General features: G+C 69.4%; 53 protein-coding genes (2 of these 53 only partly in view). 23 read left to right on the plus strand and 30 right to left on the minus strand.

The features are described from left to right. From KCG34_RS18335 to KCG34_RS18355, 5 genes are all read right to left on the minus strand, one after another. Positions 1–376, minus strand: partial view of a GDP-mannose 4,6-dehydratase gene (locus tag KCG34_RS18335; protein WP_211937063.1) — the beginning only. It extends 635 nt beyond the left edge of the window; only the first 376 of its 1,011 coding nucleotides appear in the window; its start codon is at positions 374–376; its stop codon lies off the left edge, out of view. Positions 377–560: 184 nt separating this feature from the next. Next, entirely contained in the window at positions 561–1,490 is a 930-nt protein-coding gene (locus tag KCG34_RS18340) for an NAD-dependent epimerase/dehydratase family protein (protein ID WP_211937064.1), read from the minus strand. Positions 1,491–1,506: 16 nt separating this feature from the next. Next, positions 1,507–2,700, minus strand: a complete 1,194-nt coding sequence (locus tag KCG34_RS18345) for an AGE family epimerase/isomerase (RefSeq protein ID WP_211937065.1) — start codon at positions 2,698–2,700, stop codon at positions 1,507–1,509. 96 nt (positions 2,701–2,796) lie between these two features. Next, positions 2,797–3,477 carry a sugar transferase gene (locus KCG34_RS18350; RefSeq protein WP_249138072.1) on the minus strand — a complete coding sequence of 227 codons (681 nt, stop codon included), beginning with the start codon at positions 3,475–3,477 and terminating at the stop codon, positions 2,797–2,799. Positions 3,478–4,070: 593 nt separating this feature from the next. Further along, positions 4,071–4,928 carry a metallophosphoesterase family protein gene (locus KCG34_RS18355; RefSeq protein ID WP_249138073.1) on the minus strand — a complete coding sequence of 286 codons (858 nt, stop codon included), beginning with the start codon at positions 4,926–4,928 and terminating at the stop codon, positions 4,071–4,073. Positions 4,929–5,080: 152 nt separating this feature from the next. On the opposite strand from KCG34_RS18355, the gene KCG34_RS18360 reads away from it, so the two are divergent. The 3 genes from KCG34_RS18360 (at position 5,081) to KCG34_RS18370 (ending at position 8,637) form a co-directional block, all read left to right on the plus strand. Next, positions 5,081–6,109 (plus strand): endonuclease/exonuclease/phosphatase family protein, encoded by a 1,029-nt coding sequence (locus tag KCG34_RS18360; RefSeq protein WP_211937067.1) that lies wholly within the window; start codon positions 5,081–5,083, stop codon positions 6,107–6,109. Between the two features lie 157 nt (positions 6,110–6,266). After that, positions 6,267–7,397, plus strand: a complete 1,131-nt coding sequence (locus KCG34_RS18365) for a glycosyltransferase (RefSeq protein WP_211937068.1) — start codon at positions 6,267–6,269, stop codon at positions 7,395–7,397. Between the two features lie 97 nt (positions 7,398–7,494). Beyond that, positions 7,495–8,637 (plus strand): glycosyltransferase, encoded by a 1,143-nt coding sequence (locus tag KCG34_RS18370; protein WP_211937069.1) that lies wholly within the window; start codon positions 7,495–7,497, stop codon positions 8,635–8,637. 15 nt (positions 8,638–8,652) lie between these two features. Here KCG34_RS18370 and KCG34_RS18375 read toward each other — a convergent pair whose 3' ends face one another. Further along, the gene (locus tag KCG34_RS18375) at positions 8,653–10,983 is read right to left on the minus strand and encodes a PAS domain-containing sensor histidine kinase (protein ID WP_211937070.1); all 2,331 of its coding nucleotides are present in this window, start codon (positions 10,981–10,983) and stop codon (positions 8,653–8,655) included. 176 nt (positions 10,984–11,159) lie between these two features. On the opposite strand from KCG34_RS18375, the gene KCG34_RS18380 reads away from it, so the two are divergent. Both KCG34_RS18380 and KCG34_RS18385 read left to right on the plus strand, forming a co-directional pair. Continuing rightward, positions 11,160–11,705 carry a hypothetical protein gene (locus KCG34_RS18380; RefSeq protein WP_211937071.1) on the plus strand — a complete coding sequence of 182 codons (546 nt, stop codon included), beginning with the start codon at positions 11,160–11,162 and terminating at the stop codon, positions 11,703–11,705. After that, positions 11,698–12,102 (plus strand): metallopeptidase family protein, encoded by a 405-nt coding sequence (locus KCG34_RS18385; protein ID WP_211937072.1) that lies wholly within the window; start codon positions 11,698–11,700, stop codon positions 12,100–12,102. Before KCG34_RS18380 ends, KCG34_RS18385 begins: the two co-directional genes overlap by 8 nt. Positions 12,103–12,109: 7 nt before the next feature. On the opposite strand, the gene KCG34_RS18390 is transcribed toward KCG34_RS18385, so the two are convergent. Then, a complete protein-coding gene (locus KCG34_RS18390) occupies positions 12,110–12,922 on the minus strand; it encodes a crotonase/enoyl-CoA hydratase family protein (RefSeq protein WP_211937073.1) in 813 nt (270 codons plus the stop codon). A 267-nt stretch (positions 12,923–13,189) separates the two neighbouring features. Here KCG34_RS18390 and KCG34_RS18395 point away from each other — a divergent pair, with 267 nt between their 5' ends. Continuing rightward, entirely contained in the window at positions 13,190–13,633 is a 444-nt protein-coding gene (locus KCG34_RS18395) for a DUF3833 family protein (RefSeq protein ID WP_211937074.1), read from the plus strand. A 39-nt stretch (positions 13,634–13,672) separates the two neighbouring features. Here the strand turns inward: KCG34_RS18395 and KCG34_RS18400 are convergent, their stop codons facing one another. Continuing rightward, positions 13,673–14,032 (minus strand): DMT family protein, encoded by a 360-nt coding sequence (locus KCG34_RS18400; protein ID WP_211937075.1) that lies wholly within the window; start codon positions 14,030–14,032, stop codon positions 13,673–13,675. A 177-nt stretch (positions 14,033–14,209) separates the two neighbouring features. Between KCG34_RS18400 and KCG34_RS18405 the strand changes: the two genes are divergently transcribed. After that, positions 14,210–19,219, plus strand: coding sequence for an alpha-2-macroglobulin family protein (locus KCG34_RS18405; protein ID WP_211937076.1), 5,010 nt, complete (start codon positions 14,210–14,212; stop codon positions 19,217–19,219). A gap of 205 nt (positions 19,220–19,424) precedes the next feature. After that, complete coding sequence (gene pbpC, locus KCG34_RS18410; protein ID WP_211937077.1) at positions 19,425–21,461, plus strand: penicillin-binding protein 1C; 2,037 nt, start codon at positions 19,425–19,427, stop codon at positions 21,459–21,461. A 3-nt stretch (positions 21,462–21,464) separates the two neighbouring features. Here the strand turns inward: pbpC and KCG34_RS18415 are convergent, their stop codons facing one another. The 3 genes from KCG34_RS18415 to acnA all read right to left on the minus strand — a co-directional run bounded on the left by KCG34_RS18415 (position 21,465) and on the right by acnA (position 25,747). After that, positions 21,465–22,085, minus strand: a complete 621-nt coding sequence (locus KCG34_RS18415; protein WP_211937078.1) for a carbonic anhydrase — start codon at positions 22,083–22,085, stop codon at positions 21,465–21,467. A 178-nt stretch (positions 22,086–22,263) separates the two neighbouring features. Beyond that, positions 22,264–22,968: a DUF1223 domain-containing protein gene (locus KCG34_RS18420; RefSeq protein ID WP_249138074.1), complete on the minus strand. Its 705-nt coding sequence runs from the start codon at positions 22,966–22,968 to the stop codon at positions 22,264–22,266. 88 nt (positions 22,969–23,056) lie between these two features. Continuing rightward, positions 23,057–25,747 (minus strand): aconitate hydratase AcnA, encoded by a 2,691-nt coding sequence (acnA, locus tag KCG34_RS18425; RefSeq protein ID WP_211937079.1) that lies wholly within the window; start codon positions 25,745–25,747, stop codon positions 23,057–23,059. A 200-nt stretch (positions 25,748–25,947) separates the two neighbouring features. Between acnA and ccmA the strand changes: the two genes are divergently transcribed. The 6 genes from ccmA to KCG34_RS18455 all read left to right on the plus strand — a co-directional run bounded on the left by ccmA (position 25,948) and on the right by KCG34_RS18455 (position 29,046). Next, positions 25,948–26,562 (plus strand): heme ABC exporter ATP-binding protein CcmA, encoded by a 615-nt coding sequence (ccmA, locus tag KCG34_RS18430; RefSeq protein ID WP_211937080.1) that lies wholly within the window; start codon positions 25,948–25,950, stop codon positions 26,560–26,562. Further along, complete coding sequence (gene ccmB / locus KCG34_RS18435; RefSeq protein WP_211937081.1) at positions 26,559–27,224, plus strand: heme exporter protein CcmB; 666 nt, start codon at positions 26,559–26,561, stop codon at positions 27,222–27,224. Before ccmA ends, ccmB begins: the two co-directional genes overlap by 4 nt. Before the next feature lie 93 nt (positions 27,225–27,317). Next, the gene (locus KCG34_RS18440) at positions 27,318–28,034 is read left to right on the plus strand and encodes a heme ABC transporter permease (protein WP_211937082.1); all 717 of its coding nucleotides are present in this window, start codon (positions 27,318–27,320) and stop codon (positions 28,032–28,034) included. Between the two features lie 2 nt (positions 28,035–28,036). Continuing rightward, positions 28,037–28,189: a heme exporter protein CcmD gene (ccmD, locus tag KCG34_RS18445; RefSeq protein WP_211937083.1), complete on the plus strand. Its 153-nt coding sequence runs from the start codon at positions 28,037–28,039 to the stop codon at positions 28,187–28,189. After that, positions 28,186–28,707 carry a redoxin family protein gene (locus tag KCG34_RS18450; RefSeq protein WP_211937084.1) on the plus strand — a complete coding sequence of 174 codons (522 nt, stop codon included), beginning with the start codon at positions 28,186–28,188 and terminating at the stop codon, positions 28,705–28,707. Before ccmD ends, KCG34_RS18450 begins: the two co-directional genes overlap by 4 nt. Before the next feature lie 66 nt (positions 28,708–28,773). After that, on the plus strand, positions 28,774–29,046 hold the full coding sequence (locus KCG34_RS18455) for a hypothetical protein (protein WP_211937085.1): 273 nt from the start codon (positions 28,774–28,776) through the stop codon (positions 29,044–29,046). A gap of 7 nt (positions 29,047–29,053) precedes the next feature. Here the strand turns inward: KCG34_RS18455 and KCG34_RS18460 are convergent, their stop codons facing one another. The 6 genes from KCG34_RS18460 to KCG34_RS18485 all read right to left on the minus strand — a co-directional run bounded on the left by KCG34_RS18460 (position 29,054) and on the right by KCG34_RS18485 (position 34,502). Beyond that, complete coding sequence (locus KCG34_RS18460; RefSeq protein ID WP_211937086.1) at positions 29,054–29,737, minus strand: MarR family winged helix-turn-helix transcriptional regulator; 684 nt, start codon at positions 29,735–29,737, stop codon at positions 29,054–29,056. 96 nt (positions 29,738–29,833) lie between these two features. Then, positions 29,834–30,481, minus strand: a complete 648-nt coding sequence (locus KCG34_RS18465; protein ID WP_211937087.1) for an inner membrane-spanning protein YciB — start codon at positions 30,479–30,481, stop codon at positions 29,834–29,836. Continuing rightward, the gene (gene ftsY / locus KCG34_RS18470) at positions 30,481–31,425 is read right to left on the minus strand and encodes a signal recognition particle-docking protein FtsY (RefSeq protein WP_211937088.1); all 945 of its coding nucleotides are present in this window, start codon (positions 31,423–31,425) and stop codon (positions 30,481–30,483) included. The genes KCG34_RS18465 and ftsY overlap by 1 nt, the downstream gene beginning before the upstream one ends. 9 nt (positions 31,426–31,434) lie before the next feature. Further along, positions 31,435–32,844: a 3-isopropylmalate dehydratase large subunit gene (gene leuC, locus KCG34_RS18475; protein WP_211937089.1), complete on the minus strand. Its 1,410-nt coding sequence runs from the start codon at positions 32,842–32,844 to the stop codon at positions 31,435–31,437. 69 nt (positions 32,845–32,913) lie between these two features. Beyond that, positions 32,914–33,768 (minus strand): prephenate dehydratase, encoded by an 855-nt coding sequence (locus tag KCG34_RS18480; RefSeq protein ID WP_211937090.1) that lies wholly within the window; start codon positions 33,766–33,768, stop codon positions 32,914–32,916. Next, the gene (locus tag KCG34_RS18485; protein WP_211937091.1) at positions 33,765–34,502 is read right to left on the minus strand and encodes a 3-deoxy-manno-octulosonate cytidylyltransferase; all 738 of its coding nucleotides are present in this window, start codon (positions 34,500–34,502) and stop codon (positions 33,765–33,767) included. Before KCG34_RS18485 ends, KCG34_RS18480 begins: the two co-directional genes overlap by 4 nt. Before the next feature lie 154 nt (positions 34,503–34,656). Here KCG34_RS18485 and KCG34_RS18490 point away from each other — a divergent pair, with 154 nt between their 5' ends. Next, a complete protein-coding gene (locus KCG34_RS18490; protein ID WP_211937092.1) occupies positions 34,657–35,334 on the plus strand; it encodes a c-type cytochrome in 678 nt (225 codons plus the stop codon). Positions 35,335–35,579: 245 nt separating this feature from the next. Here KCG34_RS18490 and KCG34_RS18495 read toward each other — a convergent pair whose 3' ends face one another. Both KCG34_RS18495 and KCG34_RS18500 read right to left on the minus strand, forming a co-directional pair. Next, positions 35,580–36,410, minus strand: a complete 831-nt coding sequence (locus KCG34_RS18495) for a C40 family peptidase (protein ID WP_211937093.1) — start codon at positions 36,408–36,410, stop codon at positions 35,580–35,582. Continuing rightward, positions 36,407–37,789 carry a leucyl aminopeptidase family protein gene (locus KCG34_RS18500; protein ID WP_211937094.1) on the minus strand — a complete coding sequence of 461 codons (1,383 nt, stop codon included), beginning with the start codon at positions 37,787–37,789 and terminating at the stop codon, positions 36,407–36,409. Before KCG34_RS18500 ends, KCG34_RS18495 begins: the two co-directional genes overlap by 4 nt. A 112-nt stretch (positions 37,790–37,901) precedes the next feature. Here KCG34_RS18500 and KCG34_RS18505 point away from each other — a divergent pair, with 112 nt between their 5' ends. The 3 genes from KCG34_RS18505 (at position 37,902) to KCG34_RS18515 (ending at position 40,477) form a co-directional block, all read left to right on the plus strand. Next, on the plus strand, positions 37,902–38,825 hold the full coding sequence (locus tag KCG34_RS18505) for a tetratricopeptide repeat protein (protein ID WP_249138075.1): 924 nt from the start codon (positions 37,902–37,904) through the stop codon (positions 38,823–38,825). Positions 38,826–38,926: 101 nt separating this feature from the next. After that, positions 38,927–40,159 carry an argininosuccinate synthase gene (locus KCG34_RS18510; RefSeq protein WP_211937095.1) on the plus strand — a complete coding sequence of 411 codons (1,233 nt, stop codon included), beginning with the start codon at positions 38,927–38,929 and terminating at the stop codon, positions 40,157–40,159. Positions 40,160–40,180: 21 nt separating this feature from the next. After that, positions 40,181–40,477, plus strand: coding sequence for a MafI2 family immunity protein (locus tag KCG34_RS18515; RefSeq protein ID WP_211937096.1), 297 nt, complete (start codon positions 40,181–40,183; stop codon positions 40,475–40,477). A gap of 218 nt (positions 40,478–40,695) precedes the next feature. On the opposite strand, the gene KCG34_RS18520 is transcribed toward KCG34_RS18515, so the two are convergent. Continuing rightward, complete coding sequence (locus KCG34_RS18520) at positions 40,696–41,382, minus strand: response regulator transcription factor (protein ID WP_211940885.1); 687 nt, start codon at positions 41,380–41,382, stop codon at positions 40,696–40,698. Between the two features lie 53 nt (positions 41,383–41,435). On the opposite strand from KCG34_RS18520, the gene KCG34_RS18525 reads away from it, so the two are divergent. Next, entirely contained in the window at positions 41,436–41,951 is a 516-nt protein-coding gene (locus tag KCG34_RS18525) for a L,D-transpeptidase family protein (RefSeq protein ID WP_211937097.1), read from the plus strand. Position 41,952: 1 nt separating this feature from the next. On the opposite strand, the gene KCG34_RS18530 is transcribed toward KCG34_RS18525, so the two are convergent. Then, positions 41,953–42,624: a YggS family pyridoxal phosphate-dependent enzyme gene (locus tag KCG34_RS18530; RefSeq protein ID WP_376788201.1), complete on the minus strand. Its 672-nt coding sequence runs from the start codon at positions 42,622–42,624 to the stop codon at positions 41,953–41,955. Between the two features lies 1 nt (position 42,625). On the opposite strand from KCG34_RS18530, the gene KCG34_RS18535 reads away from it, so the two are divergent. Beyond that, on the plus strand, positions 42,626–43,243 hold the full coding sequence (locus KCG34_RS18535) for a thiamine phosphate synthase (protein WP_249138076.1): 618 nt from the start codon (positions 42,626–42,628) through the stop codon (positions 43,241–43,243). Here the strand turns inward: KCG34_RS18535 and KCG34_RS18540 are convergent. Continuing rightward, positions 43,240–43,950 carry a GGDEF domain-containing protein gene (locus KCG34_RS18540; RefSeq protein ID WP_211937098.1) on the minus strand — a complete coding sequence of 237 codons (711 nt, stop codon included), beginning with the start codon at positions 43,948–43,950 and terminating at the stop codon, positions 43,240–43,242. The genes KCG34_RS18535 and KCG34_RS18540 overlap by 4 nt on opposite strands. A gap of 165 nt (positions 43,951–44,115) precedes the next feature. On the opposite strand from KCG34_RS18540, the gene purE reads away from it, so the two are divergent. Together purE and KCG34_RS18550 are read left to right on the plus strand one after the other, a co-directional pair. Continuing rightward, on the plus strand, positions 44,116–44,607 hold the full coding sequence (gene purE / locus KCG34_RS18545; protein ID WP_211937099.1) for a 5-(carboxyamino)imidazole ribonucleotide mutase: 492 nt from the start codon (positions 44,116–44,118) through the stop codon (positions 44,605–44,607). Positions 44,608–44,613: 6 nt separating this feature from the next. Continuing rightward, positions 44,614–45,699, plus strand: coding sequence for a 5-(carboxyamino)imidazole ribonucleotide synthase (locus KCG34_RS18550; RefSeq protein WP_211937100.1), 1,086 nt, complete (start codon positions 44,614–44,616; stop codon positions 45,697–45,699). 10 nt (positions 45,700–45,709) lie between these two features. On the opposite strand, the gene KCG34_RS18555 is transcribed toward KCG34_RS18550, so the two are convergent. After that, entirely contained in the window at positions 45,710–46,357 is a 648-nt protein-coding gene (locus KCG34_RS18555) for a COQ9 family protein (RefSeq protein ID WP_211937101.1), read from the minus strand. Positions 46,358–46,532: 175 nt separating this feature from the next. On the opposite strand from KCG34_RS18555, the gene rpsU reads away from it, so the two are divergent. Next, positions 46,533–46,769, plus strand: coding sequence for a 30S ribosomal protein S21 (gene rpsU, locus KCG34_RS18560; protein WP_211940888.1), 237 nt, complete (start codon positions 46,533–46,535; stop codon positions 46,767–46,769). A 112-nt stretch (positions 46,770–46,881) separates the two neighbouring features. On the opposite strand, the gene KCG34_RS18565 is transcribed toward rpsU, so the two are convergent. From KCG34_RS18565 to hisS, 7 genes are all read right to left on the minus strand, one after another. Beyond that, positions 46,882–48,159 (minus strand): ABC transporter permease, encoded by a 1,278-nt coding sequence (locus KCG34_RS18565; protein WP_211937102.1) that lies wholly within the window; start codon positions 48,157–48,159, stop codon positions 46,882–46,884. After that, complete coding sequence (locus KCG34_RS18570) at positions 48,156–49,079, minus strand: ABC transporter ATP-binding protein (protein ID WP_211937103.1); 924 nt, start codon at positions 49,077–49,079, stop codon at positions 48,156–48,158. The genes KCG34_RS18565 and KCG34_RS18570 overlap by 4 nt, the downstream gene beginning before the upstream one ends. A 36-nt stretch (positions 49,080–49,115) precedes the next feature. Continuing rightward, positions 49,116–50,000, minus strand: coding sequence for an alpha/beta fold hydrolase (locus KCG34_RS18575; protein WP_211937104.1), 885 nt, complete (start codon positions 49,998–50,000; stop codon positions 49,116–49,118). A gap of 65 nt (positions 50,001–50,065) precedes the next feature. Beyond that, positions 50,066–51,067 (minus strand): alpha/beta fold hydrolase, encoded by a 1,002-nt coding sequence (locus tag KCG34_RS18580; protein WP_211937105.1) that lies wholly within the window; start codon positions 51,065–51,067, stop codon positions 50,066–50,068. Between the two features lie 559 nt (positions 51,068–51,626). After that, on the minus strand, positions 51,627–52,586 hold the full coding sequence (gene hisG / locus KCG34_RS18585; protein WP_211937106.1) for an ATP phosphoribosyltransferase: 960 nt from the start codon (positions 52,584–52,586) through the stop codon (positions 51,627–51,629). Continuing rightward, the gene (locus tag KCG34_RS18590; protein WP_211937107.1) at positions 52,583–53,701 is read right to left on the minus strand and encodes an ATP phosphoribosyltransferase regulatory subunit; all 1,119 of its coding nucleotides are present in this window, start codon (positions 53,699–53,701) and stop codon (positions 52,583–52,585) included. The genes hisG and KCG34_RS18590 overlap by 4 nt, the downstream gene beginning before the upstream one ends. Further along, positions 53,701–54,566, minus strand: partial view of a histidine--tRNA ligase gene (gene hisS, locus KCG34_RS18595; protein WP_376788202.1) — the 3' portion only. 601 nt of this gene lie beyond the right edge of the window; only the last 866 of its 1,467 coding nucleotides appear in the window; its start codon lies beyond the right edge, outside the window — the gene reads right to left on this strand; its stop codon occupies positions 53,701–53,703. The genes KCG34_RS18590 and hisS overlap by 1 nt, the downstream gene beginning before the upstream one ends.

A 54,566-nucleotide genomic window follows, 5' to 3' on the forward strand; every position in this document is an offset into this window, starting at 1 on the left:
CGTGGATCCAGGGATCGATCCCGGTTTTGCGCACCGCTTCCAGGAGGCGGCTGGTGCCCAGGATGTTGGTGTCATAGGTCTCGATCGGCGCGTCGAAGCTGGTGCGCGGGAAGCTCTGGGCCGCCAGGTGGAATACATAGTCCGGACGGACCTCATCCATCACCTGCAACAGCGAGGCGCTGTCGCGCAAGTCTCCGTGGATCAGGAATACACGGTCCTTGTCGTTGATGCGCGGGATCAGGTGGCGGATATTGTCCATGGGGCTGCGCCAGCGCGTCATGCCCCAGATTTCCCAGTCGGTGTGTTCCAGAAGATAGTCGGCCAGATGGGATCCCACCATACCGGTAATACCGGTGATCAGGGCGCGCTTGGTCATCTAGATTTCCTGCACTCTCGTTAACGACTTTGCGACCTGGGTTGCGGTCGGTATAGCGGCTGGACTTTTACAAAGACTAACTGAGACGAACAAGCGCCGACCGGTAGTAAACCCGCCGCGAAAGCGGGAAGCCTGCGATCTGCTCAGTCGGCGCCGCAAGATCGGCGCCAGCTGCGAACCGGTCTCAGGTCCGGGCGTGCTCGCGATTGGCGGCGTACCAGTCGGCGGTGATCTTCAGGCCCTCGGCCAGGGTGTATTTAGGCTTGAAGCCAGTGGTGTTCAGCCGGGTCAGGTCATAGACGCGCTTGGCCTGGCCATTGGGCTTGGAGGCGTCCCAATCCAGCCGCTCGGGGCCGAAGCCGTAGATCTCGGCCAGTCCCTCGACGATGGTTCGGATGGCGACGTGCTCGCCCATGCCGAAATTGACCGGCCCCTGGATGCCGCTGTCCAGCACCGCCAGGATCGCCCCGCCGCAGTCGTAGGAGAACAGGAAGTCGCGCACCGCGCTGCCGTTCCCCCAGATCGAGACCTTGCCGCCGGTGCGCTTGGCTTCCTCGAACTTGGCGATCAGCGAGGGGGTCACGTGGCCCTCGGCGATGTTGAAACGGTCGTGCGGGCCGAAGATGTTGCACGAGACGCAGAACGCGGAATCGAAGCCGTACTGCGTGCGATAGGCGTCCAGCTGGGCCAGCATGCCGCGCTTGGCGTGGGCGTAGCTGTCCTCCGAGCCATGCGGCGGACCGCTCCAGATGTCGTTCTCCGACAGGGGGGCGCCGCCGGCCAGCTCCGGATAGACCGCGCCGGTGCCCATGGCCACGAACCGCTTCACCCCGGCCAGGCGCGCGGCCTCGACCACATGGGTGTTGATCATGCAGTTTTCGAAATAGGACAGGCCCTTGTTGTTCAGGTTGCCCTGGATGCCATAGACCCGCGCGGCCAGATGGATCACCGCGTCGGGCCTGACCTCGGCCAGGTAGGCCTTGGTGGCGGCGAAATCCATCAGGTCGCAGTCCTCGCGCCGCTGGTAGACGCACGCCAGATCGCTGCGGTCCTTCGCCGCCTCGCGCACGCCATAGCCGACCACCCCGGTCGAGCCGGTGACCAGAACCTTCATCGTCGCGATATCTCCGTCAGGCGGTTTGGTTGAGCTGGGCGTTCAGGGTCGGCTCGAGCCGCAGCAGTTCGCTGAACGCCAGGAACACATGGTAGAGGGTGCTGGCCGGCACCTTGTCGGTGATCACCGCGCCCCGCTCGTCGAGGTGATCGACCCAGGCCCCGGGGACCGGCCTGTCCAGGAAGCGGTCCAGCAGATTGGCGACGATCCGGGCCGGGCGACCGTCGAGCGGCCGGCCGTTGAACTCGATCTCGGCCAGGTGGGCCTTCAGCGCCTCGGTCTGCGGCCAGGAACGGCTGGTGCGGTCGCACGGCGAGCCATCGTCCAGCACCCCATCCCAGGTCAGGCCGCTCGCCGGATCGACGCCATGCGCCTCGGCGAAGGCGAACAGGCCGTGCGCGGTGTCGGCGAAGTCTGCGCCGGTCAACCGGGTGAGGTGGCGCAGGATCCAGGCCCATTCGAACTGGTGGCCGGGCTCGATGATCCGCCCGCGCTCGCCCGGCTGACGGCGCCAGTTCTGGTCGAAATATTCCGCCAGGGTCGAGGTCTTGGCGTCAAAGAAGGTGGACCGCATCAGGTCGGCGATCTCGATGGCCTTGGCGGCGAAGCGCTCGGCGCCGGTGGTCTCGTAGAGCGCCAGCAGCGCCTCGACCATGTGCATGTGCGGGTTCTGCACCGCCTCGGCGGGATGCGGCGCTTCGGCGTGCCAGCCGCGGCCGTCTGAACGGGCCAGATGGGCGTCGATCGCGGCGAGGGTGCGGTCGGCCCACCCGATCGCCGCCACATCGCCGCTGGCGCGGACCCACCAGGCGATGGCGAACAGGGCGAAAGCCTGGTCGTAGAGGTCGACCGTGGGATCGACCACGCCGCCTTCGCGGCCCAGCCGGCGCGCCCAGCCCCCGTCGGCGAGCCAGCCGTGACGCAGCATGAACCGCCAGCCGTTCTCGGCGGCCACGAGCCCGTCGGCATAGCCCAGCATCGAGGCGTGGCTGTACACATAGATCTGCCGGGCCTGAACCCTCAGGCGCTTGTAGCCCACGTCAGCCGGAACGCCTTCCAGGGTGAGGTGCTCGACGAAACCTTGATCGCCATCACGCCCGACAGTGGACCAGAAGGGCAGAGCGCGCTCAAACGCCCAGCGGCGTACGTCGTCGAAGCGCGGCGCGACCGCCGTCCGGGCGGAAGGCGACTGACGATCGATCGTGGTCATGGGTGGCTCCGCGCGACAAGCATGGCGGCTATGGCCGATCGCCTCGGCGGCTGCAAGTATCGGGCCCGGCGCACGATATCTGTGTCGTCTGGCGCTTCAGTAGGAGCCACGACGCAGCAGCACTGCCGGAACGGTCATCACCAGGATGCGGGCGTCCAGCAGCACCGACTTGCGGCGCGAATAGACCACGTCGATGGCGATGCGCCGGCGATACGAGGTGTCGTTGCGCCCGCTCACCTGCCACAGGCCGGTGATGCCCGGCCGCACCGAGCAGTATTCGCGAACGCGGCGGCCATAGCGGCGCGCCTCGGCCTCCACGATCGGCCGCGGACCGACCAAGCTCATCTCGCCTCTCATGACGTTGAACAACTGCGGCAGTTCATCGAGGCTGGAGCGGCGAAGCACCTCGCCTAGGCGGGTGATCCGCGGATCATTCCTTAGCTTGTGATCTCGCTCCCACTCGGCCCTCGCCGCCGGGTCGCTGTCCAGAAGGTGTTGCAGGCGTTCCTGGGCGTCGCTGGCCATGCTGCGGAACTTGAGGCAGGGGAACATGCGCCCGCCCCTACCCACGCGCCTGTGAGCGAAAATGACTGGTCCACCGTCCTGTAGGAACACGGCGGCGGCGACCCCCAGCATCAGCGGCGCAAAGAACACCAGCAGCGCCGAGGCGAGGACGAGATTGATCAGGAATTCCAGGTCCAGGGTGGTCGAAGCGCCAGCCGCCTCCGCGGCGGGAAAGGGCGTCGGTCTTACCTCGGTCGAACCGATCTGCGACAAGCAGAGCCTCCCAGTCGTCCTCATGTTGCATCGCAACAGCGCGAACTGGATCGAAAAAGCCAGGATCGGCGAGCGCCGGTCAACCAGAATCTAGCCCGGCGCGAACTTGACCTTCGGGGGCGCCATGCCTCAGCCCTGAAAATTCAGGGAGTTGCTAAGCCCATGCAAAAAAGAAATATTTTTGAGTTTTCGCGGAACCAAGCCGCAACATTCGCGTTCAGATGCGTGCTCGCGTCACAAGTGTGACGAATCGGACAATGTCCATCCAAAGTAGAAGATTCAGCGAGAGCGCTGCAAACCGCTCCCAACGCCAGATCGGCGAGCGAACCCAATCCATATGCGTCTCCCGGGCCGGCCCCGACGCCAGCCTCCTCGTCCCGTTTTGGGATTCGCGCATGAGGCGAACCGCAAATCAAGCAAAATCAGGTCCTGCGACGCATTGTCCACATCTGAAATCTAAACTGTGGTCGCAGATCTGAGTGCGATCACACAAGCAACGCTTCCCCGCAAAGGCGGTCTGAACCCGGTACACCTGAACAAGCTTCAGCAAAAACGCCTGGAATCAGTGTCTTGATCGGAGGTCGCGCTACGGCCTAGGCCGCGCGCGCTTCCAGGAAGTCCCGCTCCCGACCAACCAGCCGCGCCGCCGACAGCAGGCCGGTGGCGTAGGCGCCAGTGTCGACGGCGATCCGCGAGCGGCCGATATAGGGCCGGTCCACCGGCGTATGGCCATGCACGATCATCTTTTCGAACCCGCCCGGGTCGTTGAGGAAGTCACCGCGGATCCAGAGCAAGTCTTGTTCGGCCTGGTCGGTCAGGGGCACGCCCGGGCGGACGCCGGCGTGGACGAACAGGTAATCGCCAACCACCAGCGACAGCTCCAGAGTCTCGAAGAACGCCAGATGGTGGGGCGGCAAGGCTGCGCGGAACGCCAGGCGGGTGGCTTCCCAGCCCTCTTCGTCCGAGCGCATCTGGGGCGGGGCGATACCGTACGACATCAGGGTGGGGCCGCCGCCGTGACCGACCCAGGCCGGGCCGAAGCCCGGGTCTTCGAGGAACTGCAGAAGCGCCTGTTCGTGGTTGCCTTTCAGGCAGCGCACCTCGAACCGGCCCTGGCGGCGCAGGGTCAGGATCTGGTCGATCACCCCGCGGGACTCGGCGCCGCGGTCGATGTAGTCGCCAAGGAACACTACGAGCGGGCGCTCATTGCTGTGCGTCTGCACCGCGTCGGCGCTGATCGCCGTAAGCAGGCGCTGCAGCAGGTCGAGCCGCCCGTGAATGTCGCCCACGGCATAGACCAGCCGTCCGCCGGTGCTCGCCGCCGGCGGGGCCTCGACCTTGGGCTGGGTGCGGAAGGGCCAGAGTTTTATGTCTTCAGCTCCTGAACATCGGTCGTCGTTCTGACGCTCGAACCCCTGTGCGCGCCGCGAGGCGCACGGCAAAGCTCGCACGGCATGATAGCGGCGAAGAGCAAGATTGGCGCCGAACAAATAACAAAAGCTCGCCCTGGCGGACAATTATCGGGCAGGTGAAAGAAGTCGCCCACCGCTTCGTGCTAGAGCCCGGCCCGGGCGACGCCAAGTCGAGTGCGAACAGACCGAGAATGCCAAAGCCAGATCAGGATCCCGGGCTTCTGCATGCTCGCTCGACGCCGGGCCTCGCCCTGAGTTTCGTCGCCGGCGTCGCCGCCGGCCTCAGCCTGATGGGACTACTGTCGGCCGCTGGCGCCTGGAGCCGGTTCCTCGACCTGTTGAACCACGTAACGCCGCTGTTCGCCCTGGGCGGGATCGCGGCGGTGGCGATCGGCTGGCTGACGCCTGGACTCCCAGGGGCCAGGGCGCTGGCCGTGCTCGGCCTGGCCGGGGCTCTGGGCGCCGGCGCGCGGGCCGCGCCGGAGTGGCTGCAGTCCCTGGATGCAGCGCCTCGCCCGGGTCCCAGCGTCACGGTGCTGACCCAGAATGTCTGGGAAGCCAACCAGGACCCGCACGCAACAGCCGCCGCCCTGGCCGGAAGCGGCGCCGACATCATCCTGCTGCAGGAACTCAACAATCCCCGGGCCCGGCTTGTGGCCCGCGACCTGGAGCGGGCCTATCCCTTTCACGCAGACTGCACCCTGGCCAATCGCTGGTGTTCGCTGGCCATCGTCTCCCGCCTGCCCATCAGCGCCTGGTCGTTCCACCAGGGTGGCTGGAAGGCGCCGGACTGGGATCGGCTGGCCATGGTGCGGGCCCAGATCGACGCTCCGGGGCTGCCGCTTTTCGACGTCGTCTCGAGCAAGCTGGCCCACCCCTGGACCGGCGACCTGCAACGGACCCAGATCCCGCGCCTCGTGGCCGTCCTGAAGACTCTGGACCAGGACCACGCGGTCCTCGGCGGCGACTTCAACCTGACGCCCTGGTCCTTCGCCCTGCGCCGGTTCGATCGCCAGGCCGGCCTGGTTCGCCGCACTCACGGCCTCGCCACCTGGCCGAATCGGCTGCCGACACGGACGGCGCCCCTGATCCCGGCGCCGCTTCTGCCCATCGATCAGGTCTATGCCGGCCGGGGATGGCGCACCGTGTCGGTGAGGCGAGGGCCGCGGACAGGATCGGACCATTTCGGCGTGCTGGTGACGCTTTCGCCGGTCGAATGAGCGCGCCGGAGGCCGTTTGTGCTGGCTTCCCGCCGAGGCCGGCGCGCACCGATCGGGAGCGCGATTTCGCTTGGCTGAATGGGATTGATTTCGTCCGAAGGATATAGACAGTCCTTCTGACGCGATGGTGTCCGAGCGGGACGCGGGGAAAGACCGCATGATGATGGTGTTCTTTGGGCTGGCCATTGCCTTTGGGTTGCTGTTTCTGCAACCCTACGTCTTCTATCCGATGTCCCTGCTGCTGTTGCCCCGCAAGCCGATCAAGCCCGATTCGTCCAAGCCCACGCCGTCTGCGACCCTGGTGTTCTGCGCTTACAACGAAGCCGCCTCGATTCCGGCCAAGCTCGAGAATCTCCGAGCGATCCGCGCCGTGGCGCCCGACATCAAGTTCGCCTGCTATGTCGATCTCAGCACAGACAACACGCTCGAGCTGCTGCGGGCGCACCCGGACCTGATCGAGGTCACCGCCGCCGAGGAGCGCACCGGCAAGGCGGCCGGCATGGCGCGGCTCGCAGCGGCCGCAAAGACCGAGGTGATGATCTTCACCGACGCCAACGTGATGGTCGAACCGGATTCGATCCCGCGTATGCTGCGCTATTTCCTGGACCCCGAGGTCGGCTGCGTCTGCGGCACGCTGATCTACACCAACCCCGAAGAGAGCGCGACGGCGGGCACCAATTCCGCCTATTGGCGGCTGGAGGAGCTGATCAAGAAGCGCGAGGCCCGCACTGGTTCGACCATGGGCGCCGACGGCTCGATCTTCGCCAGCCGGCTGGCCTATTATCCGGAGGTGCCGACGCATCTCCTGGACGACTTCATTGTCTCCATGTCCGTGCTGTTCGCGGGCCTGCGCATCATCAGCGTTCAGGACGTGGTCGCCTACGAGCGCTCGGCCGTGGCCAGCGAGGACGAGTTCCGGCGTAAGCGGCGCATCGCCTGCCGCGCCTATTCCAGCCATCGCTATCTCAGCCCGCAGCTCGCGCGGATGAGCCTGATGAACCGCTACAAGTACATCTCGCACCGGTTCCTCAGGTGGTATGGCGCCGCGACGGGGTCGCTGTGCATCCTGTTCAGCCTGATCTTCATCGCCATGGCCTGGAATGTTGTCGCAGCGCTCGTGCTCTGCCTGGCGGCGGCGGCGATCTTCTGGCTCAGCTCCAAGATCCAGGCGCCGGGGCTGAGCCATGCCTACGAGACCGTGCGGGCCATATGCGCCGCCGGACTTGGCGTGTACGACGCCTGGCGCGGACGCACCTACCAACGCTGGCAGCCGATTCAGACGCGATGACGCCTCAAGTGATGCAGGATGAGGAAAGGCCTGATCGGGCAGCGCTGTCAGGGCGACTGTTCGGTCGCGGCCCGAGGCGCCGGAAGAGGGGCGGTTGATGGCGATCCTGCTCGGCGCCTTTCTCTTGTTCATGGTGCTGGCCGCCTGGCCCTACACCCTCTACCCGCTGTCGCTGATCCTGATGACGCGGCCGTCGGCCAATCCTCGCGCCATCACCTGGACGCGCCCGCCGCTGGCGGTCTGCATGTCGGCCTTCAATGAGGAGAAGGTGATCGTCGCCAAGATCGAGAGCCTGCTGGCCATGGCGCGCGCCTATGGCCCGGCCGAAATCTACGTCTATGTCGACGGCGCCCAGGACCGCACGGCCGAACTGCTGCAACCTTATGCCGACCGCATCCACCTGACCGTCTCAACCGCCCGCGCGGGCAAGACCGCGGGGCTGAATCTTCTGGTGGCCCAGACCGAAGCGCCCCTGCTGGCCTTCACCGACGCCAATGTCGAGACGCCCGTCGATTCCCTGATCCGCCTGGCCGAGTCCTTCAAGGACCCCAATGTCTGCTGCGTCTCCGCCCGGCTGCGCTATGTGGGCGAGGACGACTCCGGCATCGCCGTGGCGGGAGCGGTCTACTGGTCGCTGGAAGAGACGATCAAGGAACTGGAAAGCCGTACGATCGGGCTGATGGGAGTCGACGGCGCCCTGTTCATGATCGACCGCGCCGCCTATGAGAACGCGCCGAACCACCTGATCGACGACCTCTATGTCTCGCTCACCGCGGTCACCACCGGCCGACGGGTGATCTCGGCTCCAGACGTCACCGTCCACGAACGCGGCGCCTCGAAATGGCGGGAGGAATTCCGGCGCAAGGCGCGGATCGCCTGCCAGGCCTGGAACGTGCACCGCACCCTTTGGCCACGCCTCCGCCGGTTGCCGCCGTCGCAGTTGTACGGATACATCTCGCACCGGGTGCTGAAGTGGATGACGCCATTCACGGCGTTGCTGGCGGGCCTGTCGGCCCTCGGCTTGATCGGACTGTGGCTGGGGCCGATCGTCACCGCGGGCCTGGTCGTGGCCTGCGTGGCCCTGTTCGCCCTCGGGGTGGCGTTTAATTTCGGCCCCGCCCGGTTCATGGCCATGGCCGCGATCTCGCTGGCAGGCGTGGCGCGGGGGATCCTGGAAGCCATCTTCACCAACCGCACCTACACGGTCTGGACTCCAGCGGCTTCGGTCCGCGAGCCTTAGGGCTTTTCAGGGTTCTCAGAACAATTCCGCCTGCCCCGCCGCCGCCTCATAGGCGGTCTCCGGCAGGTGGCAGGTGAAGGTGGCGCCGGCCCCCGGCTCGCTCTCCAGCGCCACCCAGCCGCCATGCAGTTCGATCAGCGCCTTGACCAGGGCCAGGCCCAGACCAGGCCCGCCGCGCTCGCGGCCGACGAAGCGGTCGAAGATGTGCGCCTGGACGTGGAAAGGAATGCCGCGGCCGGTGTCCGAGACCTGGATCTGCACCTCGCCGTGGGCTCGGCGCGCGCTCAGCGCCACCTTGCCGCCGGGCGGGGTCTGGTCGATGGCGTTTTCGACCAGGTGATCCAGGATCTGGCCGAGGCGGCGGTTGTCGGCGCGGATCAGGCCGATGTCCTTCTCGCAGGCGACGGTGATCGAGACCCCGACATCGGCCGCCTGCCGCGCCCAGCGGGCCTCGGCCTCGGCCAGCAGTTCCGGGATGCGCACGTCGCCCAGCTCCAGCGCCATCTCGCCGGCGTCGATCTGGGCGATGTCCAGCACGTCGTCGATCGAGCCTGCCAGCTGGTTGGCGGCCGAGCGCACCGCGGCCACATGGCCACGCGCCCGCTCGGGCAGCGCATCTCCGGCGCGGTCCAGAAGCTCGGAATAGCCGAGGATGGTGGTCAGCGGGGTGCGCAGCTCGTAGGAGACATTGCCGACGAAATCGCGTTTCAGCCGTTCGGCTTCGGCAAGGGCCGCCGAGCGGTCGGCCACCGCCCGCTCCAGCCGGCGGGTGTCGGTGATGTCGGCGAAGGCCACCAGGGTCGCCCCGTCCGGCAGGGGCCGCGACTGGTAGGAGACGATGCGGTCGTCCGAGGTCTTGGCCTCGCCGGAAATGGCGAAACGGGCGCGGGGGTCGGGATCTGTCACCCGGCCCTTCAGCTCGCGCCAGAACTGCTGGTCGTGCAGCCGCGGCATGGATAGCTCGACCACGCCGTCGAAGTCGGCGGCGGTCTCGATCTGGGCCGAGGTCACGTTCCAGAACTTGGCGAAGGCCTCGTTGTGCAGGCGCAGGCGCCCGTCAGAGCCGAACACGGCCACCGCGTCCGACAGCTTGTCCAGGGTCGCCTGCTGCACCTGGATCAGCCCGTTGTACTGCGCCTTCAGGCGAAGCTCGCCGGTGATGTCGGAAAACAGCAGGAGCAGGCCGCCCAGCGGGTGCGGCTGGCGTACGACGCGCAGGGTGCGCCCGTCCGGCAGGGTCCATAGGTCGTCCGGCGCGGGGCCCAGGGTTTCGTACCAGGCTAGCTCGCCGGTTTTCCAGCGGCTGTAGTCGGCGGTCTCGGGCAGGCGGCGGCGCTGGCGCAGGCGGTCCAGCACCTCCGCGTGGCTCGGCCCCTCGGCCAGCCAGGCCGGCTCCAGGCCCCAGAGCTGGGCGAAGGCGGTGTTGTGGAACAGGAGGCGCTTGGCGGCGGAGAAGATCGCCACCGCATCCCCCAGATGGTTCAGGGTCTCGTCGTGCGCCTCGACGTGGCGCTTGAGGGCTTCGCGGGTGTCCTCGGCCTCGGTGACGTCCTGGGCCCAGACGCCGATGTCGCCGCCCTCGAGCGGCTGGGCGGTGATGCGGAAGGCGCGACGCTGGCCCTTGACCGGCGCCCAGCGGAGGATTTGGCGCGGCTCGCCGGCGGCGGCGGCTTCGCTGACCAGGCCCACGGCGGCGCGGTCGAACACCAGCTTGCGGGTGATGGCGTCCTCGAGCGAGGCGGCTTCGGTGGCGTCCAGCCAGGCCTGGTTGGCCCAGACCAGGGCGCCGCCTGCCGAGCAGACCCAGGCGGGTTCCGGCAGGGCATCCAGGAGCACGGCGAAGCGGGCGGCCGGCGGCAGCCCGCCCTCGGCCGCCAGGATGGGCTGCAGCTTGAGCCAGGCGCAGGCGCCGGCCGAGCGGCCATCCACCGAAACCATGCCCTTGGGCCCGCGCACCTGGAAGGCGCAGGCTTCGCCCGCCTCGATCAGGGCGCCCAGCCGCCTGCGCTGGCCGGGATCGGCGGCCAGCAGGGCGTCGATCACCTGGGCCGGCGAAACCATGAGCTCGGCCTCGGGCAGGCCCAGCACCTCGGCGCACAGGCTCAGGGTGTCGCCGCCCCAGGCCAGCTTGGCCACGCCCCCCTCGATGGTGATCATGGCGCTGTCGAAGGCCTCGGCCGAGGCCTGGGTGGCGTCGGCCAGGCCCTCCAGCCGGTCGAGCCTCGAGCGGTATTCGGCGACCTGGCCGCCGGCTCTGCGGCTGACATAGAGCGCCCAGAGGGTCGCGCCTATGGCCAGGCACACAGACCCGAACAGCGCCGCCATGATCAGGTCGGTCGCCGCCATCAGCCTCGGCCGCTCCGTGGGCCGAGCGGGGGCGTCGATAGCCTCAGAATCATCAGCGTCAGCATAGACCGTTGCGCAGGCCGATGGGGAGCGGCTTGTTGCGGCGCCTTTCCTTCACCCCAGACATCTAGGTTGGGGTTCGACTCCGCCGCGCCAAGCAGCCAGAATAGACCTCGATGACCGCCGTACTCTATCCCGTCGCCCGCAACGCCGAGGCCGCCCTGTCGCGACCTCTGGGCCGCGCCGCGCGGGCCGCCGAGGCTCAGGCCCTGGCGCACAGCGGCGTCAAATTCGCCCAGGAAATGGTCGGCCCGGCCTTCGACACCCGCGAGGCGGCCCTGGCCGCTTTCAAGGGCCATATCGAGGAAGACGGGGCGGGCGGCGTCCCGCCCGAGGACCGCTATTGCCTGCTGCGCGAGGTGGTCGATGCGCCGCCCCCGCCGCCGGGACGGGGCGCTCTGCCCTTGAAGCCGGTCTATCGCGACGGCCGCCGCTGGCCGACTCCGCGCAGCCGCCCCAAGACGGTCTGGCGGTTGTCGATCAGCTATTGGCGGATCGCGCCCGAGGTCGCGGCCGAGCCGCCCCCGGCCGAGCGCAACGCCGCCTTGCTCGAGCGGATGGAGCGCCCCATGCGCGCAGCCAAGCCACAAAAGGCGCTGGACATCGGCCTGTTCGAAGTCCGCCCGCCCGAGGCGCCGCACATCCTGATGCCAGATGAGTGAGGCCGCGCCTCTGCTCGCGCCGTCGCTCGACGACCTGGCCGCCATCGCCCAGATCGCCTTCGATGAACTCCCGGCCGAGGTGCGCCGCCTGACCGGCGAGGTGGCCTTTCGTATCGAGGACTTCGCAGAGGAGGAGGTGCTGGCCGGGCTCGGCATAGAGGACCCGTTCGGGTTGACCGGCCTCTACAGCGGAATCGACCTGATCCGCCGTTCCGTGCTGGACCCGGCGCCCGAGACGGCGATGGTGTTCCTCTATCGCCGGCCGATCCTGGACGAATGGGCCGAGCGCGGCGACGTCACCCTGGCCGAACTGGTCCGCCACGTGCTGGTGCACGAGATCGGCCACCACTTTGGCCTGTCCGACGACGACATCGACGCCATCGAGGCGGCGGACTGAGGCGACCTCAGTCCGCGAACCGCGGCGCGCGCTGCTCCAGATTGGCCTTCACCGCCTCGACCTGGTTGGGCGAACCGATCAGGCTCGACTGCTCGATGGATTCGTCCATCAGCCCGTCGGCGGCCGAGCGGTAGTTCGCGGCGTTGTAGATGCGCTTGGCGGCGCGGATCGCGTCCGGGCTCTTGCCGGCGATCTCGCGCGCGACCTTCAGGGCCTCGGCGCGCGGATCGTCGCAGACGCGGGTGGCGAAGCCCATCTGTTGCGCCTCGGCGCCGGAGAAGATGCGACCTGTGTAGGTCAGCTCGCGCACCAGGTCCTCGCGCACCAGGTGGCGCATCAGCTGGGTGCCGGCCATGTCGGGGACCAGGCCCCACTTGATCTCCAGGATCGACAGCCTGGCGTCCGGGGTCACGTAACGCATGTCGGCGCCCAGCATCAGCTGGAAGCCGCCGCCATAGGCGAAGCCGTGCACCGCCGCGATCACCGGAACCTCGAGCTCGCGCCAGACCCAGACTGCGTATTGAGCGCGGTTGGAAATGCCGTGGGTGCGCGGGCCGAGGCGGGAGGTCGCATTCTCCGGTTCGCCCCCGCCGCCGCCTCCGGCCATGCGGCCGAAATTGCTGGCGTCCAGCCCGGCGCAGAAGGCGCGGCCCTCGCCGGACAGCACCACGCAGCGCACCTGCTTGTTCAGCTTCAGGGTTTCGCCGGCCTCGACCAAGCCGTCGAACATGGCGTTGTCCAGGGCGTTCATCTTGTCCGCCCGCACCAGGCGCACATCGGCCACGCCGTCAATAATCTCGATGGTCACCCGCTGGTCCATGGCCCGCGTCCCCTCCGTCTCGATCCAAACGATTGTTGGGAACCTTTCTAGATCGCCCGCCGTAAAAGGGAATGCCGTTTCGCAGCGTGAACCATGCTGGCTGGGCTTGTCCGGAATCGACCTGCGACAGCTTGGCCGCGACGCTCCGCCGCGTTCCAAAAACCGATTCGCAGGGGCTATCACTTATTCCGCCAGCGCAAACACGAATCGGACAGGCGTCGGATTCGTAAGCAGTTTCGCCAGCTGGTAGCGGGAGACTTGGGCCGCATGAAGCAGATTCTGATCGGCGCCCTGTCGGGGGACGGCGTCGTCACCGACCTCGCCGGCCGCGAGGTGCAGACCGTCCGGCTTGAATATTTCGGACAATGGTCGATGGGGCACGACGCCCTGCACCTGGATGAACTGCGCATCTTCGCCGACGGCCGCACCGAGCGGCGCAACTGGGCGATCCAGGTCGACGCCCGCGGCAAGCTGGTCGGCTACGATACCGATCGCCGCGCCAGGGTGCGGGCCGAGGTGAGCGAGAACCGCGTCCGTCTGGTCTATGACGCCCCCATGGGCGGCGGGACCGAGATCGCCGGCCCGCGCACGGTGATCGACCTGCGCCAGAACCCGGACGGCAGCGTCAGCCTGGAGGGCCGCGCCAAGCTGCTGGGCCTGCCCTATCGCCGCACCCGTGCGGTGCTGCAGCGCCTGCCCGAGGCGGCCTAAATTCCCTTCTCTCATGGGAGAGGTGTTCCGTGGCTCTCCTCAAACCTTCGCGGCGCCGTTGAACACGCACCAGGCGCCGGCGGCGATCAGGGCGAAGCCCGCGCCCTGCATCGGCGACAGCTTCTGGCCCAGATAGACCGCCGAGAACACTGCGAACACGACCAGGGTGACCACCTCCTGGATCGCCTTCAGTTCGGCCGCGGAATAGACCGCGCTGCCCCAGCGGTTGGCCGGCACGGCCAGGCAGTATTCGAACAGGGCTATGCCCCAGCTGACCGCGATCACCAGCCATAGCGGGCGGTCCTCGAACTTGAGGTGCCAGTACCAGGCTGTGGTCATGAACACGTTGGAGCATAGGAGCATGACGATCGGGGCCGTTCGGGCGAGCATCGGAGGCATGAACGACACCTCTGCCGAGCTGCTCCGAGCCGTCAAGTCTGCACCGAATCTGATGCGCCACAGCAACACTGTGGACATATATGTCACGCCGCCTGCGGCCCAATTGACCGCCCCCAAAGGCTGAGCTTCCATCGAATTCCCCTTCGGCGTGGGTCCGATTTGGGGGAGGAGACTTCCATGGATCGGAGGGTGATGATCGCCGCTGCGGTGGCGATCGCGGCGCTCGGCTTCGGCGGCGGGGCGCTGACGATGCATTTGGCGGATACGCATCGGCTGGCGACAGGCGCCGCCCCGGGCCAGGCTGCGCCGGCGGACCAGGGCTTATCGTGGCCGTTCTTCGGCAAGCCGCGCGCGGCCTCGGCGGCCCGCGCCGCCCCGCCCAAGCCAGACGGGTTCGCCGTCTGGAAGCAGCGCATCGACACCAGCCGGCCGGACGCGCAGGGCTGCATCGAGATGAGCCGGCAGCTGGACCCGACCCGCAGCTATGCCGACTTCGTGCTGGTCTCCCCCGACCTCGGCCACCCGCCGGGGGTGAAGGTCAATAATGACGAGCTCTGCGTCGGCGGGCTGAACCTGGTCGACCACCGCGTCACCCTCTTGAAGGGCCTGCCCGCCAAGACCGGCGAGACCCTGACCGCCAACGCCGACGTCGATTTCGTGTTCGGCGACAAACCGCCTTATGTCGGCTTCGCCGGCACGGGCGTGATCCTGCCCCGCGACGAGAGCGACGGGGTCGGCATCGAAACCCTGAACGTGCAGAAGCTGGCCATTGAGGTCTGGCGCGTGCCCGACCGCAACCTGGTCCGCCGCGAGATCAGCGCCCCCGACCCCACCGCCGAAGGCGAGTACGCCTATGACTACGGCGAGGACAGCCCCGACAGCGAGGGCCGCGTGGTCTGGAAGGGCGAGGTCAAGGTCCAGGGCCAGGCGGGTCAAAAGGTGACCACCGTCTTCCCGCTCGGCGCAGTGCTCAAGGAGATGAAGCCCGGCGGCTATGTGATCAAGGCGCGCGACGCCTCGGGCGGGCGCGACCTGAAGAACGAGGACGGCCGGCCGGTCGACAACAACCCGCCGGCCCAGGCGCGCCGCTGGATCATGTTCACCGACATGGGCCTGTCGGCCTATGACGGCTCCGAAGCCCTGGACGTTGTGGTCCGCTCGCTGAAGACGGCCAGGATCCTGTCCGGCGTGCGCGTGGCCCTGGTGGCCAAGAACGGCGAGGACCTGGCGAGCGCGACGAGCGACGCGCAGGGCCGCGTACGTTTCGCCCGCCCGCTTCTGAAGGGCGACGGCGCCTCGGCGGCCAAGATGGTGATGGCCTACGGCTCGCTCGGCGACCTCGCGGTGCTGGACCTCGACCGCTCGCCGGTGGACCTGTCGAGCCAGGGCGTCGGCGGCCGCAATGCGCCCGACCTCACCGGCCGCGAGGCCAAGGCCGACATCGACGCCTATCTCTACGCCGACCGCGGCATCTATCGCCCCGGCGAGACCGTGCGCCTGACCGCCCTGGTGCGCGATCGGCTGGCCCATGCGGTGGACGGCCGCAAGGGCTATCTGGTGGTCAAGCGGCCGTCGGGCGTCGAGTTCAAGAAGATCGCCTTCCAGCGCACCCCTACCGGCGTCTTGGCCCAGGACATCGTCCTGCCGGCCACCGCGCCGCGCGGTCGCTGGAGCGCCGAGCTGATGGCCGAGGGGATCGAAGAGCCGGTCGGGGCCTTGAGCTTCTCGGTCGAGGACTTCGTGCCCCAGCGCCTGGCCGTGACCCTGAACGCCAATCCCGGCGTCGCCCTCGCCGGCGGCGAGACGCGGAAGATCCCGGTCAGCGCCCGTTTCCTCTACGGCGCGCCGGGCGCGGGCCTGCAGACCCAGGGCGAGGCCCGGCTGCACGCCGACCCCAACCCTTTCCCGCAGTACAAGGACTATCAGTGGGGCGACCAGCAGAACGCCTTTGACGAGAAGCTGGTCGACCTCGGGACCACGGTCACGGACGGCTCCGGCGCGGCGGTGCTGAACCTTTCGACCGCCGAGGCCGGCGACGTCCGGGTCCCCCTGGCCGCCACCGTCACCGCCTCGGTGTTCGAGCCGGGCGGCCGGCCGGTGCGCGAGAGCGCGTCGCTGAAGATCCGCACCCTGCCGCTCTATTTCGGGGTCAAGGTCGATCAGGGCGAAATGGGAAGCGGCGAAGCCGCCCCGGTCAGCCTGGACGTGATCGCCGTCGATGCCCAGGGCCGCCGCGTGGGCGCCCAAGGGGTGGGCTGGACCCTGATCGCTGAGCGCTGGAACTACGACTGGTACCAGCAGAACGACCGCTGGCAGTGGCGGCGCACCAGCCGCGACGCGGTGGTCGACAAGGGCCTGGTCTCGATCGGGGCCAACGGCTCGCTACACCTGAACCGACGCCTGGGCTGGGGCGACTACCGGCTGGAGGTCGACAACGGCAAGGGCTCGAAGAGCCTGATCCGCTTCTCCGCCGGCTGGGGCGCCCCGGCCAAGGCAGAAGACGCGCCCGACGTCGCCCGCGTCAGCGCCGGAACCAAGACCTGGGCCCAGGGCGACACGGTCGAGGTGACCATCAAGCCGCCCTATGCCGGCGAGGCTCAGGTGGCCGTGGCTACCGACCGGCTGATCGATCTGAAGACCCTCACCATCGGCGAGGGCGGCGCCACGGTGCGGCTTAAGACCTCGGCCGCCTGGGGCGGCGGGGCCTATGTGCTGGTCAGCGTGATCCAGCCGCGCGACCCGGCCAAGACCCCCCGGCCGCGCCGGGCAATGGGTCTGGTCTATGTGCCTCTGGACCCGAAGGACCAGAAGCTGACCCTGGATCTCGGCGTTCCGGCCAAGCTGGACTCCAAGGCCGAGGTCAAGGTGCCGGTGACGGTGCATGGCCTGAAGTTCGGCCAGCGCGCCCACCTGACCATAGCCGCAGTGGACGAGGGCATCCTGCGGCTGACTAAGCAGGATTCGCCCGACCCCCTGAAGTGGTACTTCGGCAAACGGGCCCTGACCCTGAACTATCGCGACGACTATGGGCGCCTCTTGGACCCCAACCTCGGGGCCCCGGCGGCGGTCAATTTCGGCGGTGACGAGCTGGGCGGCGAGGGCCTGACCAAGACCCCGATCAAGACCGTCGCCCTGTGGTCGGGCGTCGTCGAGACCGGCGCCGACGGCAAGGCGGTGGTGCGCCTGCCGGCCGCCGACTTCAACGGCGAGCTTCGAGTGATGGCGGTGGCCTGGACCGACCTGGCGGTGGGTTCTGCGGCCCAGGCGGTGACCGTGCGCCAGCCGGTGGTGGCCGATCTGAACCTGCCGCGGTTCCTCTCGCCGGGCGATAAGGCCTTCGCCACGCTGGAGCTGCACAACCTGGAGGGCCGCGTCGGCGGCTATCTGGCCAGGCTGTTCGCCGACGGCGGCGTCCTGGCGCCGTTCCAGAAGCTGTTCCAGCTGGCCCACAATCAGCGCATCGCCGTGCATGCCCCGATCAGCGCCCCCAGCGTCTCCGGGATCAGCAATGTCGGCTTCACCGTCAGCGGACCCGGCTTCACCACCACCAAGACCTACCCGATCGAGACCCGGCTGGGCTGGGGGCCGGTCACCCGGACCTTCACCGCCCTGCAGCAGCCTGGCGAGGCCTATACGCCCTCGCCCGAGATGATGCGGGGCCTGGCGGCCGGCAGCGTCACGATGCAGGTCGGCTATTCGCCGTTCCGCGGCTTCGACCCCGGGGCCATCGCCCTGGCCCTGGCCCGCTATCCATACGGCTGCACCGAGCAGCTGACCTCGACCGCCTATCCGCTGCTCTATGCGGCCGAGCTGTCGAGTGATCCCCGGATGCGTCGCTCCACCGCCGCCCTGGACGACGCGGTGGGTCGCCTCCTGGATCGCCAGACCATGGACGGGGCCTTCGGCCTCTGGCGGGTCGGCGACGGCGAGGCCGACCCCTGGCTCGGCGCCTACGCCACCGACCTGGTGGTCGAGGCCAAGGCCCAGGGCGCGGCCATCCCCGACACCGCCTATGAGCGGGCGTTGGGCGCCATGCGCCAGATCTCCCGCCCCGAGGGCTTCGCCTCGGTCGGCTACCAGATGGCCTATCCGCCCTGGTGGCTGGCCACCGAAGACGCCTCGAAGCGGGCGAGCGAGCGGCTGCGCAGCCGCGCCTCGGCCTACGCCCTCTACGTCCTGGCCAAGGCCGGGCGCGGGGACCTGGCGCGGCTGAGGTGGTGGCACGACGTGCAAATGAAGAACGAGGCCTCGCCCCTGGCCAAGGCTCAGGTCGGCGCCGGCCTCGCCCTAATGGGCGATCGGGCCCGCGCCCACGACGCCCTGCAGCAGGCGGCCAATAGTTTGGGCTACAGCGATCCCAACGACTGGTACCAGAGCCCCCTGCGCGATCTCGCCGGCGTCATCGCCTATGCCTACGAGGCCGGCGAGATCGGCATAGCCCGCAGCCTGCAAGGCCGGCTGGAGAACGAGACCAAGGATCCCGACCGGCTGAACACCCAGGAGCAGTCCTGGCTGCTGCAGGCGGCCCACGCCATGCTCAAGGTTTCCGGGCAGCCCAGCATCCAGGCCCAGGGCGCCTACGTCATGGCCCCGGCCGCCGGCGCCCCGCGCTGGTCGGTCGGGCGGCTGGCCTCGGCCCGGTTCGTCAACGCCGGGCGCGGGGCGATCTGGCGGACGGTGACCGTCCGCGGCGTGCCGCTCGCCTCGCCGCCGGCCGAAGCCCATGGCGTCAGCGTCGAGGCCAGCTACTGGACGCTCTCGGGCGCCCATGCCGACCTGTCACGGCTGATGCAGGGCGATCGGGTGATCGTCGAGCTGTCGGGCCAGTCGCACCAGTCACGCACCACCGCCCTGGTGCTGGACGATCCCCTGCCGGCCGGGTTCGAGATCGAGACCAAGCTCGGTCCCGCCGACGGCGAGGGGAACGGCTCCAAGGGCTCGACCAACGGGCCCTACCGCTTCCTGGGCAGGATCGACGCACCCAGCGCCCAGGAGGCCCGCGACGACCGCTACGTGGCGGCCATGACCCTGGGCGGCGACAAGGGCTTCACCGTCGCCTATGTAGCCCGCGCGGTGACTCCCGGCGCCTTCTATCTGCCAGGCGTCGAGGCCCGCGACATGTACCACGCCGAGGTCTACGGCCGCTCGGCCGGCGACCGGGTGGCGATCCAGGCGGCGTCGCCGTGATCCGCGGCGCCCAAACCCTTCTCCCCTTGCGGGAGAAGGAGGGGCCCGCGGCGAAGCCGTGGGAGGATGAGGGGTCGCGCCGGCCTTTCGGGACGGGCGGCGCGGACGGACATGGGTGGATGGGGCTGTGCGACCCCTCATCCTCCCACCCGCTGCGCGGGCGGGCCCCTCCTTTCCCCGCAAGGGGGGAAGGGAAGTGGGCGTCATGATCCGCCGCCTCGTCATCGGCCTCATTGCGCTGCTCAGCCTGGAGACCACCCTCCTCGCCCTCGACCTGGCCTTTCCGCCCGACCTGTCGCGAGCGGAGCGGTCCTCAGCCGTCGTTCTCGACCATGATGGGGGCTGGCTCCGCGCCTTGCCGGTGGAGCGCGGGCGTTGGCGCATCCGGGCGGACCTGGACCGCACCGACCCGCGGTTCCTGAAGCGGGTGGTGGCGGTGGAGGACGCCCGCTTCTACGCCCATCCAGGCGTGGACCCGGTGTCGCTGGTGCGGGCAGTGGGCGCGGCGGCGGTGACCGGCCATGTCCGCTCCGGCGCCTCGACCCTGACCATGCAGACGGCGCGGCTTTTGACCCCCCACCGGCGCAGCGTGGTCGGGAAACTTATGGAGATGGCGCGTGCGGTCCAGCTCGAGGCGCGGTTCTCCAAGCGCCAGATCCTGGCCCTCTACCTGACCCTGGCGCCCTATGGCGGCAATCTGGAGGGTGTGCGGGCCGCGTCCCTGGCCTATTTCGGCCATGGCCCGGAGAGCCTGACCGATGGTGAGCAGGCCCTGCTGATCGCCTTGCCCCAGGCGCCCGAGGCTCGCCGGCCCGACCGCCGCCCCGAGGGCGCCCGCGCCGCCCGCCGGCGGGTGCTGGCCCTGCTGGCCCACCATGACGTCCTGACCCAGGCCGAGGCGGAAGAAGCGGCCGGCGAGCCAGTCCCGGGCCGCACGCCGTTCCCGGCCCTGGCCTGGCAGGTCTCGGGCGAGTTGGCCCGCGCCGCGCCGAGAGGCCAGGCCAGCGTGGTCTCGACCCTCGACGCCAGTCTGCAAACCCGGCTCGAAGCCCTGGCGGCCAGGACCGCCGCCGCGCAAGGCCCGGACGCCACCGCCGCCCTGATCGTGGTCGAGATCAGGACCCGCGCCGTGCGCGCCGCCGTGGCCTCGGCCGGGCGCGACCGGCCCGGGGGCTGGATCGACATGACCCGGGCCCTGCGCTCGCCGGGCTCGGCGCTGAAACCGTTCATCTACGCCTTCGCCTTCGACGATGGCCTGGCCGCCCCCGACACCTTGATCCAGGACCAGCCCAAGCGCTTCGCCGACTACCAGCCGGAGAATTTCGACCGCACGTTCCACGGCCCGGTCACGGCCCGCGAGGCGCTGAACTATTCGCTGAACATCCCCGCGGTCGAGACCCTGGACCGGATCGGGCCGGAGGCGTTCCAGAGCCGGCTGGAGGCGACGGGAGTCAAGCTGGTGCGCCCCGAGGCCGGCTTCGCCGATCCCGGCCTGTCCCTGGCCCTGGGCGGCGAGGGCATCTCCCTGCGCGACATGGCCACGCTCTACGCCGCCCTGGGCGACGACGGCCTGGCCAAGCCCCTGGCCTTCACCGAGGCCGAAGCAACCCAGCGGCCAAAGCAGGCGGGCATGCGCCTGGTGCGGGCCGAAACCGCGCGCCAGATCCTCGACATCCTGCGCGAGACCCCGACGCCCAAGGGCCGGGCGCCCTCGGCCCTGACCCAGGGCGCGGCGCACATGGCCTACAAGACCGGCACCTCCTACGGCTTCCGCGATGCGGTGGCGGCGGGCGTCGTCGGCGGCTACGCTCTGGTGGCCTGGACCGGCCGGGCGGACGGCGGGGCGCGGGGCGGGCTTACCGGGCGCGACGCCGCCCTGCCGCTCTTGTTCGACGCCGCCGACGTGCTGTCAGCGCCCGACGGCGCGGCCCACCCGATCGCCCCGAAACAGGCGCCCTTGGCCCTGCAGAAGCTGCAGCAGGCCAGCGACGGGCCGCGGCTGATCTTTCCGCCGGACGGAGCGGTAGTGCAGGCCGACGGCCTGGGGCCGAAATCCCGCGGCCTGGTGCTGGCTGCGGCGGGACAGCGCCTGACTTGGTACGTGGACGGCGCCGAGCAGCCGGCGGATCAGGCCAGCGGGCAGGTGGTCTGGCGGCCCGCTGCGGCCGGCTTCTACCACTTGCAGGTGGTCGACGACCAGGGTCGTGCGGTCACTGCACGGGTGCGGGTGAAAGGGGAGTGACCCCTACCCCTCGACCAGCGCCTCCAGGTCCTGCAGCCCGCTGACGGTGACGCCGAGGTCGGTGACCAGGCCGTTGGACAGAGAATAGACCCAGGCATGCACGGAAAGGGCCTGCCCGCGCGCCCAGGCGTCCTGCACGAACACGTCCGAGGCGACGTTGCGCACCTGGCGGATCACGTTCAGCTCACACAGGCGATCCAGCCGCTCGCGGCCCTCGGGCAGAGCCTCCAGTTCGTGCCGGTGCTCGGAATAGGTCTCGCGGATCGGATGCAGCCAATGGTCCACCAGGCCGCGCCGCTTGCCGTCCACCGCCGCGGCTATGCCGCCGCAGCCGTAGTGGCCGACGACCATGATGTGCTTGATCTTCAGGACCTCGACCGCGAACTGAAGCACCGATAGGTAGTTGGCGTCCTGTGGCGGGGCCAGGTTGGCCACATTGCGGTGCACGAACAGCTCGCCGGGATCGAGATCGACGATTTCGTTGGCCGGCACACGGCTGTCAGAGCAGCCGATCCACAGATAGTCGGGGGTCTGCTGCCGCTCCAGGCGGCGGAAGAAGTCGGGATCGACCGCGGTCTTTTTGGCAGACCAGGCGCGGTTGTTCTTGATCAGGTCGTCAAGCATGAGGACTCCGGGCTTACATTCAGCGTTCATCCCCGCGAAGGCGGGGATCCAGATCCATTCACCTGCCCGTGCAGGCTGCACCTGGGTCCCCGCCTTCGCGGGAATGAGAAGGGTGTGAGTTGCAGGCCTTAGTGTTCATAACCCAAGGCCTGTCAACCCGCTTGACCTTAGGTAAGTTTCACGGCTGCCCAGCGCCCAGGATGCGGCCGCCGTGCACGCCCTGGACGATCACCACCGTGCTCAGCCCGTCGGCGGTGGGATCAGGAAGTTGGAACGCCTTGGGCCGGCCGTTCCAGGCGCCGAGTCGCACCAATTCGCGCACTACATTGTGCTCGACCACGGTCTGGCCGCGGTTGTCGCCGCTCTTGACCATCACCGGCTGGTCCTTGGGGTCGTAGCGCACCAGCCAGACCTCAGCCCCGCCCTTGATCCGCCGCGCGGTGCCGATCTGGACCTTGCCCTTGGCGAAAACGATCTGAGGCGGTTTGGCGTGGGTGCGGGCGGCCTGCTTGACCAGGGGCATGACCTTGTCGACCGAGACCGCCGCGGTCTCGGCTTCGCCATCCACAACCAGTTGCGGAGTGTAGACCTCGCGAAGGGCCAGCTTCTTCATGTAGTCGCGCTGGCGGTCGGAGAATTCCGGCTTGGCGAAGGTGTCGGCCCAGCCGAGATAGTCCCAGTAGTCGACGGCGAAGGTCAGGGGCAGCACCCCCGGCTTCTGCGCCAGGCCAGCCACAACATCGCCGGATTTGACGCAGGACTGGCAGCCCTGGGCGGTGAACAACTCAACCACGACCGGCGGTCGCGCCGAGGCCGGCGCGGCCAGGGCCGCCGAGATCAGAGCCAGAATCGCAACCGTCGCCGTTCGCATTGCGCCGGACATAGCCGAGTTTTCGCCCGATGCGCCTCACGAGGCCGTGAAAAAGCCCTTCCCCGGACGGGGAAGGGCTCTCGAAGACATAGGACGTGGCCTACGCCGCGTCGCCGCGGGCCAGGTTGCGCAGCACGTAGTTGAGCACGCCGCCCTGGCGGAAATAGTCCAGCTCGGTAGGCGTATCGATGCGGCAGATCACCGGGAAGCGGGCGATGCGGCCGTCCGAGGCGCGGTAGAGCTCGACGGTCAGGGTGCGGCGGGGGCTGAGGTCGCTCAGGCCGCGGATGGAGACGATCTCCTCCCCGGTCAGGTTCAGCTTCTGCCAGCCGTCGACCTTAAACTGCAGCGGCAGGACGCCCATGCCCACCAGGTTCGAGCGGTGGATGCGCTCGAAGCTCTCGGCGATCACCGCGCGGACGCCTAGAAGCTTGGTGCCCTTGGCCGCCCAGTCACGCGACGAGCCGGTGCCATATTCCTTGCCGGCGAACACCACCAGCGGGTGGCCTTCCGACTGGTAGCGCATGGCCGCGTCGTAGATGGCCATCACCTCGCCGGACGGGAAGTGCTTGGTCACCCCGCCTTCGATCTCCGGGGTCACGCGGTTCTTGATGCGGATGTTGGCGAAGGTGCCGCGCATCATCACTTCGTGGTTGCCGCGGCGGGCGCCGTAGCTGTTGTAGTCGATTTGCGGGACCTGGTGGTCCGACAGGTAGCTGCCGGCGGGCGAGGTGGCCTTGATCGAACCGGCCGGCGAGATGTGGTCGGTGGTGATCGAGTCGCCGAAGATGGCCAGCACCCGCGCCTCGACCACATCGGTCACCGGCTTGGGCTCCATGGTCAGGTCCTGGAAGTAGGGCGGGTTCTGCACATAGGTCGAGCCCATGTCCCAGCCATAGGTCTGGCCACCGGCGACCTTGATGCCCTGCCAGTGCTTGTCGCCCTTGAACACGTCGCCATAGCGCTTGGCGAACATCTCGTTGGTCACCGCCTTGCGCTGCAGGGCCGCGACTTCCTCCGAGGTCGGCCAGATGTCCTTCAGGAACACCGGCTCGCCCTTCTTGTCGACGCCCAGGGGCTCGGTGGTCAGGTCGATCTTCATGCTGCCGGCCAGCGCATAGGCCACCACCAGCGGCGGCGAGGCCAGGTAGTTGGCGCGCACGTCGGGGTTCACGCGGCCTTCGAAGTTGCGGTTGCCGGACAGCACGCTGACCGCCACCAGGTCTGCAGCCTGCACCGCGTCGGAGATCGCCGGCGGAAGCGGGCCGGAATTGCCGATGCAGGTGGTGCAGCCATAGCCCACCAGGTTGAAGCCCAGAGCATCGAGCGACTTGGTGACGCCGGCCTTGGCCAGGTAGTCGGTGACCACCTGCGATCCGGGTGCCAGCGAGGTCTTGACCCAGGGCTTGACCTTCAGGCCCTTCTCCACCGCCTTCTTGGCCACCAGGCCCGCGGCGATCAGGACCGAGGGGTTGGAGGTGTTGGTGCAGGAGGTGATGGCGGCGATGACCACGTCGCCGTCGCCCACGTCGAAGCTCTCGCCCTGCACCGCGGTGCGGGGAGCGTCGGCCGGGCGGCCGAACTCGCCGGCCAGGGCTTCGTTGAACTTGGCCGCTGCATCGGACAGCAGCACCCGGTCCTGCGGCCGCTTCGGCCCGGCCAGGGACGGCAGCACCGAGCCGAGGTCGAGCTCCAGGGTGTCGGTGAACACCGGGTCGGCCGCGCCTTCCTCGTGCCACAGGCCCTGCGCCTTGGCGTAGGCCTCGACCAGGGCGACGCGCTCAGGCGCGCGGCCGGTGGCGGCCAGATAGTCGATGGTCGCCTTGGACACCGGGAAAAAGCCGCAGGTGGCGCCATATTCCGGGGCCATGTTGGCGATGGTGGCCTGGTCTTCCAGGGTGAGGTGCGACAGGCCCTCGCCGAAATATTCGACGAACTTGCCCACGACGCCCTTCTTGCGCAGCATCTGGGTCACGGTCAGCACCAGGTCGGTGGCCGTGGCGCCTTCGGGCAGCTTGCCGGTCAGCTTGAAGCCGATCACCTCGGGGATCAGCATCGGGATCGGCTGGCCCAACATGGCGGCTTCCGCCTCGATGCCGCCGACGCCCCAGCCCAGGACCGAGAGGCCGTTGATCATGGTGGTGTGGCTGTCGGTGCCGACCACAGTGTCAGGATAGGCGACGGTGGTGTCGCCCTCGGCCAGGGTCCAGACGGTCTGGGCCAGGTATTCCAGGTTCACCTGGTGGCAGATGCCGGTGCCCGGAGGCACCACGCGGAAGTTGTTGAAGGCCGAGGAGCCCCAGCGCAGGAAGCGGTAGCGCTCCAGGTTGCGCTCGTATTCGCGCTCGACGTTCTGGGTGAAGCTCTTGGCCGTGCCGAAATTGTCGACCATCACCGAGTGGTCGATGACAAGGTCGACCGGGTTCAGCGGGTTGATCTTCTCGGCGTCGCCGCCCAGGGCGGTCATGGCGTCGCGCATGGCCGCGAGGTCCACCACCGCCGGCACGCCGGTGAAGTCCTGCATCAGGACGCGGGCAGGGCGGAAGCTGATCTCGTGTTCCTTGGCGCCCTTGTTGTCGAGCCAGGCGGCGACCGCCTTCAGGTCTTCGGCGGTGACCGAGCGGCCGTCTTCGTTGCGCAGCAGGTTCTCGAGCAGCACCTTCATGGAGACCGGAAGGCGCGAAACGCCGGCCAAGCCGGCTTCCTCAGCGGCGGCAAGGCTGTAATAAGCATAGGTCTTGTCGCCGACCACAAGGTCGCGGCGGGTGTTCAGGCTGTCATTCGACGGCATGGAAGGGGACCTTTCTCTCTGTTCAGGGCCGTCCGAAAACCGGTCACGGGGTCGCGCGCCAGACGAGGCGGACACACAGCGTCCGTCCCTGCGCGGCGTTGTGCCCGCACGGCCGTGGGCTTCATAGCGTCCAGCTACCGCGCCGTCCATGCGGGGCGGCCGAAATCCCTTCCCCCCTTCTCCCGCAGGGGGACAAGGGTGTGATCACCGCCGTCTCCGTCACCGACCTCGCCCTGACCCGCGGCGACCGGCTGTTGTTCGAGGGGTTCGGCCTCAATCTCGCCGCGGGCGAAGCCGTGGCGCTGACCGGGCGTAACGGGGCCGGCAAGACCAGCCTGTTGCGCGCCATCGCCGGGCTGATCCGCCCCCAGGCCGGGTCGATCGCGTTCTCTTGTCCGCACGGCGCTCTCGACTCCGAAGAGGCGCGCAGCCGCGATCTGCACTATCTCGGCCACCAGGACGGCCTGAAGACCGGGCGCACGGCCTGGGACGAGCTCGTATTCCAGGCGCGCTGGACCGGCGGAAGCCTGGCCTCCGCCGAGGCCGCCTGCGAGCGGCTGGAGCTCAATCGGCTGAAGGACCTGGAGGTGCGCAAGCTCTCCGCCGGCCAGCGGCGCAGGGTGGCCCTGGCGCGGCTGCTGGCCAGCCCGCGCAGGCTGTGGCTGCTCGACGAGCCCCTGGCGCCCCTGGACGCTGACCGGCGGACGAGCGTCGGCGAAATCATGCGCGAGCACCTGGCGAGCGGCGGCCTGATCCTCGCCGCCGTCCACGACCCGCTGCCGATCTCGGCGCGCGGGGCGGAGATCGGCGCATGAGCGGGCTGGGCGTCCTGATCCGGCGGGAGTTGGCGCTGAGCTGGGGCCGCGGCGGCGGGCCGATGCTGGCGCTCGCCTTCTATCTCTGCATGGCGACCATGCTGCCGCTGGCGGCCGGACCGGAGCCGGCGCGGCTGGCGGCGGTGGCGCCGGGCTCGGCCTGGCTGGCCCTGGCGGTTTCGTCCCTGCTCAGTCTCGAGCGCCTGTTCGAGCGCGACTACGAGGACGGGGCCCTGGACCTGCTCTCGCTCGGCCCCGCCCCGCTGGAGGCGGCCTCTTTCGCCAAGTGCCTGGCGCAGTGGATCACCACCGGCGCGCCCCTGGCCCTCCTGGCGCCCGTGGTCGCCACCGCCCTCGGCGCGCCCCTGAGGCTGGCGCCGGTGACCCTGATCGCCGCCCTGGCCGGCGGGCTCGGCTTTTCCTTCTGCGGTGGGGTCGGCGCGGCGCTGAGCCTGGGCAGCCGGCGCGGCGGGGTCCTGATCGCCGTCATCGTCCTGCCCCTGTTCGCCCCGCCGGTGATCTTCGGCGCCGGGGCGATCGAGGCCTATGCGGCGGGCCTGCCGTGGGTCAACGCCCTGTTGTTCCTCGTCGCCTACAGCTTGGCCTTCGTCGGCCTCGGCCCCTTCGCCATGGCCGCGGCGTGCCGCAACGCCCTGTCATGAACTTTTCCCCGATTGCGCCAGATCAACGGCGCGCGGCGCCTGCGCGCCCAAGCCCGCTTTCGCCCGTCCATCGGAGGCTTTAGAACCGCCGCAATGATCGCCTTCCTGACCAACCCTCAGCGATTCATGGCCTTCTCGGCCTGGGCGGCGCCGCTCCTGGGCGTGTTGGCGGCGTTGGGGATCGCGGTCGGACTGTGGTTCGACTTCGCCGCTCCGCCGGACTACCAGCAGGGCTACACCGTGCATCTGATGTTCATACACGTGCCGGCGGCCTGGCTCAGCCTGTTCGTCTATGCCTGCTTAGGGATCGCAAGCTTCCTGGGCCTGGTGTTCCGCGTCGCCCTGGCCGACGCCGCCGCCCGCGCGGCCGCGCCCCTGGGCGCCGCCTTCACCCTCCTGGCCCTGGCCACCGGTTCGCTGTGGGGCCGGCCGATGTGGGGCACATGGTGGGAGTGGGACGCGCGGATGACTTCTGTGCTGGTGCTGTTCCTGTTCTACCTCGGCTACATGGCCCTGCAGGCGGCGATCGACGACGAGGCCAAGTCGGCCCGGGCCTGCGCCATCCTGGCCCTGGTGGGGCTGATCAACCTGCCGATCGTCCACTACTCGGTGAGTTGGTGGAACACCCTGCACCAGGGATCGTCCGTGTTCCGCGCCGGCGGGCCGACCATGCCGCCGGTCTATCTGATCCCGCTGCTGACCCTGGCGCTGGCCTATACCGCCGCCTTCGGCGCTCTGTGGCTGGTGCGCATCCGCGCCGAGGTCTGGCGCCGGCGGGCCAACGTTCTCGCGCTTCGGGCCGCAGGCTGACCATGCTGGATTTCAATGCCGGGAAGTACGCCCTCTTCGTCTGGTCGGCCTACGGGCTGACGGCGCTGGTGTTCGCAGGCCTGATCCTCGACAGCCTGATCGGCGCCCGCCGTTGGAAGCGCGAAGTCGAGAAGCGCGAGGAGGAGGCCCGATGAAGCGCTGGATCGCCTTCCTGCCCCTGGCCGCCCTTCTGGTCCTCGGTGGCCTGTTCGCCGCCTACGGCCTGCGCCACGACCCGCGCTATATCCCCAACGCCCGGGTCGGTCAGGCCATGCCCGACGCGGTGCTGCCGCCGCTGTCCGGCGGCGCGCCGGTGCGGCTCTCCAGCGTGGTGCAACCCGCGACGCTGGTGAACTTCTACGCCTCCTGGTGCGCGCCCTGCATCCAGGAAGAGCCGACCCTGATGGCGCTCAAGGCCGAAGGGGTGCGCATCGTCGGCGTGGCCTGGAAGGACGACCCGCAAAAGACCCGCGCCCATTTGGCGCAGCATGGCGATCCCTACGCCCTGACCCTGGTCGACCGGGACGGCAGAACCGGCGTGGATTTCGGGGTTTCCGGGGTTCCCGAGACCTATTTGATCGGGGCCGACGGCAAGATTTTGGCCAAGGTGGCCGAGCCCCTGACCGCCGACAGCGCCGAGCAACTGCTTGAGCGTAGCGGCGGCAAGCGTTAACCTCTCGCTAACCATGTCTGTTAAGTGTTGCGGGATCGCCCGCAGCCGCAGTTTGGAAAGCGAGTCTTGGCCGTTCAACCGCCCCGCCCAGGCGTCACGCCCCAGCTGCCGGCCCGCACCGGCCAGGCCGGCGGCGCGCGTGCGGCGGCCCAGCGGGCCTTCTTCGACGCGGCGCTGAACAAGACCTCGGCGACCAGCGCGCCGGTGGTGGCGCAGAAGGTCCAGGCTCCGCCGCCTCAGCCCGGCGTCACCCGCCTACGCGCCGAGACCGTGCAACAGCCTCAGGAACAGCCGACCCGCATCCTGCGGCCGGGCTCCCTGCTCGACATCAAGGTTTAAGAGCGGCTCAGGCCGCGCCGGCGGTCTCGAGAGCGGCGGCCTTTTTCGGCTTCTTGGCCTTGTCGGCCTTTTCCGGCTTCTCCGCCTTGGGCGGCTTCTCGGCCTTGGCCGGCTTGACGGGCTTTTCCGCCTTGGCCTTGGCCGCCTTTTCCGCCTTGCCCGGTTTGTCCTTCTTCTTGCCCTTGGGCGCAGCTTCCGGCTCGTCGTGCAGCTGCTCGGCGGCGTGGCTCATCTCCTTGAGCACGTCGAGGAAGGCGTCGCGCTTGCGCGAGGGCAGGAGCTTGAGGATCCGCTCGTCGGCGGCGGCCACCCGGGGCGAAGCCAGGTCCAGGGCGGCGCGGCCCTGGTCAGTCAGGCGCACGGTGTTGGCGCGGGCGTCGGTGGCCGAGCGCTGGCGAGCCAAAAGGCTCTTGCCGATCATCCGGGCAACCAGGTCGGCCAGGGTGGAGCGGTCGATGCCGGTAGTCCGCACCAGGTCGGTCTGGGTCAGGCCCTCGTGCGCCGCCACCGCCGCCAGCACCGCATATTGCCGTTGGGTCACGGCGTCGGGGCCGATCTCCTCGGCGTAGATGTCCAGGGCCACCTGCAGCGCCCGGTGCAGCAGATGACTGGGCGACCGCTCCAGCGCCTTGCTGCCGTCGAGCTTCCTGGAGCCCTTCTTGCCGTCCCCCTTGGCCTTAGCCTTAGCCATCGCTCAGGTCCCCGTGGTGGTTTGGCGGCCTTTTATCAGCCGTGTGCGTCGGTTTGACGACACAATCTTCCGTGCACGGGCAATGAAAGAGGCCCGTCAGGACTCGGACGGGGGCGGCGGAGGTTGGTGCGTGTGCAGATGCTTCATCATCAGCGGGGTCTGGGTCAGGGAGAACAGCACCGCCAGGACCCACAGGCCAGGCATGCGGAACACCACCCACACCGCATCCGGCTGGGTGCGCCAGATGATCTCGTTCAGGGCCGCCATGGACAGGAAGAACAGGGCGTAGCGCAGGGTCAGGGTCCGCCAGGCCTCGTCGGGTAGGGCGATGGCCTCGCCCAGCATCCATTTCAGCGGATTGCGGCCCAGCATCTGGCCGCCGAACAGGGCGGCGGCGAACACCAGGTTGGTGGCGGTGGGCTTGATCTTGATGAAGCGGGGGTCGTGGAACAGGAGGGTCAGGCCGCCGAACACCAGGGCGAAGCCGCCGGCGATCAGCGGCATTGGAGCGATGCGCCGCTCGGCCACCAGGCCGACCAGCAGGCTGATCGCCGAGCCGCCCACCAGCCACCAGGTGGCGGCAACCAGGTCCGGCTTGACGTGGCCGCCGATGGCCAGGCTCCAGCCGAGCGCGCCGCCGGGGACCAGCCGCAATTTGAAGAAATAGGCCGCGAGGAACGCCGCCAGGCCGCCGTAGTCGACCAGGGCGCGGACGTAAGGGTGAGTCTTGGGATTGATCGCCATCAGGCTACGTCGTCCAGGCCGACCAGCGAGCGAGAAAAGGCGCGGGCGTCGAAGGGCTGCAGGTCGTCCACCCCCTCGCCGACCCCGATCAGCTTGATCGGCGCGTCGCTGGCCTGGGCCACCGGCACCAGCACCCCGCCGCGAGCGGTGCCGTCCAGCTTGGTCATGACGATGCCGGTGACGCCGGCGGTATTGCCGAACACGTTCTCCTGCGCCAGGGCGTTGCGGCCGACCGTGGCGTCCAGCACCAGCAGCGTCTCGTGCGGCGCGTCCGGATCGAACTTTTTCAGCACCCGCACGATCTTCAAAAGCTCGTCCATCAGGGCGGTCTTGTTCTGCAGCCGGCCGGCGGTGTCGATCAGCACCACGTCATAGGCCTCGTCCCGGGCCATCTGCACCGCGTCGAAGGCCAGGCCCGCCGCGTCGGCGCCGGTGGCGCGCGACATGAAGCTGGCGCCCGCCCGCTCGGCCCAGACCTTCAGCTGCTCGACCGCGGCGGCGCGGAAGGTGTCGCCGGCCACCACCAGCACCTTGGCCCCGCGGCGGGTCAGGTCGGTGGCGATCTTGCCGAGGGTTGTGGTCTTGCCCGAGCCGTTGACGCCCACGAACAGCACCACATAGGGCCGGGCGCCGGACAGGGGGTCGAATTCGCCCTGACGCTGGGCCAGTTCGTCGCCGATGGCCTCGGCCAGGCTCTCCTTGATCTCCTGCTCGCTGGCTTCGCGGCCGAAGCGGGCCTTGCCGAAGGCCTCGGTGATGCGGGCGGCGGCCTTGGGGCCAAGGTCCGCCTCGATCAGCATCTCCTCCAGCTCGTCCAGCATGGCCTGGTCGAGCGGCTTCTTGGCGAAGACCGTCACCACCTGCTCGGTCATCTGCCGCGAGGAGCGCGACAGGCCCTCGGTCAGGCGCTTGAACCAGCCGGGCTTCTTGGGGGCGTCAGACATGGGCGAGGATCAACCCAGCTCGCGCACGTCGGCGATGCGGCCGGCGATGGCGGCGGCGGCGGCCATGGCCGGGCTCATCAGGTGGGTGCGCCCGCCGCGGCCCTGTCGGCCCTCGAAATTGCGGTTCGAGGTCGAGGCGCAGCGCTCGCCGGGCATCAGCTTGTCCGGGTTCATGGCCAGGCACATGGAACAGCCCGGCTCGCGCCAGTCGAAGCCGGCGGCCCGGAAGATCTCGTCCAGCCCCTCGGCCTCGGCCTGTTCCTTCACCAGGCCCGAGCCCGGCACCACCATGGCCGTCACGTGGCTGGCTACGGTCCGGCCTTTCGCCACCGCGGCGGCGGCGCGCAGGTCCTCGATCCGGCTGTTGGTGCAGCTGCCGATGAACACACGGTCGATCCTCGCCTCGGCGATCGGCTGTCCCGGCGCCAGACCCATATAGTCGAGGGCGCGGCGCACCTGCTCGGCCTTCTCGCCCTGATAGTCGTCCGGGCTGGGCACGGTCCCGTCGACCGGCAGCACGTCCTCGGGGCTGGTGCCCCAGGTGACCATGGGCTTCAGCGCCGCCACGTCGATCCGCTCCTCGCGGTCGAACTTCGCGTCCGCGTCGGAGAAGAAGGTCTTCCAGGCGGCCAGGGCGAGTTCCCAGGCGCCGCCCTTCGGGGCGGCGGGGCGCCCCCTCAGATAGGCGTAGGTGGTTTCGTCCGGGGCGATCAGGCCGGCGCGGGCCCCGCCCTCGATGGTCAGGTTGCAGAGCGTCATCCGCTCTTCCATCGACAGGGCCTCGATGGCCTCGCCGGCGTATTCGATGACATAGCCCGTACCGCCGCTGGTCCCGATCAGGCCGATCATGGCCAGGGCGTAGTCCTTGGCCCCGACGCCGGGCGCCGGCTGGCCGTCGAACCAGACCCGCATGTTCTTCGACTTGCGCTGGCGCAGGGTCTGGGTGGCGAAGACGTGCTCGACTTCCGAGGTGCCGATGCCGTGGGCCAGGGCTCCGAAGGCGCCGTGGGTCGAGGTGTGGCTATCGCCGCAGACGATGGTCATGCCCGGCTGGGTGCGGCCCTGCTCGGGCCCGACCACGTGCACGATGCCGTTGCGCCCGTCGCCCATCGGGAAGAACTCGATGCCGGCGTCCTTGACGTTGCGCGCCAGGGTCTGCAGCTGCACCCGCGCCTCGTCGTCGGCCACGGCGTCGACGCCCTTGGCCTGGCCTTCGGTCGGCACGTTGTGGTCGGCGACGGCGAGCGTAAGGTCCGGCCGCCGCACGGGGCGATGGCTCACGCGCAGGGCCGAGAAGGCCTGGGGCGAGGTCACCTCGTGGATCAGGTGCAGGTCGATATAGAGGATGGTCTCGCCGCTGGCGTCCTCCGCCACGCGATGCGCATCCCAGATCTTGTCGTACAGGGTCTTGCCGCTCATGGCGGGGCATGTAGGGCCGGGGGGTGGGGTAAGTCCAGAGCGCGATGGCCCGGAAAGCCCTCTGCGGCCTCAGGTCCCCGCCGTCTCGCGGAACGGGTCGGCCGGATAGACGCCCAGGATCTCGAACCGCTCGGAGAAGAAGCCCAGCTCCTCGAACGCCCGCGACACCGGCAGGTCCTCGGGCCGCCCGTCGACCTCGGCGTAGAAGAAGGTGGCGGTGAAGGCGCCGTTCTCCATGTAGCTCTCGAGCTTGGTCATGTTGACGCCGTTGGTGGCGAAGCCGCCCAGGGCCTTGTAGAGCGCAGCCGGCAGGTTGCGCACCCGGAACACGAAGCTCGTCACGCAAAGCACGCCGGCCGGCGGCCGCGGCGGATCGCGCTCGGCGGTCATGACCAGGAAGCGGGTGGTGTTGTGGTGCTCGTCCTCGATGTCCTTCAAGAGGATGTCGAGGCCATAGAGTTCCGCCGCGAGCGCCGGGGCGATGGCCGCGCGGGTGGGATCGGGATGCTCGGACAGGGCCTTGGCCGCGCCGGCGGTGTCGCCCGCGCTCTCGGTCTTCAGCCCCAGCTTGCGGATGGTCTTGCGGCATTGACCCAGCGCGATCGGCATGGAGGCCACGGTCTTGACCTGGTCGAGCGCCACGCCCCTGTTGGCCATCAGCTGGAAGCGGATCGGCTTGAACCGCTCGCCGATGATCTTCAGGCCGGAATTGGGCAAGAGGTGGTGCACATCGGCGACCCGGCCGGCGATGGAGTTCTCGACCGGGATCATGCCCAGCGCCGCCTCGCCCGACTTGATGGCCTCGAAGGCGTCTTCGAAGGTGGCGCAGGGCAGCGGCTCGAGTTGCGGGAAGTGCGTCCGGCAGGCCTCGTGGCTGTTGGCGCCGGGCTCGCCCTGAAAGGCGATCTGCAAACGGGTGGTCATGACAGGGTCTCTGCGTAGGCGCGGGCGGCGGCGAGATCGGCCGGGTTGTCGACCGAGATCGGCGCGGTGTCGGCTATGGTCGCCCAGATGGAAAGGCCCATCTCCATGGCCCGGAGCTGTTCCAGCTTCTCACGCTGCTCCAGGGGGGACGGCGGGGCGGCGTTGAAGCGCTCAAGGGCCTCGCGGCGGTAGCCATAGATGCCGATGTGGCGCCAGACGGGGCCGTCGCCATAGAGGGTGGAGCGGGTGAAATAGAGGGCGCGGCCGGCGCTGGCGCCGGCTTGCAGCGCCAGCACCGCCTTGACCACGTCCGGATTTGTGCGGTCGGCCGGCGAGCTTTCCGGGGCCACCACCGTGGCGATGTCACAGCCGGGCTGGTCCGCTATCAGCTTGACGCAGGCCTCGATCACCGTCGGCTCGACGAAGGGCATGTCGCCCTGCAGGTTGATGATGGCGTCGTGCCGCCCTTGCGGGTCCAGCACGGCCAGGGCGGCCAGGATGCGGTCGGAACCGGAGGGCAGGGCCGGGTCCGTCAGCACCGCGCGGCCGCCGGCGGCCTCGACCACATCGACGATCTCCTGGTCACCCGCCGCCACCGCCACCGGGGCCACGCCGGCCGCATTGGCCTGGCCGAAAGCGCGCAGGATCATCGGTATGCCGCCGATATCCGCGAGCGGCTTGCCCGGCAGGCGTGTCGCGGCCATGCGGGTCGGAATCAGGATGATCGGGTTCATGGGTTCCTTGCGGCCGAGGCCGCCTGATCCGGGCGGCCAAGGCAATTGGCCGGTTGCGCAAGGGCCGGTAGCGTGTCAGAGACGCGAGCGCAAGAATGGGGCGCGGGGATTCCTTTCGAAGGAACGGGCGCCGGCTTAGAGGGCTGACGGCGGGATGAGCGATTCGCTTGGCTTCAACAAGATTGCGGGCGCGTTGCTCGCGACCGGACTGGTGATCATCGGCCTCGGGGTCGGGACCAAGATCCTGTTCGAATACAAGGCCCCGGCCAAGGAAGGCTATGCGATTGCGGTGCAGGAAGAGAGCGCCGGCGGCGGCGCGGCCGTGGAGCAGCCGATCGACTGGGGGACCGAACTGCCCAAGGCCGACGTGGCGGCAGGCAAGGCCGTGGCAGCCAAGTGCCAGTCCTGCCACAACCTCGACCAAGGTGGCCCGAACCAGACCGGCCCGAACCTCTGGGGCGTCCTGGGCCGGCAGCCGGGCAGCCATCCGGGCTTCGCCTATAGCGATGGCATGAAGGCCTTCGGCGCCAAGCAGCCGACCTGGGACTATGTCCATATCAACGACTTCATCACCGCGCCGGGCAAGTACATCGACGGCACCAAGATGACCTTCGTCGGCCTAAAGCAGCGCCAGGACCGCATCAACATCATCGCCTATCTTCACACCCTGGGCTCGAACCTGCCGATCCCGGCGCCGAACCCCGCAGCCGCTGCTGCTCCGGCCGCAGCGTCTGGCGCACCGGCCAGCGGCGCCCCGGCGGCGGCTTCGGCTGCAGCCTCGGCGGCCCCGGAAAAGGGCGCTCCGGCCGAAAAGGCCGCCGCCGCGAAGTAGGCGGTTCGCTCGTCAGATATTCGCAAAGCCCGGTTCGAAGGAGCCGGGCTTTTTGCTTTTCCCTTCTCCCCTTGCGGGAGAAGGAGGGGCCCGCGGCGAAGCCGTGGGAGGATGAGGGGTCGCACCGGTCTTTCCGATAGGCAGGTGCTGCGGAGAGGGCATTTTGGAGAGGGCAGCGCGACCCCTCATCCTCCCACCCGCTACGCGGGCGGGCCCCTCCTTCCCCCGCAAGGGGGGAAGGGACTTTAGATCCGCTGATATGCGGTCGGATGGCCGCTGCCCGCCGCAGCGATACGGGCGACCGCCTCGGCCAGCGGCTCGATGGCCACGGCCATGTGGTGGGCGTTGGCGTGGATCAGGCGGGTCTGATCCAGCATCATGCCCACATGGCCGCGCCAGAAGACGAGGTCGCCGCGGGCGAGGTCGGCGGCCGCGATGGCGGCGCCCATCTCAGCCTGCTGGTCGGTGTCGCGAGGGCAGGCTCGGCCGCAGGCCAAGAGGGCCTGCTGCACCAGGCCCGAGCAGTCCAGGCCCAGGCTCTCGCGCCCGCCCCACTGATAGGCCGCACCCAGATAGCGCTCGGCGATCGCGGCCGGGTCGGTCTCGACCGAGCCGATATCAGCCAGCTGGTTCTCCACGAACCAACCGCTGCCGGCCGCCTTGGCGAAGCGACCTTCGCGGGCTTCGATGAAGACCAGAGCGTTCATCGAATAGAGGCCGATCGGGCGCGACTTGATGCTGGGTTCGGAAAAGGCGTAGGCGCGCGGCGCGGAAACACGATGGGTCGGCAGCCGCGCATAGGCTGTGAGGGCCGCGCGTTCGACGAAGCCAACATAGCCGTCGCGGCGGGCCTGGCCCCAGGCCCAGCCGGCCTTTTCCTCCAGCACTTCGAAACGTTCGCCGAACAGCAGCTGGTCCATCTGTTCCGCGGCCGGATCGGCGGCGCGACGGATCGCCGCAGCGGGAGCCGCGCAGGCCAGGGAAATCGTCTCAGCGTAACGCCCGGCCCGCACCCGACCTTCCAGCTCGGCGGCCGCGAGGTCGCCCCGGGCGAGGGTGGTGCGCGGGTCGCTCACGCCTGGCGCGCCTTCAGCACCGCATAGAGGGCGCGGATCGCCTGGGCCTCGGCCCCGGTGGGCCGGCCGGCCCCGCCCTTGGGGTTCCAGGCGAAGATGTCGAAATGCGCCCACGGCCCCTTGGGTGCGAAGCGCTGCAGGAACAGGGCGGCGGTGACCGAACCGGCCTGGGCCCAGGCGTCGGAATCGTTCTTCAGGTCGGCGATGTCGCTGTCCAGCGCCTCGTCATAGCCGGCCCACAGCGGCATGCGCCACAGAGGGTCCGCCACCGTCGTCGCGGCCTGGGCCAACTCGCCGGCCAGGGCCTCGTCGGCGGTGTAGAAGGGGATCACCTGCGGGCCCAGCGCCGCCCGCGCCGCCCCGGTGAGGGTGGCCAGATCGATGGTCAGGGCCGGCTCCAGCTCCTCGGCGCGGGTCAGGGCGTCGGCCAGGATCAGCCGCCCTTCCGCGTCGGTGTTGCCGATCTCGATCGAGAGGCCCTTGCGCGAGGCGATCACGTCGCCCGGCCGCATGGCGTCGCCGGAGACGGCGTTCTCCACCACCGGCAGCAGCACCGCCAGGCGCAGCTTCAGCCGCATGGCCATGATCATATGGGCGAGGCCCAGGGCGTGGGCGGCGCCCCCCATGTCCTTCTTCATCAGCCGCATGCCGGCCGAAGGCTTCAGGTCCAGGCCGCCGGTGTCGAACACTACCCCCTTGCCGACCAGGGCCACCAGCGGATCCTCGGGCCGACCCCAGCGGAGTTCGATCATCCGGGGCGCGCGGGTGGGGTCGGCGGCCCTGCCGACCGCATGCACCGCCGGATAGCCCTGGGTCAGAAGGGCCTCGCCGGTGATCACCGTGATCTCCGCGCCGAAGGCCTCGGCGGTCTCGCGTGCGGCCATTTCCAGCTGCACCGGGCCCATGTCGTTGGCAGGGGTGTTGACCAGGTCGCGGGCCAGGGCGCAGCCCTCGGCTATGGCCTTGACCTCGGCCAGGTCCACGCCTTGGGTCACCAGCCGCGGCCAGGGCTCCTTGCGCGGCTTCCTGTAGCGTTCGAAGGCATAGGCGCCGAGCGCCCAGGCCAGGGCGACCGCCTGGGGCGGCACGGCCGCCGGAGCCGTGGCGATATGGTAGTCGCCGGGCGGCAGCTTGCCGGGCAAGGCGCGGAAGGCCATGCCGTCGGGGCTGGCCGCGGCCCCCAGGCCGAACAGGACCATGTCGCCGCCATCGCCTGGAACCGCCAGCACCTGGCCGGCCTTGGCCTTGAACTGAGCCAGGTCGACCAGCCGTCGCTCGGGGGCGGAACGGCCGTCCATGAAGGCGGCCAGATCGGCCTCCAGGAGGGCGTGGACCGCAATTGCGGGTCCTTCGGCGACGGCGAGCAGGGTGTCGGACATGCGGCGAATGGGCCTTGCAGGCTTAAGATTATGCTTAACGCTTCGTTGACGGGCGTATCGCAGACTTTCGCCATCCTGCGCCAGAGTCGTCCGAATCGGGAAGCCTGATCCCATGTCTCGCAAGCTCATCCTCCTCGCCGCCGCCGCGGCCCTGTCCTTGGCCCCGCTGGCGGCCCAGGCCCAGCAGGCCATGAGCATGAGCCCGGTGGGCGCGCCCCAAGCCCCGCCCCCCGCCGCGCCAGCCACCGCGGCGCCGACGGCGAACGCCACCGCACCGGCCATGCGCTCCTACGCCCAGCTGCCCGCCGACAAGCCCAAGGCGCCGCCACACAAGGCCAGCGCCGCCGAGCGCGACGCCGCCGAGCGCCTCGAGCCCCTGGCCCGCGCCGCCTTCTGGGGTCGCGAGGTCGACATCGACCCGACCGACGTCGTCGCAGGGGTCAAGCTGTCTTCGGCCCTGAGGGCGGTGGGGCAGAACGGCGAGGCGATCACGGTGGCGGGCCGCGTCCTGGTGCTGGACCCGAACAATTTCGATGCCCTGATGGAGACCGCCAAGGCCTATGTGGCCGCCGGCCAGGGCTTCTACGCCATCGACCCGCTGAAGAAGGCCTCTCTGGCCCGGCCCAGGGACTGGCGGCCCATGTCGCTGCTGGGCGTGGCCTATGTGCAGGTGCAGCGTGACGACGACGCCCAGGCGATCTGGCATGACGCCCTGGCCCTGTCGCCCGAGAATCCCGCCGTGCTGTCGAACCTGGCCATGGACATGGCCGCCAAGGGCGACGCCGCCGGCGCCGAGACCCTGCTGCGCCGCGCCGTGGCCCAGCCCGGCTCTGGTCTGGTCGAGCGGCAGAACCTGTCGCTGGTGCTGGGCCTGCAGGGCAAGCTGGCCGAGGCGGAAAAAATTCTGCGCGAGGACCTGCCGCCCGAGCAGGCCAACGCCGACCTCGCCTACCTGCAGAGCCTGACCAAGGCCAAGGCGAGCATCGCCCCGGCCACCACCCGCACCTGGGCGGCGGTCAAGGGCGCGGGGAGCTGATCCCGCCCGGATCCGCGTAAAACGCAACAACCGGCTTGCAGCCGCGGCCCGGCTGTCCTTTAAGGCGTGCGCCTCTCGCCCACCCGCCCAAGGATGCCGCCATGGCCGCCCAGAGCCCCGTGAAGAAAGTCGTGCTCGCCTATTCCGGGGGCCTCGACACCTCGATCATCCTGAAATGGCTGCAGGAGACCTACGCTTGCGAGGTGGTGACCTTCACCGCCGACCTGGGCCAGGGCGAAGAGCTTGGCCCGGCCCGCGAAAAGGCTCTCCTGATGGGGGTCAAGCCCGAGAACATTTTCATCGAGGACCTGCGCGAAGAGTTCGTGCGCGACTTCGTCTTCCCCATGTTCCGCGCCAATGCGGTCTATGAGGGGATCTATCTGCTGGGCACCTCGATCGCCCGGCCGCTGATCGCCAAGACCCAGATCGACATCGCCCGCAAGGTCGGCGCCGACGCGGTCTGTCACGGCGCCACGGGCAAGGGCAACGACCAGGTGCGCTTCGAACTCGGCTACTACGCCCTCGAGCCCGACATCCGGGTGATCGCCCCCTGGCGCGAGTGGAGCTTCGCCAGCCGCGAGGCCCTGCTGGATTTCGCCGAAAAGCACCAGATCCCGATCGCCAAGGACAAGCGCGGCGAGGCGCCGTTCAGCGTCGACGCCAACCTGCTGCACTCCTCGTCGGAAGGAAAGGTGCTGGAGGACCCCTCGGTCGAGGCGCCGGAATTCGTCTATCAGCGGACCATCGCGCCTGAGGATGCCCCCGACAAGGCGCAGGTCTTCACCATGGACTTCGAGGGCGGCGACCCGGTGGCCATCGACGGCGAACGCCTGTCGCCGGCCGCCCTGCTGACCAAGCTGAACCAACTGGGCCACGACAACGGCGTCGGCCGCCTGGACCTAGTGGAAAACCGCTTCGTCGGCATGAAGTCGCGCGGCGTCTACGAGACCCCGGGCGGCACCATCCTGCTGGCCGCCCACCGCGGCATCGAGTCGATCACGCTGGACCGCGGCGCCATGCACCTGAAGGACGAGATCATGCCGCGCTATGCGAGCCTGATCTACAACGGCTTCTGGTTCTCGCCTGAGCGCGAGATGCTGCAGGCCCTGATCGACAAGAGCCAGGACCTGGTCACCGGCCAGGTGCGGGTGAAGCTCTACAAGGGCAACGTCGCCGTGATCGGCCGCACCAGCCCCTATTCGTTGTACGATCAGGAACTGGTCACCTTCGAAGAAGGCAAGGTCGCCTACGACCACCGCGACGCGGCGGGCTTCATCAAGCTCAACGCGCTGCGCCTGCGCGTGGCGGCGAAACGGGATCGGCGGGGGCGGTAAAGGCCGACCGTCCGACCGGCCATGGGAAGCATAGTCGACCCAGCTCTGAGGTTATCGGCCCAGCGCGCGCTGCTGGGTGCGATTTATCCGAATTTCCGGGCGATCAAAGTGACCGCGAATGGCTCGCAGATTGTCCTGACTGTCATCTGCGAAGCCGCGCCTGATGAGACTGAGATAGACGCAGTCTCGGCCGCTGCAGCGGAGATCGTCGCCGATTTCCCACATGCGAGCATCAGCGAACAGGTGATCGTCATCAATGGCCCGCTTCCTGTGGAAGATGCACTGGTGGCGGGATGGGTTTTTCAACGCGCCGAATAGATCTGCCCCCCAGCATTCCCTGAATGCTGATGCGCCCTGAAGCCCTTGGTCAGATTGGAGCTCTGGCGATCGGCAGGGTCAAGGACCGGCCCTTTGGGCCGGCCGCGGGGCGGCGGCGCTCCGCGCCGTCCTTGACGCGGTCGAGCGCTAGAGCAGACTCGCCTCCAAGGTCTTAGGGTGGGGTCTGGCCGTGCGTTTGGAATAACGCCCGAAGCCCCCTACGGCGCCAGCCGATACCCCCCCGCCTCGGTCAGCAGCAGCTTCGCCCCGCCGGCGTCGGGCTCGATCTTCTGCCTCAGGCGATAGACGTGGGTCTCCAGGGTGTGGGTGGTGACGCCGGCGTTGTAGCCCCACACCTCGGTCAGCAATTCCTCGCGCGTCACCGGCGTCTCGCCGGCGCGGTAGAGGTATTTCAGGATGCTGGTCTCTTTTTCCGTCAGCCGGATCTTCTTCTGCTTCTCGTCGATCAGGAGCTTGGTCGCCGGGCGGAACTCATAGGGACCGATGCGGAACACCGCGTCTTCCGACTGCTCGTGGCTGCGCAGCTGGGCGCGGATGCGGGCCAAGAGCACGGCGAACTTGAACGGCTTGGTGACATAGTCGTTGGCGCCGGCGTCCAGGCCCTGGATGGTGTCGGCGTCCTGGTCGGCGGCGGTCAGCATGATCACCGGCGCCGAGACCCCAGCGGCGCGCAGGCGCCGGCAGACCTCGCGCCCGTCGATGTCGGGCAGGTCGACGTCCAGAAGGATCAGGTCGGCCCGGCTCTTCACCGCCTCGGCGGCCCCCGCCTCGCCGGTGGCGGCGGTGTGGGTGGCGAACTCGTCGCCGATGGCCAGCTGCTCGGCCAGGCTCTCGCGAACCTCGGCGTCGTCGTCGATGATCAGGATGGTTTTACGTTGCGCCATAAGGGGGAACATGCACCGTTCCGCGCCTCGACGTAAAGCATGGGCTCAGCAGCATGGCGCAGGTCTTCACCGCCTGGTCCGACGGCCGGTTCGATCTCGGCGGGCGCAAGGTCGCCTGCGCGCTGGGCCGTTCGGGGGTGATCGCAGCCGAGGACAAGCGCGAGGGCGATGGGGCGAGCCCCTTGGGGATGTGGCCGGTGCGCCGGCTGCTCTATCGCCCGGATCGGGTCGGCAGACCGGTCACCGCCCTGCCAACCCAGGCCCTGGAGCCGGACGACGGCTGGTGCGACGCGCCTGGCGATCCCGCCTACAACCGGCCGGTCAAGCGGCCCTACCCCGCCAGCCATGAGGCGCTATGGCGCGAGGACCACCTCTACGATCTGGTCGTGGTGCTGGGCCACAATGACGATCCGCCGGTCGCGCCCATGGGCTCGGCCATCTTCCTGCACTTGGCGCGGGAGGGATACGCGCCGACCGAAGGCTGCGTGGCCCTGAGCCGGCCGGACATGGAAGCCTTTCTCGCCCAGGCGCAGCCGGGCGCGGTCTTGGAGATCAAGCGGGCGGAGTGAGCTACGCCTTCGGGACCCGCGCCCCGAACAGGGCCGAGCCGACCCGGACCGAGGTGGCGCCGAAACGGATCGCGGTCTCGAAATCGTCGCTCATGCCCATGGACAGGCGCTCCAGCCCATTGCGGGCGGCGATCTTGGCCAGCAGCGCGAAGTGCATGGCCGGCTCCTCGTCCGACGGCGGGATGCACATCAGGCCCTCGGGCTGCAGGCCGTAGTCGTCGCGGCAGGCGGCGATGAAGGCGTCGGCCTCGGCGGGGATCACGCCCGCCTTCTGCGGCTCCTCGCCGGTATTGACCTGGACATAGAGGCGCGGGCTCTTGCCGGCGCGCTGGATCTCCTCGGCCAGCACCCGGGCCAGCTTGGGTCGGTCCAGGGTCTCGATCACGTCGAAGAAGGCGACCGCCTCGCGCGCCTTGTTGGTCTGCAGGGGGCCGATCAGGTGCAGGGTCAGGCCGGCCCGGTGCGGCGTCCAGCGCTCCATGGCCTCCTGCACGCGGTTTTCGCCGAAGGTGGTTTGGCCGGCGGCGAGCACCGGCTCTATGTTGGCCCAGGGCTGGGTCTTGCTGACCGCGACCAGCCTGACGCCCTCGGGATCGCGCCCGGCGGCGCGGGCGGCCCGGGCCATGCGGTCCAGGATCTCGGTGAGCGGGGCGTAGGGGGCGGGCGTCGTCATCGTGAGCGTGCATACAAGACTTTCCCCCCTGGCCGCCACAGCGCGTCTGCTGTCACGGCGTGCGAACCCCGGGCTGCCGGGGCTGTGGTTCGTCACCGATCCGGCGCGGACGCCCGATCCTGTCGCCACGGTCGCTCAGTTGCCGCGGGGCTCGGCGGTGATCTTCCGCGCTTTCGGCGCCACTGACGCGGTGGAGCTAGGACGGGCGCTGCGCCAGGCGACGCGCAAGGCCGGGGTGCTGCTGCTGGCCGGTGCCGACTCGGCCCTGGCCCGGCGAATCGGGGCGGACGGGATTCACCTGCCGGAGCGGCTGGCGCACCGCGCCGGCCAGCTGAGGCGCGCGCGGCCCGGCTCGCTGGTCACCGCCGCGGCCCACGACGCGGCCGCCATCCGCAAGGCCCGGCGGGCCGGCGCTCAAGCCGTGCTGGTCTCGCCGGTGTTTCCAAGCCGCAGCCCCTCGGCGGGCCGTCCCTTGGGCGTGCTGCGCTTTCAGGCCCTGGCGCGCGGCGCCGGCGTGCCGGTGGTCGCTCTCGGCGGGATCAATTCGCGCACGGCGCGGCGGCTGAAGGGGACGTGCGCGGCGGGGCTTGCTGCGGTTGAGGGGGTGACCGCCCCCTAACCCGCCCGCCTCTGCGCGTACATGGCGTGGTCGGCCTGGCCCAGGGCCTCCTCGGCGGTCATGCCGGGGTCCAGCTGGCGCACGCCATAGGTGATCTTCAGCGGCACCAGCCAGTCGCCGCAGGCCACCGGCTGGGTTTCGATCGCCGCGGCCATGGCGCCGGCGCGGGCCAGGGCGGCGCCCAGGTCGGCCTGGACCAGGATCACACCGAATTCGTCGCCGCCGATGCGGCCGATCACGTCGCCCTCGCGCACATGGGCGGCCAGGCGCTCGGCCACGCCCTTCAGCGCCTCGTCGCCCGCGGCGTGACCGAAGCGGTCGTTGACCGCCTTGAAGCCTTCCAGATCGAAATAGACCAGGCTGCAGGGGCCGCCAAAGCGTTGGCTGAACGCCAAGATCCGCTTCAGTTCGCGCAGGAAGGCGCGGCGGTTCAGGAGCGGGGTCAGGGCGTCCAGGTCGGCCAGGTCTTCGGCCTCGTTCAGCCGCGCCTTCAGCCGCCCCACCTCGCCGCGCAACTCGTCGATCTCGCTGATCAGCCGGGTCAGGGCCGCGCGCACCGCCGGGGTCAGCTCGGCCTCGACGATTCCCAGGAATGAGGCGCTGTCGGGGGCCTGCACGGCGCCCGGCATCTGCGCGGCCTCGGCCACCAGCGCCGCTCGCCGGCGCACTGCGGAGAGGGGATCAGCCCTCACGCCCAGAAGCTTCATGTGGCTTCATCCGCGCCTGGCTTTCCGTCCCCCGAGGCCGGAATCGCCAAGCTTGCCCCGAATCCTAGCTGTGATTCGGTTGCGGCCGTAAAGCGCAGCCCTATACTCCGCGCCTTTCCGCGTGGGACTGCCCAAGCTTTTCCCGGAATCACAAAGGGATGCGAGATGAACGCTGAGTCGGCGCCGGTCGCCATCATCATGGGCAGCCGCTCCGACTGGCCCACCATGAAGGCCGCCGCCGACGCGCTGGAGGCGCTGGGCGTGGCCTATCATGCCAAGGTGGTCTCGGCGCACCGCACCCCGGACCGCATGTACGCCTTCGCCAAGGGGGCCAAGGCGGCCGGCTACAAGGTGATCATCGCCGGCGCCGGCGGGGCGGCGCACCTGCCCGGCATGACCGCGTCGATGACCGAGCTGCCGGTCCTGGGCGTGCCGGTGGAGTCCAAGGCGCTGAAGGGCATGGATTCGCTGTTGTCGATCGTGCAGATGCCGGGCGGAATTCCGGTCGCCACCCTGGCGATCGGCGAGGCCGGCGCCCGCAACGCCGGACTGCTGGCTGCGCGGATCCTAGCCCTGGGCGATGCGGACCTGGCCCAGCGCGTTGCCGAGTATGCCGCCCGCCAGAGTGATATGGTGTCCGAAAGCGTCGAGGACTGAGCCTTAATGCCTGAATTTCCGCTGCCGCCCGGTTCGACCATCGGCATTCTCGGTGGCGGCCAGTTGGGCCGGATGCTGGCCTTGGCGGCCGCGCGGCTGGGCTTCGACACCCTGATCCTGTCGCCGGAGCCGGACGGCATCGCCGGGCGTGTGGCTACACACAATATCGTCGCGCCCTATGACGACCGCGACGCGCTCGAGGCCGTCGCCCAGATGGCGAGCCTTGTGACCTTCGAGTTCGAGAACGTGCCGGCCCAGGTGGTCCAGACCTTGACCGGCCTCGGCGTCGAGGTGGCGCCGGGCGCCCTGGCCCTGGCCACCGCTCAGGACCGGGTGGTGGAGAAGACCTTCCTCAATGAATGCGGCGTCCCGACCGTGGCCTTCGCCGCGGTTGACGACCTTGCGAGCCTTGCCGAGGCCATCGACCGGATCGGCGCGCCGTCGCTGCTGAAGACCCGGCGCGAGGGCTATGACGGCAAGGGCCAGACCTGGGTCGAGAGCCACGCCGACGCAGCCGCCGCCTGGGAGCGGATCGGCCGGGCCCCGGCGATCCTGGAGGCGCCCGCCGACTTCACACGCGAGCTGTCGGTGATCGCGGCCCGCAGCCGCTCGGGCGACGTCGTGGCCTATCCGGTGGGCGAGAATCACCACCAGGACGGCATCCTGCGCCGCACCCGCGCCCCGGCCGATCTGAGCAAGGCCGCTCGCGAGCAGGCCGAGACCATCGCCGCCCGGATCCTGACGCGCCTCGACTATGTCGGGGTGATGGGGGTCGAACTGTTCGAGTTGAAGGACGGACGGCTGGTGGTCAACGAATTCGCGCCGCGGGTGCACAATTCCGGCCACTGGACCCTGGACGGCTGCGAGGTCGATCAGTTCGAGCAACACATCCGCGCCGTGGCCGGCTGGCCGCTGGGGCCGGTCACGCCCCTGGCCCGGGTGGAGATGGAAAACCTGATCGGCGACGAGATCCACACTTGGCCCAGGCTCGCCGCCGAGCTGGAGGCGCGCCTTTGGCATTACGGCAAGGCCGAGGCGCGTCCCGGCCGCAAGATGGGCCACGTCAACCGGCTGTGGCCGCTGAAGGATTGAGAACCGGGGGTCAGGCCCGGCCGTAACGCATCCGGCCAAGGGTCTCGGCTACGTCGCGCAACAGGGTCGATGGTTTCAGTCCCGCCTTCCAGGTCTCGAAGGCCATGACGTTCTCGATCCGCGCCGACAGATAGGCGCTGGCCGCCGGACGACCGGAGGAGAGCCGCACGGCCAGGGTCGAGGCGAGGATGCCCGACAGGATGGCGCGCTTGGAATAGTGGTTCTCGTCGGTGGCCGTATCGCCGGCCCAGCGCCAGATGATGTCGGCGCTGTCCCAGGTCAGGCGCAGGCCCAGGGGCGCATTGCCGGGCAGGGCCAGGAAGCCGGCGCAGCGGCGCACCGCCGCCTCGTCCGCCATGGCCGCGTCCAGCCGCGCCTCGACGGCTCTCTGGATTCGCTGGCGGATCTTCAGCGACTTGGGGTCGACGCCCGAAAGCGCCGCCAGGGCCGCCGCGTCATGGCGCCGCGAGAGCAGGGCGGCCAGGTCGCGGGGGCCATTGGGCAGCAGAAGCTCGGCCTCGCCGTCGGACAGGCCCGCCTCGCGTGCGGCCTCGGCGATTAGGCGCTCGCCCCAGCCAAGCCTTGGAGCGAGGCTCAAGGCCGAGTTCAGCAGGCGCTGTTCGGCGAGGTCGGCCCAGTCGGCTTCCGGTTGGTTCATGAGCGCCTCTATACACGCAAGCTGTGGCCGACTCACCATGGACATTCGGGTGCGCCTCTGGTATCTGCGCGCCCAACATTCGGAAGGGTTCCTTCCGGTGGCGGTTTCGTGTTCGCTGTCACGCCCTTGCAGCCCCGCTTTCGGGCCAGCGCCAGCGATCTAGGAGGACTTGGTCATCGTTCAGATTTTCGTGCGCGACAACAATGTCGACCAGGCGCTCAAGGCCCTGAAAAAGAAGATGCAGCGCGAAGGCTCGTTCCGCGAAATGAAGCGGCACGTGCATTATGAAAAGCCGTCGGAGAAGCGTGCTCGCCAGAAGGCCGAGGCCGTCCGCCGCGCCCGCAAGCTGGCCCGCAAGCGCGCCCAGCGCGAAGGCCTGATCGCCGCGCCAAAGAAGCCCGCCCGCACTTAAGAGTCGGACTGGCTACGAGAGTTTCAGGCCGCGCAGGATCGCCTGCGCGGCCTTTGTCGTGTCGGGACCGTTCCCTTCTCCCCCTCCTTCCCCCGCAAGGGGGGAAGGGATTTTACTCCGCTCTTCCCGCCAAACTCGCGAAGAAGTGCCTAGGCTCGAACCGTGAGTTCGACAGCGCCCCGGCCCGGAACGCCCGTCCGGCGACCCAGAGCTCCAGGCCCGTCAGGGCGAACATCAGAGCCCCCGAACCCACCACCTGCCACCAGGGCGGCCCGCTGGCGGCTCTCGCGGCCATCATGAACGGGGTGAAGGGCGGGAACCAGGACAGGGCCTGCACCAGGGGCGCGTCGGGGTGCAGCATGGCCTGGTTCATGAACACCAGGGGCACGCTGAGCAGGATCATCATCGGCCCCAGGAGGGTCTGCGCCTCGCGGCTGGTCTCGCAGAAGGCGCCGATGGTGGTGAACAGGGTCGCGTACATCAGATAGCCGCCGATGAAATAGACGGCGAAATAGATGATGAGGCCCTTGGACAGCATCACCTCGACCAGGGTCTTGACGATCCCGGCGTCGACCTTGAGCAGGATGGCGAGGCCGATGGTGAGCCAGACCCCAAGCACGGTCGAGGTCACCGCCGCCACGCCAAGGATCTTGCCGCCCATGATCTCGGGCACCGAGGCCGAGGTCAGCAGCACCTCGAGGATGCGGCTCGACTTCTCCTCGATCACGCTGTTGAGCAGGATGCCGGCGCCGGTCAGCACCACCATCCACAGCAGAAGGCCCATGGCCAGGCCAATGGCCATCTGCAGCCGCTCGCGATCGTCCACCCGCCCGCCGGCGGCCTTGGGCGAATAGCTGGTGAGATGCGGCTGCAAGGCGTCGATCGCCGCCAGGGTCTTGGCGTCAACCCCGGCCTTGGCCAGCCGGTCCTGGCGCATCAGGTCCGAGAGGGCGTTCGAGATCGCGTTCTCCACCGAGCGGTCGGCCGGGTTGCGGCTCCAGGCATCGACGGCGACGCCCTCGCCCTCCGGACGGATGATCGCGGCGACGTCGAGCCGCCGGCCGTCTGCCAGCTCCGCATCGCCGCCGACAAGGCCGCGCAGGGCGCCGGCCGGATCCGCGCCCAGGGATGCGGGATGCTCGACCACGGCGACGGGCCGTGTGGAAGGGCCGTGGCGCTCGGCCAGGGCCGGTTCGATCCGTTCGGCATAGGCGCGGCCCGTCTGGTCCAGCATGGCCACGGTCGGCACCGGGGCCACCGAGTTCGTCTGGCTGGAGGCGAACACCGCCAGGATCAGGCCCACCGGCATCAGGCCCATGGACAGCCAGAAGCCGATGGTGCGGACATAGGCGGCGTATTCGCGGCCCGCGATGCGCAAAAGGCGCTTCATGCCGCTTCTCCCGCGCTGGTCAGGACGATGAAGGCGTCGTGCAGGTGCGGCTCCTTCAGCTCGAAGCGGGTGATGTCCAGCCCTTGCGCGAAGGCGGCGCGCAGGGCGTCCTGGGCCGGGGCGCCGTTCACCAGGGTCGCCGTCACCTTCAACCCGCCGCCCTCCAGCGGCTCGGCGACGAGGTCGGCCAGGCCCGGCAGGGCGCCGACCTGGCCGGGGTCCAGGGCGCCCTCCAGCACCAGCTTGCGCGGCGCGGCGGCCCGGGCGGCCTCGACCCGGCCGTCGAACACCTTGCGCCCCTTGGCGATCAGGACCACCTGCTCGCACAGCCGCTCGGCGTGCTGCATGACGTGGGTGGAGAACAGGACCGTCGCGCCGCGCTGGGCGAGGCCGCGGATCATGGTCTCCAGCTCCTGCTGATTGACCGGGTCGAGGCCGGAAAAGGGTTCGTCCAGGATCACCAGTTCGGGTTCGTGGGTCAGGGCCGAGAGCAGCTGGACCTTCTGCGCCATGCCCTTGGAGAGGCTGCGGATCTGGCGGTTCATGGCGTGGCCCAGGCCGTGCGCCTCAAGGAGCTGCTTGGCCCGCCGCTTCGCCTCGCCGGTGGAGAGGCCTTTCAGGCTGGACAGGAAGGCGATGGCGCCGATCGGGGTCATGCGGCGATAGAGGCCGCGCTCCTCCGGCAAAAAGCCGATCTTCTCGCGGATCAGGCGCCCATCCGGCGCGCCCAGCACGCTGATGCGCCCCGCCGTGGGCTCCACCAGGCCCAGGATCATGCGGATGGTCGAGGTCTTGCCGGCGCCGTTCGGCCCAAGGAAGCCGCAGATGCGTCCCTGCGCCGCCTCGAAGCTCAAATCCCGGACCGCCTCGAAGTCGCCATAGCGCTTGGTGACCCCCTCCAGCCTCAGCGCCGCCTGCATGCCTGCTCCCAAGCCTGTCGTTGTTGGTCCAGAGCCTTACGCGGCTTTCGTCAACGCCTGGCAAACGTGGAGAATTCCATCGACGATCGCGTCGGCGTGCCGACGGCCGAGCAGATTGGCGTGGCTGGCCGTGGCGACGTTGGCCACATGGCCGTGGCGCGAAGCCTGGGCGGGCCTGGCCTGGATCGCCTTCGACCAGGCGAAGCCGCGCACCGATCCGGCGGTCACCACGGCCACCGGCCAGGCTGGATCCAAGGCGCCCGCCTGGCGCGCCTGGCGGGCGGCGGCCTCCCAGTGCTGCACCTCCTCCGAGGCGGCTCTATTGTGCGGGCCGTGGGCGAAGGCCCAGCGCTTTTGCGGCGCGGCCTCCTCGGTCAGCTCGATACGGTCGCCCAGGGCCGCCGTCAGCGGCTTGAACAGGCCCAGGCTCGCCGCCCCCGCGGCCAGGTGCGACAGGCGGCCGAAATGGACCGCATAGCGCCGAACCATCGGGTGGGTGGCGCCCTCCGGGTCGATAGCGTCGACCAGCACCAACCCCGCCACTTGGCGTGGATTTCGGCCGGCGAACAGGTGCACGTGCAGCCCGGCCATGGAGTGGCCGACCAGGATGAAGGGTCCACCCTCGCCGATCGCGGCAAGGAGCTTTTCCAGGTCCTCGGCTATGGCCAGGCCGTCGCGGGGCGAGGGGCCGCGGTCGGAGAGGCCGAGGCCCGCGCGGTCATAGGCTATCGACCTCAGGCCCCGGGCGGCCAGGCGCTCCTGCACCACCGCCCAGTCGGCGGAAAAGCCGAACGAGCCGGCCTCGAACACGATCAAGGGGGCTGTGGACTTGGGCGGGCCGGCCTCGACCCAGTGCATTCGCCGGCCGCCGATATCGGCGAACCGGCCGCGTGGATCCAAGGCGGCGCGACCCAAACCCATGCCGACTCCCTATCCGGCGAGACTTTACACTGGGAGACTAGCTGCGGATGAAAAGTCCGATCAAGTCAGGGGTTCGTAGCGCGGCTTTGCGCGACCTGCTGTGGCGGCGATTCTGGCTGGCCGGCGACCGCTTGGCGCACGAAGGTGACACCTCGAACGACCGAGTCGGCATGGCTGACGCCCAACAGGGTGGCGTGGCTGGCGGCCGCTACGTGGTCGATATAGCCATGCTGCGAACGCCGGGCCGGGGTGGCCTGCAGGTCTTTCCAGGCCTCGCGCCCGGCGACCGGCCCGGCGGTGATCACGGCCACCGGCCAGGCGGGGTCCAGGGGGCCGGCGGCCTTGGCCTCCGCGGCGGTGTTCATCCACTGGTCGACCTCGGCCGAGGCCCAGCGGTTGTGGGTCGGCGAGGCGAAGGCGCGGCGCTTTTCCGCCGAAGCGACCGGGGTAAGGCCGATCTTGTCGCCGAACCAGGTGCCGGCCAGGGGCTGGTAGAGACCGATCCGAGCCCCCCTCGCCGCCCAACGCGAGGCGGCGGCGAACTTCTCTACGAAGGCTCTCACCTGCGGCTGGTCGATTGCTTCGGGCGGCGCCGCGTCGATGAAGACCAGGCCGCGGATGCGGTCATGGTTGCGGGCGGCGAACAGCGGCATGTAGGTCCCGGCCATGGAATGGCCGACCATGATGAAAGGCCCGTCCTCGCCGGCGGCTTTCAGCAGGGCCTCGAGGTCCTTGGCCGCGGCCAGGCCGTCGCGAGGGCCGGGACCGGGATCGGAAAGGCCGAGCCCCGCGCGGTCGTAGGAGCAGGTGTGCAGGCCTTGCGCGGTGACGCGATCCTGGACTACGCCCCAGTCGGCGGAAAAGCCAAAGGCGCCGGCTTCGAACAGGACGGTGGGCTCGGCGTTCCGCTCGCCCTCGCAGACGAGGTGCATCCGCCGCCCGCCGATATCGACCAACCGTCCGCGCATGGGGTGAGAGGCCTCCGCGGCGACCAGGGCGCCGCCGGCTGCGATATAGGCCAGGATCGCCAGGATCAGGCCCGCAAGGATCTTGGAGCCGCGCCGCATGGGCCGGGATGTAGGTGAGTCGGATGTCGTTTGTAAGACGGCCGTCGGGAGGCGCGTAGTCGCAGGGAGCAAATGCGCCACTCCCCTGCGGGGTCGTATGGTGGAGGGCGCGCCAAGGCTGCGCTTGTTTTGACGATAACGTCAAAATTCTAACGCTGCGGTGCGGAAAAAACTTGAGCCCGCCGCGGGGGATAACGCGGCGGGCTCCGAAGCCTGATGATGGCAGGCGTTTCCTCCCCGAAACGCCGGAGACCGTGGGTATCTGACGACCCTCTTGTCTCTCGCAGGGTTAGAAGAACCGTATTTTGGCGGGGCTGTCAATCTTTCGACGACTTTGCAGCCATCGTCCAAAGTCACGTCGCCGTGATTTTTGACGAAAATGTCAAAACCCATATATGGTAAGGGATTGCGCGTTTCTGACAGCGCTGTAACAGTTCACAAAAGGTGAAAAATTGGGCTCGGGCCGCCCCATTTTGTGGCGCCGCACAAAAATATTTCACCGTTATTTTGCATGAACCCGACGCGATCTTGGTGAATCGGGAGGCGCTGCGGCCGCGGATCAGGGCTTCAGGCGGGCTTCCAGGGCGTCGGCGGCGGGGCTGGCCGGCTCGAAGGCGAATTCCGGCCGGGTCACCGACACCGGTCCGACGCCCTCGGCGCTCAAGGCCGCGGCGATGTCGAACAGGTCGCTGGTCTGGGCCAGGAGGCCATTGGCCCGCCGCGAGGCGCCGCGCGCCAGGAACGGCTCGGTCGCCGCCTCCGCCCTGACAGACTGTTCCGGCGGCCAGGCCATGAGGCTCAGGCGCCGCGCCCGGGCCCGGGCCTCGACCACGCCCAACAGGCGCCGCACCGAACCCAACTGGCCCGCAGTCCAGGCCGTCTTCAGGCTGGCGGCGAGCTGGGCCTGGCTCTTCAGGATCACCCCGTCCGACAGGATCTTCAGCCCGTTGGCGCGCAGGGTGGCGCCGGTGGTGGTGATGTCGACCACCAGCTCGGCCGCCCCGGCCGCGGGCGCGCCCTCGGTGGCCCCGCCGGACTCGACGATGCGGTAGTCGACGATGCCCAGCCGGGCGAAGAAGGCGCGGGTCTGGGCGGTGTATTTGGTCGCCACACGCAGGCGCCGGCCGGTGCGCGCCGCATAGTGGGCGGCGACCTCGTCCACATCGGCCATGGTCTCGACGTCGATCCAGCTCTTGGGCGCGGCCACCACCAGGTCGGCGCGGCCAAACCCTAACGCGCGCAGCAGCATGACCTGGTCGGCCACGTGCTCCCCGCGCTCGCGCAGCAGGTCCTCGCCGGTGACGCCCAGGTGGATGTCGCCGGCGTCGAGCGCCGCGGCGATGTCGCTGGCCGAGAGCAACTGCACCACCACGTCAGGCAGGCCGACGATCTCGGCTCTGTAGCCGCGCTCGCCGCCCTCGACCTCCAGGCGGAAGCCGCTGTCCGACAGCCAGGCCTCGCACTGTTCCTTCAGCCGCCCCTTGGAGGGCAGACCCATGATCAGGGGCGCCGTGCTCATGACAGGGCTCCCGACCAGGCCCGCGCTGGGCGCACCATGCAGCCGACCGCTCCGGTCTGGCCGCCGCCCAGCCGCACCGGCAGGGCGTCGTAGCGACCGCCGCCGGCGACCGAGAAGCCTTCGCCCAGGGCGGCGCTGCGCACCTCGAACAGCATGCCGTCGTAGTAGCCGAAGGCGCGGCCGAAGCCGGTGGCGAAGCTCATGCGCTCGCGCGGCGCGCCGGCCGCCTCCAGGGCGTCGAGCCGCTGCGACCAGGCGCCTAGCGGACCGTCGAGGTTCACGCCAAGGGCGGCGATCTGCGCCAAGGCCGCGCGCGGCTCGCCGGAAATCTCCAGATAGCGGCGGATCAGCCCGGCCTCGGCCTCGGTCAGGCGCGGGGCGCTGGCGGCGGCGGAACGCTCGATCAGCCGATGGGCGATCTCGCCGGCGCTGCGCCCGCCGACCTGCTGCACCCCGGCCAGGGCCCAGAGGTCCTGCAGAACGGCCACCGCCTCGGTCTCGGGCAGGCCCGCCAGCAGCGAGGCGATGCGGTCGCCCTGGCGCTCGGCGACGTCGCCCGACTGGGCGCGCTCCAGCTCTGCGCCCATGGTGCGTGGGCGGGAAAAGGCGCGGATCAGACGCTGGGTCAGTGGCGCGGCCAGGCCCAGGGCGGCGACGAAGGCGCGGTAGAGGCCGACATCGCCCAGAAGCAGGGAAAGATCGTCCCGCCCCCCGGCGCTGGCTGAGCGCCAGGCCAGGCTCGCGACCTCGGCGTCGGCCGCGGCCAGGTCGGCGCCGCCGAAGGCTTCCAGGCCGACCTGCAGGAATTCCTCGGGATGGTCCGCCCCCGCCGGCGAGACGCGGAAGGCGCGGCCCTCATAGGTGTAGCGGCCGGCAGCGGCGCCTGAGGCGATGTGCTCGCGGGCCACGGCGATGGTGAAGTCGGGACGCAGGCAGCTCTCCTCGCCGCCCTGGCCCTGCACCACGAACAGGCGTGCGTGCATGGCCTCGCCGGCCAGGTCCAGGATCAGGCCCAGGGGCTGGATCACCGCCGGGTCGATGGCGGCGCCGGCGCCGGCGAAGGGCGCGCGAATGGCGGCCCGCACGCTGTCGGGAACGGCCGGCTCCAGGCGCATCAGCCAGCGTCCACGATACGGCGGACGACCGAGACCAACTCGTCCCGCGAGACGGTCACCTGCCCCGGCCGCTCGGCGCGCCAAGCCTGGTTGTCGGTGACGCCCGCGGCCAGTTCGCGGCCGAGGTCCAGGTCCTTGATGGTCACCTGGCCGGCGGCGATCTCGTCCCCGCCCATGATCACGGCCGCCGGCGATAGGCGCCGGTCGGCGTATTTCATCTGCGCCTTCATCCCCGAGGTCCCCAGATAGACCTCGGCGGCGATCCCGGCGGCGCGCAGCTCGCCGGCGGCGGCGAAATAGTGGGCCATGGCGGCCTGGTCGAAGGCGATCACCACCACCGGGCCGCGCGCTTTCTCAGCGGAATCGCGGCCGGCGGCGCGCAGGGCCGCGATGAGGCGCGAGACGCCGAAGGAAAAGCCCGTGGCCGGGGTCCGTTCGCCGGTGAAGCGGGCCACCAGGTCGTCATAGCGCCCGCCGCCGCCCACCGAGCCGAAGCGCATCGGCTGGCCGCGCTCGTCGGTGGTGTCCAGCAGCAGCTCGGCCTCGAAAACCGCGCCCGTATAGTATTCAAGCCCGCGCACGATCGAGGGATCGAAGCTCGCCCGGTCCGCGCCGACGCCCAGGCTGGTCAGGGCGGCGTCGATCTTCGCCAACTCCTCCAGCCCCTCGTCGCCCTCGGCCGAGCCGCCAATGGCCTCGGCGATGCTGGAAAGCGTCCCGGCTCGGTCGGGCTGGCCGGCGGTGACGAAGGCCAGCACCCGCTCGGCCGCCGAGGCCGAGATCCTGGCCCCGACCGTGAAAGCGCCCGACTCGTCCTTGCGCCCTTCGCCCAACAGGTGGCGCACTCCGTCCGGCCCCAGCCGGT

It is taken from the genome of Phenylobacterium montanum (genome assembly GCF_018135625.1).
Taxonomy (GTDB): domain Bacteria; phylum Pseudomonadota; class Alphaproteobacteria; order Caulobacterales; family Caulobacteraceae; genus Poindextera; species Poindextera montana.

Excerpts from the sequence above, each read along its gene's own strand:
- KCG34_RS18440 (WP_211937082.1), top strand. The coding sequence starts at position 27,318 with ATGATCGCCTTCCTGACCAACCCTCAGCGATTCATGGCCTTCTCGGCC.
- KCG34_RS18460 (WP_211937086.1), bottom strand. The coding sequence starts at position 29,737 with ATGGCTAAGGCTAAGGCCAAGGGGGACGGCAAGAAGGGCTCCAGGAAG.
- KCG34_RS18515 (WP_211937096.1), top strand. The coding sequence starts at position 40,181 with ATGGGAAGCATAGTCGACCCAGCTCTGAGGTTATCGGCCCAGCGCGCG.
- KCG34_RS18540 (WP_211937098.1), bottom strand. The coding sequence starts at position 43,950 with ATGAAGCTTCTGGGCGTGAGGGCTGATCCCCTCTCCGCAGTGCGCCGG.
- KCG34_RS18385 (WP_211937072.1), top strand. The coding sequence starts at position 11,698 with ATGAGTGAGGCCGCGCCTCTGCTCGCGCCGTCGCTCGACGACCTGGCC.
- hisG (WP_211937106.1), bottom strand. The coding sequence starts at position 52,586 with ATGAGCACGGCGCCCCTGATCATGGGTCTGCCCTCCAAGGGGCGGCTG.
- acnA (WP_211937079.1), bottom strand. The coding sequence starts at position 25,747 with ATGCCGTCGAATGACAGCCTGAACACCCGCCGCGACCTTGTGGTCGGC.
- leuC (WP_211937089.1), bottom strand. The coding sequence starts at position 32,844 with ATGAGCGGCAAGACCCTGTACGACAAGATCTGGGATGCGCATCGCGTG.
- KCG34_RS18485 (WP_211937091.1), bottom strand. The coding sequence starts at position 34,502 with ATGAACCCGATCATCCTGATTCCGACCCGCATGGCCGCGACACGCCTG.
- KCG34_RS18530 (WP_376788201.1), bottom strand. The coding sequence starts at position 42,624 with ATGACGACGCCCGCCCCCTACGCCCCGCTCACCGAGATCCTGGACCGC.
- KCG34_RS18370 (WP_211937069.1), top strand. The coding sequence starts at position 7,495 with ATGGCGATCCTGCTCGGCGCCTTTCTCTTGTTCATGGTGCTGGCCGCC.
- KCG34_RS18415 (WP_211937078.1), bottom strand. The coding sequence starts at position 22,085 with ATGCTTGACGACCTGATCAAGAACAACCGCGCCTGGTCTGCCAAAAAG.
- KCG34_RS18590 (WP_211937107.1), bottom strand. The coding sequence starts at position 53,701 with ATGCGCCTGGAGCCGGCCGTTCCCGACAGCGTGCGGGCCGCCATTCGC.
- KCG34_RS18345 (WP_211937065.1), bottom strand. The coding sequence starts at position 2,700 with ATGACCACGATCGATCGTCAGTCGCCTTCCGCCCGGACGGCGGTCGCG.
- KCG34_RS18505 (WP_249138075.1), top strand. The coding sequence starts at position 37,902 with ATGTCTCGCAAGCTCATCCTCCTCGCCGCCGCCGCGGCCCTGTCCTTG.
- KCG34_RS18570 (WP_211937103.1), bottom strand. The coding sequence starts at position 49,079 with ATGCAGGCGGCGCTGAGGCTGGAGGGGGTCACCAAGCGCTATGGCGAC.
- KCG34_RS18525 (WP_211937097.1), top strand. The coding sequence starts at position 41,436 with ATGGCGCAGGTCTTCACCGCCTGGTCCGACGGCCGGTTCGATCTCGGC.
- KCG34_RS18450 (WP_211937084.1), top strand. The coding sequence starts at position 28,186 with ATGAAGCGCTGGATCGCCTTCCTGCCCCTGGCCGCCCTTCTGGTCCTC.
- KCG34_RS18575 (WP_211937104.1), bottom strand. The coding sequence starts at position 50,000 with ATGGGTTTGGGTCGCGCCGCCTTGGATCCACGCGGCCGGTTCGCCGAT.
- ftsY (WP_211937088.1), bottom strand. The coding sequence starts at position 31,425 with ATGTCTGACGCCCCCAAGAAGCCCGGCTGGTTCAAGCGCCTGACCGAG.
- KCG34_RS18395 (WP_211937074.1), top strand. The coding sequence starts at position 13,190 with ATGAAGCAGATTCTGATCGGCGCCCTGTCGGGGGACGGCGTCGTCACC.
- ccmB (WP_211937081.1), top strand. The coding sequence starts at position 26,559 with ATGAGCGGGCTGGGCGTCCTGATCCGGCGGGAGTTGGCGCTGAGCTGG.
- KCG34_RS18420 (WP_249138074.1), bottom strand. The coding sequence starts at position 22,968 with ATGTCCGGCGCAATGCGAACGGCGACGGTTGCGATTCTGGCTCTGATC.
- KCG34_RS18565 (WP_211937102.1), bottom strand. The coding sequence starts at position 48,159 with ATGAAGCGCCTTTTGCGCATCGCGGGCCGCGAATACGCCGCCTATGTC.
- KCG34_RS18555 (WP_211937101.1), bottom strand. The coding sequence starts at position 46,357 with ATGAACCAACCGGAAGCCGACTGGGCCGACCTCGCCGAACAGCGCCTG.
- KCG34_RS18510 (WP_211937095.1), top strand. The coding sequence starts at position 38,927 with ATGGCCGCCCAGAGCCCCGTGAAGAAAGTCGTGCTCGCCTATTCCGGG.
- KCG34_RS18520 (WP_211940885.1), bottom strand. The coding sequence starts at position 41,382 with ATGGCGCAACGTAAAACCATCCTGATCATCGACGACGACGCCGAGGTT.
- KCG34_RS18405 (WP_211937076.1), top strand. The coding sequence starts at position 14,210 with ATGGATCGGAGGGTGATGATCGCCGCTGCGGTGGCGATCGCGGCGCTC.
- KCG34_RS18500 (WP_211937094.1), bottom strand. The coding sequence starts at position 37,789 with ATGTCCGACACCCTGCTCGCCGTCGCCGAAGGACCCGCAATTGCGGTC.
- KCG34_RS18390 (WP_211937073.1), bottom strand. The coding sequence starts at position 12,922 with ATGGACCAGCGGGTGACCATCGAGATTATTGACGGCGTGGCCGATGTG.
- KCG34_RS18360 (WP_211937067.1), top strand. The coding sequence starts at position 5,081 with ATGCCAAAGCCAGATCAGGATCCCGGGCTTCTGCATGCTCGCTCGACG.
- pbpC (WP_211937077.1), top strand. The coding sequence starts at position 19,425 with ATGATCCGCCGCCTCGTCATCGGCCTCATTGCGCTGCTCAGCCTGGAG.
- KCG34_RS18340 (WP_211937064.1), bottom strand. The coding sequence starts at position 1,490 with ATGAAGGTTCTGGTCACCGGCTCGACCGGGGTGGTCGGCTATGGCGTG.
- KCG34_RS18480 (WP_211937090.1), bottom strand. The coding sequence starts at position 33,768 with ATGACCACCCGTTTGCAGATCGCCTTTCAGGGCGAGCCCGGCGCCAAC.
- KCG34_RS18365 (WP_211937068.1), top strand. The coding sequence starts at position 6,267 with ATGATGATGGTGTTCTTTGGGCTGGCCATTGCCTTTGGGTTGCTGTTT.
- KCG34_RS18465 (WP_211937087.1), bottom strand. The coding sequence starts at position 30,481 with ATGGCGATCAATCCCAAGACTCACCCTTACGTCCGCGCCCTGGTCGAC.
- KCG34_RS18400 (WP_211937075.1), bottom strand. The coding sequence starts at position 14,032 with ATGCCTCCGATGCTCGCCCGAACGGCCCCGATCGTCATGCTCCTATGC.
- KCG34_RS18550 (WP_211937100.1), top strand. The coding sequence starts at position 44,614 with ATGCCTGAATTTCCGCTGCCGCCCGGTTCGACCATCGGCATTCTCGGT.
- KCG34_RS18490 (WP_211937092.1), top strand. The coding sequence starts at position 34,657 with ATGAGCGATTCGCTTGGCTTCAACAAGATTGCGGGCGCGTTGCTCGCG.
- KCG34_RS18375 (WP_211937070.1), bottom strand. The coding sequence starts at position 10,983 with ATGGCGGCGACCGACCTGATCATGGCGGCGCTGTTCGGGTCTGTGTGC.
- purE (WP_211937099.1), top strand. The coding sequence starts at position 44,116 with ATGAACGCTGAGTCGGCGCCGGTCGCCATCATCATGGGCAGCCGCTCC.
- ccmD (WP_211937083.1), top strand. The coding sequence starts at position 28,037 with ATGCTGGATTTCAATGCCGGGAAGTACGCCCTCTTCGTCTGGTCGGCC.
- KCG34_RS18580 (WP_211937105.1), bottom strand. The coding sequence starts at position 51,067 with ATGCGGCGCGGCTCCAAGATCCTTGCGGGCCTGATCCTGGCGATCCTG.
- KCG34_RS18380 (WP_211937071.1), top strand. The coding sequence starts at position 11,160 with ATGACCGCCGTACTCTATCCCGTCGCCCGCAACGCCGAGGCCGCCCTG.